Here is a 53967-nt window from a genome sequence, read left to right as displayed (position 1 = left end):
TGTGGATTAGCGGCGGTACCACGGAGTCTGCGCTGCCTTCCGGCGGCGGCGGACGGCGGCCAGCACCAGGATCACCACGGCGGTGGCGCTTGCGGCGGAGAGCGCGCGGGTGCGGGGGGTGCTGTTGGCCGCGGTCTGTTTGGCCGTGGCGGTGTAGGTGCGGGCCTTCTCGATGGCTGGGCCGGTCTTCGCTCGGACGGTGACGTTGGCCCGGGCGGCTGTCTGTCGGGTGCGGGCTCGGGTGTCGGCCAGGCGTGCCTGGGCTCTGCTGCGCACGTCCGGTTGGGGTCTGATCAGCGCGTGGGCGTCGCCGGAGTGAGCGGAGTGGAGCCGCGGATGCGTAGGGCGAGGACCGCGATGTCGTCTTGATGCGCGGTACTGGGGTGATGGCTCAGAAGCATATCGAGCAATTCTTCGAGCGGCAGATCGCGGTGTTCGGCGAGCCGGTGCCGAAGCCGCGTGATGCCGTCGTCCAGGCTGGCGGTACGGGTTTCGACGAGGCCATCGGTATAGAGCAGCAGTGTCGAGCCGGCAGGGAGGGCGGCAGTCTGCGTCGGGCGCGGCCTGTCGGGCTGGACACCGAGAAGCAGCCCGGTCGCCGAGAGCACTCGAGTTTGCCCATCAGGACGAAGAAGAACCGGCGGTGGATGCCCGGCCGTCGACCAGTGCATAACGTGTCCGTACGCGGGATCTGGTTCGGCGATGGCGACCAGCGCGCTGGCCACCGTGCGTTCTCCGAGGGCCAGATTCGCAGTGTCCAGGCGGCGCAGCGTGTCGGTAGGGCTGGTGTCCTGATCGACCAGGAAGGCGCGCAGCATGCTGCGCAGCCGGCCCATGCGGGCTGCAGCCTCGATGTCGTGCCCGGTGACGTCGCCGATGACCAGCGCTAGACGATCGCGCGGTAGTGCCACGGCGTCGTACCAGTCGCCGCCGACCTGCTCGATGCGGTGCGCCGGCTGGTAGCGGGCCGCCAACGCGTAGGGCGGGATGTCGGGGAGGTCGGCGGTGAGCATCGCCCGCTGCAGCGTCTCGGCAACAGTGATGCGCTCGTCGAGGTGGCGGGCCCGCTCGAGCGCCTGGGTGACGTAGCCGGCGAGCGACAGGATGACGGCGCGTTCGCCGACGTCGAGGCGTCGAGGCTGGGCCCAGGCGAATCGCAATGTCCCCAGGGGCCCGTCGCTACCAAGCAGCGGCGCGCACACCAAGGCCTGCCAGCCGACCTGGTCGAGGTCGGAGGCGTGGCTGGGGAACGCGCTTTCGAAGGCTTGCCGGTCGGGGAAGAACATAGGGTGTCGTTCGCGGACGGCCCGGTCGGTGGGGTGGTCGCTGCCGACCGGGACGGTCGACCAGTTAGCGTCGGGACCGGCCGGCAGGGGCGCGGTGGTGATCAGGCGCAGGCGCCCGAGCCCGACCTCGAGCAGCATGATTCCGACGTGGCTGGGCGCCAGGTCACCGCTGACCAGGTCGGCGACGGCCCGCACGACGTCATCCACGGTCAGCGCCCCTTGGAGGGCTTCGCTCGCGCGCAGCAGAAGGCGGCTGTGGCGCAGCGCGATCTCGACGTCGTCCGCGAGTCGGACGGCTTCGGCTTGCGCCCGCCGGCGGGCCGCAGCGGCGTCGGTCATGCGCTGCTGTTCGGCATCCGACCGGCTGCCGGAGATGCGCAGCCGCAGCTCCGAGGAGCAGGCGGCGGCCAGGTCGGTCAGCAGACTTACCTCGTCGGTGGTCCAGATGCGTGGCTGGTGGTCGATCGCGCACAAGGACCCCAGGACGTGCTGGTCAGCATCGGTCAGTGGTATGCCGGCGTAGGCAACGACGCCGAGCTCAGTGAGCGTAGGGTCGGCGCACAGTTGCGGATCCGTGCGCGCATCGGCGACGGTGAGCGGCCGACCGGAGACTACGACACGCTGGCCGAAGGAGTGGGTCAGCGGTGTCTGGCGGCGAGCATTCCAGGGTTGTATGAGACCGAACGCGCCGGGAAAGAATTGGCGGGCTTCATCGACGAGGCACACCAGCGCAACAGGCACGCCCAAAACCTTGCCGACCAGGGCGGCGAACCGGTCCAACGCGAGGTCGGGATAGGCGGTCAGGCCGGTGTGTTGCAGCGCGGCGAGGCGGGAGACCTCTCGCAAACCACTGGTTGCCGACTCTGCATCAGGGAGGCCGCTGGTCACGGGCGTGCCTTGGTGCCGCATCCGGGTCGCGTGGCGTGGCCGGTGGAGCGGCGGAATGGTCGGGGGTGTCCCGGCGCGGCAGGAATTCGATGCACGGCGCTTTCTCGATCGTCCGGTCGGGGAGCACGTTCGCGAACGCCGTTGTTTGACGTCGGTCACCCGGCAGAGGCCGGACGGCCGAGTAATTACGGTACCGCCTGCGGCGGGGAGCCGCCCGTGGACCCGGGCGCGGGCGGGGGCGAAAGGAAGAGGCTCATCTCGTCATCTACCGGCTGGTAGCTCACCGGTCACCAGCGGGTCGAGGCATTGGCCGAGCGACCACCGCCGACCGGAATGTCGGTCTCCGGAAGGGGGTCGCGACAAGCCGACGATGCCCAGCTGAGGTACGGGCCGAAGCGGAGGGCAGCACTCCGGCGTCTTCGGGAGTGGTGCCTTGACGCTGTGGTCGGACACCCCGATGCTGCGATCTGGCCCAAGGCTGCTACTTCGTCCAACTCCGCGCACAGCCTACCCTCGCGGTGTCGCTTGATTCTCTGCCGAAGTGGGCCGGGCGGTTCTACGACGGAAAAGATGGGCGCGGATCGTTTCGGCCGGAGTTCCCCCGGCGGCTGTACTTCCTCTGGCGCGGCGGCTCTGGATCACTGAGCGGGAGTCTTCCACGCGGCGGGAGGCCCCGTATTCACTGGGCGACGCGATCTGGTCGGCGAGAGTCGCCGGAGGTATGTCAGCGACCTGCTGTCCTTGCCGATCAGAACAACGTGTAGAGGAGGCGGCGGGGACAACGAGGGCTCTCGCGGGTGGGGACCCTGGCGACTGCGGTCCCTGGCTGTCGGGGGCTTATCACCCTTTCTGCTTTCACCATTGTGCACCAAGGTGGGAAGCGCTATGCGGCGCAGATGATGGATCGTTACGCCGCCGATCTGTCGGCGGCGGTCGGTGGCCGGGCAAACCACTACAGCGTCCTGCTGGCTTGTCCTGCCGCCGCGGTCGGCGCTCAGCCCGAGCTGCTCAGGGATGACTATTCCCGCATCACTGCACGTCTGGACCCGACCCATCTCCGTGGGGTGGCCAGCATCAGCTCTGTCGTCCCGGCCACCTCCCTCCGAGGTCGGCGCTGTGCAAGAAAACGGCGCGTCCGCGGCGCCTCCGGTCTCGTTCTGCGCCCTCGCTAGGGAGATCGCGGCACGCCTTCGTCGTCTTTGAACGCGCATTCGACGGGATCTCCGATATCCCGGGGCCGGACTTGATGCAGAGCCCACCGGTGGCAGACATCCTGCACCGGGCGTGGCAAAGACACGCGCTCGCGGTGAGCTCGGCCTATCAGCTCATCCGAGACCAGAGTCTGCCCGCCGCGGAGCGTCAGACCTCCGTCGTGTTCGCCGAACCCGTCTACAGCGGGCGAGGGTCCGCGTTTCCTGACCGGTTCGAGGGCTGGATCGTGATGCTGGTGCGCGGCCAGGCCTTCTTGGTGGAGACCCTGCTCCAGCGTGGCCAGGGCGCTGTCCATGTCAACGTCGCCGAGAGCACCGCCCACGGAAGAGTCCTCACATCGATGCGTCCCGGGCGGCGTGCGCGGATTGGCACGCTGGTCCGGCATCGCACCTTGTTCGTCGGCCAGCGCCGCTGGCAGCTCACCGTCTGGCCGACCACCCGCATATTGGCCGCCACCGATCGGGGCATGAGCGGTTTCGCGGTCGCGGCCGGCGCCGCGCTGGCCCTCACGGCCGGCGCCATGACCGCATGCCTCGCCGGCGGTCGCAGCCGGGCTCTGCAGCGGGTCGAGCGCGCCACCGATGCGCTGCGCCGCGACATCGTCCGACGCGAACACGCCGAGGCCCAGTTCCGCGATAGCGAACAGCAGCTGCGTCACCTGGCCTTCCACGATCCGCTCACCGGGCGGCCAACCGCACACTGTTCTACGACCGCCTGGCCAGGCACTTGCTGTGGAGACCCGTGCGGAGCACCCGGTCGTGCTCTTGTTCATCGACTTGGACGGCTTCAAGCAGGTCAACGACCGGCTCGGGCACCAGGCCGGTGACGCCGTCCTACGTGTCGTCGCCAACCGGCTGCGCGCCGGTCTGCGAGTGGTGGACACCGTCGCCCGTATCGGCGGCGCCGAATTCGCGGTCATTCCGGATGACCCCCGAACGACCAATGCGTTGTCATCGACTGCGAGACCGGCGATCTGCACGATCACGGGAAAGCTCTCCAGCACCGGGCGCGGACTCGAGGGACGCACGCGCAGCCTCGGTCTGAGGTGCTAGCGCCACGGCCGCCCGGCTGCCGCTGTCCTCGAGCGGGCTGCTGACCGTATAGGCGTGCACCCCCTCGGGGTCAGGCGGCGGAGCCCGACTCGTCGAAGGCTGCGGTCTGCGCAGAAGATTCGGCGGGCGTCCGACCTGATGTCTCCGCGGCGGTCGGCGGCCAGCACCTCCCCCGCCCATCGTGCCTGCGCGCACGGCCACGTCGGCGCGGCCTGCCCGTGGGCCCCGCTCGCACAGCGAGGCCGCAGTTCATCGCGTCGGACAGGCTGGTGCAGCGGCAAGATCCGGTGCGCAGTCGCAAGTCCGTATCTTCTGCACCCTAAGTCGGATAGCGTGAACGCGAGTCCCCCTCACGTCTCGAGCGGTCCAGGTTCATCAGCACCTTCACCGGCGAGAAGGCTCACTACTCTGTTCGATGCGTACGCCGGTTCGCATCGAATAGCACGGCGCTGGGCTCTCCTTCTGTGGCTCGGCCTGCCTGGGTGCGCTGGCCGGTCTTCACAGCTTGCCGTCGCACGAGGCGGCTGGGTGCGCATCGTCACACCTCCGCACTCGGTTCGCCGGCCAATGGCCCGGACGGGCCCGACCAGGTCATCCGGATCTACACCACCCGCAGCGAGCCCGCCTAACCGAACCGGGCGCGCTCGGGACCGGTGGCAGCTTCGTAAAGATTCCCGTCGGCGGCCGCGGGGATCATCGGTCGCCTCGACGTGAGCTCGTCCGGGGCCGCAGCGTCTCCATCAGAACGGGATCCGTAAGGTTGCCGTGGCAGGTTAGTCAGCGGCCGCTAGGGGCCCGGCTCTGTGGCAAGCCCACTAGAGGTTTGCTCGGGTGCTTCGCGCTATGCCCTGTGCGGTGCCTGCCGCCGGTCGGCGGGATGCCCCCACCCTGCGTTCCCGTCGACCGGCCCCCGCCTGCCCTGTAAGAAGTCTCACCGTAGGTTGCGCCGGCGGAGCACTCAACCCTGCCCGGCTGCGGCCGATGAGCTGTCAAGGCTATCGATGAGGGCCGAGGCGTCGCGCCAAGGCAGCCAGCGGGGGTGCAGCATGGCAGGTCGAGATGGACTGTTCGCAGTCTTCGATAATCGTTCGTTGCGCACAAAGATCGGTGCGGCGGTTCTTGTAGCCACGGTGATTGGTGCGATCGTAGGTGGCCTTGCTATCCATACCGTCTATGGCTTGAATGACCAGGCAGCCGCTGCGCAAAATCGCAGCACGGCCGTACTAACCGCCTCGGGGCAATTCGCGAAGAACATCGAGTCCTATGGCGGCAACGTATCGGCGCTGAAGCTCTATCCGACGCTAGCCTCGACGATCAAAACGAGCATGGCGGCCAACGAGACGCAGGTCACCGCAGCGCTGGACACGCTGGGCGCGAAGCTGACCAGCGCCTCCGGTACGAAACTGGTCGAGAAGGCGCGTAGTGACTGGGGCGCCTTCACGGAGTTCATGGGCACAATCCTCTCCGGCGGAGCATCGACGCCGGCCGAGGTCGCAGCCGGCGCGGCGAAATACAACGAGCTCTACGGAGCTTTGATCGCCGACCAAGCCTCGGTGCAGAAAGAGGCGACGGCCCAAGCGCATGCGGCGGTTCAAACCGCCGAAGACCGCGCCTCAAGCGCGACCCAGACGATCTTGATTCTGCTCGTGATCGGCATCGTCGTGAGCCTCTACTTGGGCTGGCGGGTCGCCAACCGGGTCCGGCAGGCTGTGGCGGGGGTCGCGAGCGTCGCCGACGGCTTGGCCCACGGTGACCTGACCCGCACCTCGGGTGTAACGGTGCGCGACGAAGTGGGCCGGATGGCATCGTCCCTGGACGAGGGCATCGCACGGCTGCGGCAGGATATCCTGGCGCTGGCTGGGAACGCGACGACGCTGCAAGGCGCGGCGCAGCAACTCACCTCGGTGTCCGGGGCAGTCGGTTCGGCGGCCGGGGAAGCATCGGAGCAGGCCGACGCGGTTGCGTCTGCGGCCGACGTAGTATCGAACAACCTGCAGATCGTCTCCTCCGGCTCACAGGAGATGGGCGCTGCGATCCGGGACATCAGTTCCTCGACCGCAGAGGCGACCGAGGTGGCCGCGCAGGCAGTGCAGGTCGCGGCCGCGACCAACGCGACCGTCGCCCGGCTGGGCGAGTCCTCCACCGAGATCGCGACGGTAGTCAAGGTGATCACCTCGATCGCCGAGCAGACCAACCTCCTCGCGCTCAATGCCACGATCGAAGCAGCGCGCGCCGGGGAGGCGGGTAAGGGCTTCGCCGTCGTGGCCAACGAGGTCAAAGATCTGGCGCAGGGAACCGCGAAAGCGACCGAGGACATCGTCCAGCGGGTTCAGACGATCCAGGCGGACACCACCGGTGCGGTCGAGGCGATCGATCAGATCTCTTCGATTATCGAACGCATCAACGACATCCAGTTGACGATCGCCTCGGCGGTGGAAGAGCAGACCGCCACCACCCAGGAGATGAACCGGACGCTGTTGGAGGCGGCTGGCGGCGCTGGCAACATCGCCGCCACCATCGCCGGCGTATCCGACGCCACCAAACGCACCACCGACACGGTGGGGGAGACACGCCGAGCCGCCGGCGAGCTCGCTTCGATGTCTGCTGAACTGCAGGATCTCGTGGCGCGCTTCACCTACTGACCGGCGCAGATCTGACCGCACAGAGCCTGACGGCCGGACGCATGGCCGGACGGCGACGGCGACGGCGACGGCGACGGTCAACCCGGACGCGATTCACATCAGAGACGCGACACACAGCGCTCGAGCAGAGAACCCCCCGGCGGTGCGCCCGCCGGACCTCTCGGTGACCCGCTGGGCCGCGGGAAGAGAACCTGCCACGAAAGGAACGGAAAGTGAGTTACGAATCGCAGCACGCGGCGTCGCTCGCGCGCCTGCGGGAGACGTCACGAACTCTCGAGGAGTTGCAGCTGCTTCTGGAAGCTGAGGAGGCCGTGGCAACGAGCCGGGTCCGTGACGTGCTGGCCCAGCATCAGCTGCGCCTGCAGACGCTCCAGACCGTCATCAAAGTGAGAAAGACAAGTGCGTCAGAACGCCCGCACTCAGTCGCCTTCAGCGCCGATGACGCACGCTGGAGCCTGGAACGAGCTGCCCACGAAACCGCCGTAGAGTGTCTTGGATGGCAGCGCGCACGTCTGCGTTCGGCGACCGAGGTCCTGCAGGGCATCGCGGCGGTGTGCGACGCGATCATCGATGTGCGCACTGCACCCACGGATGAATGACGATATACCTCTTCAGTGTCGGCGGTGACCGGCTGACTGCGATGGATGACAGGGTCTTGACTGTGACGGGAGACTGCCGGGCATTCGCGCATCTTCAAGGTGCAGCAGCACGCAGGTCGGGTCGGATCCGCGCTCAGGCAATACGCCGACACCTCGATGTCGTCTCCCGCGGTGTGCATCCGATGGCGCCGTGCCAATCGGGACTACCACGCGGTCCACCCTTGATTTGCCGATACGCGTTCATCTAAGTGTCGGTGGGTGGTGCGTTGCCGGTTGTGAAGCGCGGGCGCCCTCCGGTGTCCGAGAGCACTCCGCTGCCTCGGCGAAAGGCCTTCCGGTCCACGATCGCAGCGACCACGTCCGACGCTTCGCGCGAGACGGCTCGGCTCCGCGTAGCGTCAGATTGTTACCAGACCTGTGCGGCTTCGGCGCGGTGGCGCGCGGCTTCCTCCCGGTCAGTACGCGCGTGAGCACCGCCATGGGCTGCCTTCTCGTCATGCAGCCGCGCGGCGGCGCGGTGTTCGGCGGCTGCACGATCGACGGCCTCGTGTGCGTGCCGAGCCGCGTCAGCGAGTCGGGTCTTGGCCGTCGCCGCATCCTCGTCCGACGCCACGACCGATTCTGGTTCGGCCAGTTGCCGACGGCGTCGGCGAAGTTCATCCATACGGCTGTCGAGTTCAGCGATTCGGCGGGTGGTGTACTCCTGCCGTTCGCGGAGCTCATCGTAGCGCTGCTCGGTGTAGGGCGCCACACGTTCTGGCTTCATAACGTCGGTATGCCCACTGACGGTGGCATGCGATTCATTTCGAGTGCTGCTTGATTCGAGGTGCCCGTGCGGCCTTCGGATGCTCGGGGATGTCATGAACCTCCCACAGAGGTCACCGCAGCGATTTGGTGCACGCGCCTACCTTCGCGAGTACGGCAGTGATCAGTCCGGTCAGATCGGGAGTGACCAGCGCGTCGTCGTCGATGTGGTGCCAGACGTCGACTAGATCCACGGCTGCTAGCGATGGCGCACCGCCGCGCCGGCCGATGAAGCCGACCGGCTGGACAGGGTACACGGCGGACCGCAAGCCCTGTGCGGGCTCGGGTCGGTCCGCTCGTCGGTGGCATCCCAGACGGGTGCGTCGGCGCGTGCGAGCCCCCTGCAGATCGGCGCTCCCAGAGGCAACCATTCCCGCGCTGCTACAACTCGCCGACATCGATGAGCGGACATCCGCCGCTGCTGAGCCTGGTCGACATCCGCTGTCGGGTCCGGCTGTGGCTTGGATCGCGTGTACGAGCCGTCGTCACTGGTCAGCGTGGCTGCCGGTGGCGGACGGCGGCGCTACCTAGATGTTCTGTCCACGGACGTTGGTGACGGTGGGGTTGACGTGACGGAGGACCTCCGGGCAGGTGTGTAGCTGCCAAGCACACACACGCTGTCGGTCCACGGAGGTCCTCCAGTGCCCCACCGTAATGCCCCGCTGACCGAACTCGGACGGCTGCGGCTGCCCCGCTGCATCGTCGAGGACCGCTGGTCGTTACGGCGAGCCGCCGACCGCTTCCAGGTCTCCCACACCACCGCCGCACGCTGGGCCAGCCGCTACCGCCAGCACGGCTCGACCGGCATGAACGACCGATCCAGCCGCCCGCACAGGTCACCGATGCGCACCCCGGCCCGGACCGAACGACGCATCCTCAAGATCCGCGTCATCCACAGAATGGGACCCGCGCGGATCGCCGCCCGGCTGGGACTGGTCCCGGCCACGGTCCACCGCATCCTGACCCGCTACCGACTTCCGCGCCTGACCCACCTCGACCGCGCGACCGGCGTCCGGATCCGCCGCTACGAACGCGACGCCCCCGGCGACCTGATCCACGTCGACGTCAAGAAACTCGGCCAGATCCCCGACGGCGGCGGGCACCGGACCACCGGCCGCGCCACCGGCGACCGCAACAAACTTGCCACCACCACCGCCCGCAAGAACCGCCGTCCGGTGATCGGCTACGCCTACCTGCACACCGCGATCGACGACCACTCCCGCCTGGCATACACCGAAATCCTTACTGACGAGAAGAAAGAGACCGCGACCGGCTTCTGGACCCGCGCGCAGGCCTACTTCACCAGCTGCGGCATCACGGTCGCCCGCGTCCTGACCGACAACGGCTCCTGCTACAAATCCCGCCTCTGGGCCGACACCCTGACCACCGCCGGAATCATCCACAAACGCACCCGGCCCTACCGCCGCAAACCAACGGAAAAGTCGAACGCTTCCACCGCACCCTGGCCGACGAATGGGCCTACGCCCGCGCCTACCACTCAGAGACCGACCGCCGCGAAGCCTTCCCGCAATGGCTGCACTTCTACAATCACCACCGCGGCCACACCGCCCTCGGCGGCCTACCACCGGCAGCCCGCGTCACCAACCTGTCGGGACAGAACACCTAGACCGCCGGCTGTTGCGGGGCGCTCAGGGGGCGGCACGTTCGGTGGGCGGATCGTGTCGTTCCTCGTTGCCGTGGCCTGGTTGAAGGTGCGTGGCCCGGGAGAGTCGCAGCGGCGTGAATGGTTTGCCGTGTTGGGCAGCGATGGCTTCGGCGGGTAGGCAGACGTGGTCGCCTCCCTCGTCGAGCAGCGCGCTGCGGCGGGCGACCAGCCAGTTCGGGCAGTCGGCGAGCAGTGGTACCCCGCCGGCGCCGGTTGTGGTCGCCAGGTCGGCGAACTTGTCGATCGTGTCCCCGCTTTGCGTGCCGAAATGCGCGGCGAGCGGGAGGTCGTCCTCGGCGAGGAAGTGCAGCGCGAGGTAGTCGGAGCGTAGGGCGACGCGGTAGGTGTGGTTGGCCTTGGACAGCCAGACACAGTACCGCTCCGGTGTGATGCTGGACTGGGCGTGGAAGCCGACCAGGCATCCGGCACGCTCGTCGCCGACCGCCGTGGTGACCACGATCAGCGGCGGGTCGAGCGCGGCGACCAGTCCGCTGAATGCGTCTGACGTCATCGTGTTCCTCGTTCGTAGCGGAGGAAGAGGGTGTCCCCGTCGGCGAGCACGTGTCGCAGGGTGAAGGGCGTGACCGGCGCGTCGGGTGGAGTGACCGACACCGGCAACGGGTCGCCGCCCATCACCGGGGAGATCGTGAGGCACAGCTCGTCGAGAAGATCCGCGGCGACCAGTTCCCCGAGCCAGGTGGGTCCGCCTTCACAAAGCACGACCTGGTGACCGAGCCGGACGAGGCCGGCGAGCGCCGCGGCCGGCTCGACGCGCTCGGTACCGGCTACTACCACTTCGGCGACGCCTCGGGCGGCGGTGAGCCGGTCGGGGTCGGCGTTTTCACAGGTCAGCACTATTGTTCGGCGACCAGCCGGGGCATTGGTGAAGATCGTCGACGACCAGTTCAGGTCCAGCGAGCGGCTGACGATCGCGATCGCCGGTATGTCGGGCTTGCCTGCGGCCCGCCGCGCCGCGACCCGCTCCGGTGGCAGTTTGACCGGCCCGTAGCCTTCCGCGCGTACGGTCTGCGCGCCGACGAGTACCACGTCAGCGAGCGCGCGCATGAGCCTGAACAGTTCGGCGTCGGGCACGGTGGACAGGCGACCGACCCGGCCGCTGATCGCCGCCGTGCCGTCGAGCCCGCCGACCATGTGGCCGACCACCCAGCAGCCGAGCCGACCCGGTCGCCGCTCGACCGCCGCGTACGGGGCAAGGGGATCGGGAACATCCTCGCTAGTCGTGAGTACCTGCACGGCACTCCCTCGTCGCAGACCGCTGGGGGACACCGTGCCTCAACCTGGACCGGGACAGGCCACTACTCTCTCAGAAGCGGAGGGGCTACTGCACGGATCTGTGACATCCGAGATCGCTTGGCCACTGGCCGGGCTGGAAGGATGTTGCCGTGCCGAAGCCGTATCCCCGTGAGTTCCGTGAGGACGTCGTCCGGGTCGCCCGTAACCGCGGGCCCGGCGTGACCGTCGCCCAGGTCGCGCGGGACTTCGGGGTTCATGAGATGACGCTGTCGAAGTGGATGCGTCAGGCCGACGTCGAAGACGGCGTGAAGCCCGGCGTCACCATCGATCAGTCGGCGGAGCTGCGTGAGCTGCGGCGCCGTAACCGGTTGCTGGAGCACGAAAACGAGGTCCTGCGTCGCGCTGCGGCGTATCTGTCGCAGGCGCAACTGCCGGGAAAAGGCTCTACCCGCTCGTGACAGAGCTCGCCGCTGCCGGGCGCCCGGGTGCCGGTCGCGGTGGCGTGCCGGGTCCTCAAGCTCCACCGCCAGCACTACTACGCCTGGCTCGCGAAGCCGGTCACCGACGCCGAACTCGAGCAGGCGTATCTGGCCGACGCCGTGTTCGACGCTCACCGCGACGACCCGGAATTCGGCTATCGGTTCCTGACCGACGAAGTCCACGACGCCGGCTGGCCCGCGGCCGAACGAACTATCTGGCGGATCTGCGCGGATAACGGCTGGTGGAGCGTGTTCGGTAAGAAGCGCAGCGGAAAGACAGTCAGGCCGGGACCACCTGCCCATGACGACCTCGTGCAACGGCAGTTCCAGGCCGACGGGCCGAACCGGGTCTGGCTCACGGATTTGACCGAACATCGCACGGGTGAAGGCAAGCTCTATCTCTGCGCGGTCAAAGACGTGTGGTCCAACCGGATCGTTGGCTACTCCGTCAGCGACCGGATGGAAACGGTGATCGCTGTCCGTGCCGTCGAGTCCGCGGTCGCCCGCCGCGGCGGGAACGTCGCCGGGTGTGTGCTGCATAGTGATCGCGGCGGGCAGTTTCGTTCCCGGAAGCTGCAGCAGACACTGTTCCGGCATCGCATGGCCGGATCGATGGGGCAGGTCGGTTCGGCCGGGGACAACGCGGCGATGGAGAGCTTCTTCAGCCTGCTCCAACGCAACGTCCTCGACCGCCGCACCTGGACCACCCGCGAGGAGCTGAGGATCGCGATCGTCACCTGGATCGAACGGACCTACCACCGCCGACGACGCCAGAACCGGCTCGGCCGGTTGACCCCCATCGAATACGAAACCATCATGAGTCAGGCCGCCGAACAGGCAGCCTGACGACTGTCCCGGAGACGTGCAGCAGCCCCTTCGGCCGCCCTGCCGATCACCATCCTGCGGCCGGGGCTCCGTCGTCATCGACAATCTTTAGTAACTCCCAGGGCGCACCGCTCGCCTCGGCCTCCAGCTGGGCCTGCGCCAAGTCCGGCCCGGCATACACCAGGTAGCCACGGTCCTTGATTTGTACATGCTGCGCCACCCATCCACCAGGCGTGTCACTGTGCAGGTACACCTCAACGGTCCAGCCATCGGCGCGCATCATCACCATCTTGGCTCCCGAATCAACCTAGGATCCGAGTGTTGCCGCGGCAGACGGTAGGGCGCGAAACTACAAGGCCGAAATTCGGCGATGCCGGTCACATGACGGTGGCAAGCGCGGACTCGGCGAGCATGACCGAGGGTCGCCTCCCGAGTTCAGCGGAGGTGATCCCTTTCTTTCTAATCATCTAAGCGGCCGCCATATAACGACAATGCTGGCAACGTGCTGCCCGTCCAGATGCTGCCTCGATAGTGCAACCCGCGCCACCCGCGTCGCGCCTCATGTCGCCGCGTCGAGACTCTTGCGTCTGTAACGGTATCCTTCTCAAGGCTAGCTAAAGCGGAGGAGTGCGCATATTCGCAACGATGCGCGGGGTGAACTTCATGGCGCACCACGAGAATTGGTCGATCTAGTCTGTCGGCCATTTCGGGGCGGAGGTGTCCCCGTTCCAGCACGTCATCGACCCCGACGCTGATTTCGGCGGGCTGAAGCCCAGTCAGCTCCGTACGCCATCGGCGAGAGGCTCGCGCCGTCTGGATCAATGTCGGAGCATCTTTGGCGACCTGCCTGTCCAGCGGCACACTCAGCCCGTCCGGGTGAGCTGCGTCTGGACCAGCGGAACAAACGTCTGTTGGTGCCGAACAGCCCAGTAGTGACTGTCACCCATTCCGGTTGGCCGGTCTGCTCCGGGGTCTCCTTATTCTCGACGATCCGAATACCGGTCCGTAGGCGCGGACGATGTACCTGGTCACTGGCCGTGGTAGGCGTCGCTACCCGATGAGCCGGCCCACTCGACGGGCGTGGACCCGGTCATCTGGTTCATCGCCCGAGATACCTGGCCCGCGGGGTCGGAGCGTTCGGGGCGGCCTCGGCGATCCGCGGCTTCTCGTTTCTGGATCAGCCCTCGGACACCCGCTGCTACCGCCGCGGCGATTACTACGATCGCAATCGCTACGAAGACCAGCGGGAGGCAAGCGATGACGGCCTGCAGATAGTCGCTGATCGGATCTGCGCCGGCCGCCGGCAGGACTATTGATACTCGAACCGGTCCGACAGCTGCCGCAGACCGTGTGAAAGCCGGGAAAGCTCGACTGCTGCAGCCTCGGTCTGCGTGGCGGCTTCGTGCGTCAGATGGCTGGTCTGGGTGAGCCGGGCGACCGAACCGGCGGCACCGGCCGACGAATCCCCGGCCACTCCGACACTGCCGGCGATCTGCCGGGTCGCGGTGCTTTGCACGTCGACCGCGCGGGCTACCTGCTGCTGGAGCTCGTTGATACAGTGGATGACTTCGCTGATCCGGCCGATTGCTTCGGACGCGCGGGAAGTATCCGCCTGCATGGCCGAGACCTTGATACCAATGTCCTCTGTGGCGGCGGCGGTTTCCCGCGACAACTCCTTTACCTCTCCCGCAACCACGGCGAATCCTTTTCCCTGCTCACCAGCCCGCGCCGCCTCGATCGTTGCGTTGAGCGCCAGCAGGTTCGTCTGCTCGGCGATGTCAGTGATCAAACCGACCACCGTGGACACGTCGGTGCTGGAACTGCCCAGCCGCCCAATGGTGTCGTGCGTGGTGGCGGCCAGGCGGACCGCCTCTGCGGCGACTGCGCCGGCCTCGGCGACCGCCGCGATGATCTCGCGAATGGAGACTTGCAGACCATCCGTGGCTTCGGTCGTTTCCGTCACGCTGGCGGTGACGCGGTCGATGTTCTGGTCGGCGTGCAACGCCTCAGCCAACACGGTGCCGGCACCTTCGGACAGTTGACGACTGGTGGCGGTCAGCTCTTCCGAGGCGGCCGCCACCGACTCAGCATTCTGTTTAATTTCCGAAAGCGCGCTCCGGAGCGATCCGACAATCGCGTTGAGGCTATGTCCCAGATCCGCGAATTCATCTGAGCCGCCGATCGCGACGGTACTGCGCAAGTCACGGGCCGCGACCTGCCTGGCGGTGCTGAGGCACCGATCCATGCGTTGCGCGATCCGGCGGGCGAGCAGCAGCGCGGCGCCACCGAGCACCAGCGCGGCGAGCAGACCGGTGACCATGGTGAGCAGCTTCGCCTCGGTGGCCGCGGTCGCTGCCTGATTGGAGGACTGCTTCACGCGAGCTGCGATCGCTTTTTCCAGGCCATCGATGGCCGCAGAAACCTGCGTGTCGACCTTGTCGTAGGCGGGACGCGCGGCCAGCGCGCCCCGGCGGCCGGGATCAGAAGCGACCCGGCTGGCGAGCGTCACCATGCGCTGACCGGCAGCAATCAGATCATCGAAACTCGCCAGAGCAGTATCGGCTTGGGAACGCAGTTCGGGCGCATACCGAATGACTTCATCGATTCCCGCGCGAGCGCTCACAACGTTCAGTCCGAGCTGATCGAGCACTCCTTGACGTTCGGTGGGATTGTTGGTCACCAGGGCGGCCAGCACGTTGGCCCGGTAGGAGGCACGCGCGACATCGACCGTCTGCGCCGCCCGATCCGCAGTGGCCGCGCCCCGTGCCGCGGCCTGCTCGTTCGCAAGCTCGGAGACGCCACGGTATCCGATGCCGCCAGCTGTCGACACCAACACGAAGCCGACCACAGCAAGGCCGGCGACCTGACGTCGAAGCGTGAACTTCACAGTGCCCCCTCGGCCGACAAGTCATCCATCGGCCGGTCAATGCGAGACTTAAGTCTAAGATCGACCCCATCTGCGCCGATACATCGGTGTGCGTTCGTACCCAGGTCGCGGGTCGACCAGCAAGAGTGTCAGGGTGCTGGTGGCTCTGGTGCTGGCCACGTCCGTCCCCAGCGCGTGTTCTTCCGCTGCCTCGCCGATGGCCGAACCGATCGATCGGATCGCCGAGGTCACAGCGGCGCTGCCCGCTGCCGTCCGTGACTCGGGACAGCTCGTCGGAGGCACCGATCCGACGTTCGAACCCATGACCTTCCTCAAGGATGGCGTCTATGCCGGGCTGGACGTCGACATCGCCGAGGCGATCGCCGGCAAGCTCGGGATGCGCGTGAAATGGCAGACGGTGTCATTCGGGGACCTACTCGTCCAAGTGCAGGATCATCAGCTCGACTTCTCGATCTCCTCAATGTTCGATCGGGCCGAGCGGCAGCAGAAGGCGGACTTCGTTGACTACCTCAACGCAGGGACGTCGATCGTCGTGCGGAAGGGGGTCGGTGACATCGGCGGCATGCCGGGCCTGTGCGGCCGGCGTGTAGCCGTCCAGCCGGACACTGTCTTTGTCGACATGGCCAGCCAGCAGAGCAACTCCTGCGGCGCCAAGACCCTGACAGTCGTCCTCTCGAGCAAACCCTCCTCAGCGGTCCGGGACGGCCGAGCCGACAGCGCCCTGAACGACTTCCCGATCGCAGCGCTCGACGTAAAGAAGATGCCGACCCTGGAACTGTCCGGACCGCAGATCGAGGCAATTCCCTACGGAATCGGCGTTGCGAAGGATCGCAAGGCGCTGACCACGGCGATGCAGACGGCGCTATACGTGCTGGTCAAAGATGGAACCTACGACAGGCTGCTCACCAAATGGGCCGTCACCGAGGGTGCACTTCGCACCGGTGCGATCAATGGCGGCGCTTAACTCTGTCGGAACCTTCGCGCCGCTGTCCCTGGGCCTGACGTCCTCCGCCTCTCCGAGTTAATCCACAACATGGATGGCTCCGGCGAGCAGCTGACCGTCGCCCGGCTGGATAAAACGATTGCCATGTGCGAGCGCGCGGGCGCTAGCCGCGCCATCCATGAACCGACCGGCGGCCCTACGGCCAAGCCTGCGTGAACCTCGGAGGGCCGGCACGCCGCGGCTCGTCGACTTCAGCGTGCGGTCGAGGCGGCCGGGAACCGCCTAATACGCACCCACACTTTCATTCTGCGGGTCGGCATAAGAGAATCTCAGTCTTCGCTTATGCGCAAAGTGTGGGACGGCGGGTGACCGTAGGCGGTGCGGTAGTCGGCGGCGAACCGGCCGGGTTGGGTGTAACCCCAGCGGGCAGCGATGGCCGCGACCGTGGTCCCCCCGCGGCGCGGCTGCAAGCAGATCCGCATGGGCCAGGTCCAGGCGTACACGCCGCAGGTACGACATGGGGGTGGCGGCGGAAGGCGATCTGAATCGCACGCGGAGTCACGCGCGCTGCTCAGGCAATGTCGGGAAGGGCCAGGGCGAGGTCAGGATTGGCCTCGATGCAGACGATGGCGCGGCGCAGGGTGTTCGGGTGAGCGTCTCGTCGATCGCGGGTGCTCGGTTCGGCGTCCGCGGTGCGGAGAAAGCCGCCAGAGCAGTGGCGGCTAGTAGCTGGCCTGCCGCTCCGACAACCAGCGGCGAGACGGGTCCCATCGATTTGGTAAGCAAGTAGTCGACGAACCGGAAAGCCTGACGCCACCGCGCGCCGCCGGCGGACAGCGGCTGCCATGTCCAGTCGGATTGGTCAACCGGTATACCTGCCGCTGCCCGCAACAGACTTGCGGACGGACTGACTGCAAGACGGTCATCTCGTGCGAATCGCTCACCCACTCAGCCTGCGGAAGGCCGCATATGTGGACATCGCCGGGTCCATAGTGCACACCCGCTCGACCCCGTTGGAAACCGCCTCGCCCAGCGGCCACCACGCCGATCGCGACCTGACCCTCGAGTCCTCGCATCCCAAACTCAAGATCCGCAGGCAGCCGCACCTCACTTGTGCAAGAGTCGCCGGCCGCGATCCTTCGCACTCCCAGCATCCAGTCAGTGGCTAGCGTTCTGCCGATCCGCATCTTGGAACCGAAAGTCGCAGCAAGGATTTCCCGAGCCGGGACTGCCCAGAGTTCAGTTGACTTCGGCGGTTGAGCGGAGTCAGGCCGCGTGAGCGGTGTGGTGGAGTGTCTCGTATTCGATCGGGGTCAGCCGCCCGAGAGCGTTCTGGCGTCGGCGGCGGTGGTAGGTCTTTTCGATCCAGGTGACGATCGCCAGCCGGAGTTCTTGGCGGGTCGGTGCGCGCAGCCGGTGTAGCTGGGAGATCGCGGTGCCGGTCGCGAGGACGGCGGTTTCGGTGACCTCGAGGACGAGCCGGGAGGCCTCCGCGCCCGTCTCGTGCAGGATCGCCTGGACCTGATCGGCGAAGTCGGGTTCGGCGAGTTGGCGGGCGGACACGTTGACGCTGATCTTGCTGGGTGCGAGTGCGCCGTGGGTGGTTTGCCAGGCAGCGGCTTGCCGGCAGGCGTGCCGCAGCACCCAGTAGCCGAGTTCGATGATGCTGCCGTTGCGTTCGGCGACGGGAATGAACAGGTCCGGTGGGACGAGGCCGCGGTCGGGGTGTCGCCAGCGCATCAGGACTTCCCCGCCGATCGTCGCGCCGGTGAGGAGGTCGACGATCGGCTGGTAGAGGGCGAAGATCTGGCCGTCGGGGAGCGCGTGGCGCAGGTCGGCCGAGAGCCGGGCGGTTTCGTCGGCGGCGGCGTCCATGGCGGGGTCGAACCAGTGCCGGCGGTCGCAGCCGGCGGCCTTCGCGGTGTACATGGCGACGTCGGCGCGGCGGAGCAGCTCCTGCGGGGTGTCGCCCGGGCGGCTGGTGGCCAGGCCGATACTCGTGCCGGTGACGATCGTGTGTTCGCCGAGTTCGGTCGGCTCGCGCATGACGGCGAGAACGTCGTCGATGAGTGCCTCGATGTCCGCGTTCGGCGTCGTCTCGTCGGCGCGAACAGGGACGGCGAGGGCGAACTCGTCGCCGCCGAGCCGGGCGACCAGGCCACGGTTGCCCCAGACGTTCGTCAGCCGGGTGGTGACCACGACGAGGAGCTGGTCACCGACTCCGTGGCCGAGCCGGTCGTTGACGATCTTGAAATCGTCAACGTCCAGGAGCGCCAGGTAGTGGGAGCGGCCGTCGGCCAGTGTCTGCTCGAGGTGACGTTCGAGGTAGGCCCGGTTGGCCACGGCGGTCAGGCTGTCGTGCGTGGCCTGGAACTCCAGGCGTTCCTGGTAGTCCTCCAGATCGCTGAGCTGGGCGTCGACGGTGGTCAGGAGGCGGTCGTTGTCCCGCAGCGCCAGAATTTGCCGGACGATCACCAGCAGCGTGAGCGTCACCGCGACGATCTCCATGAAGACCGTCTCGCCAGGGTTCGCGGTGCCGGTCAGGAGCAGCAGCGCGTCGGCGACCACGACCGCCAGATAGGGCAGCACGCTGACCCGCCGCCGCCGGCGGCGCGGCGCAGGCGGCGCGTCACCGGCGTGCTGCTGGACGGCGGCCAGATGGATGCTCAGCGCCGCCACCGGCACCGCGACCAGGCTGGTGGACAGGTAGGGGTGATCCACGAGGAAGGGTGAGAGGTCGCCGAGCACGGCGCTGGTCGCGCTGCCGACCGCGAGGATGCGGATGGCGCGGCGATCCAGTCGGCCGGCGCCGGCGAAGGCGACCTTGACGAAGGTGACCAATGAGAGAGCGGCCAGCACCAGGATGGAGATCTGGGCGCCGGCCGAGCCGGTTTGGGCGATCCACTCCTGATGGTTGCGCAGCGACAGGTGCCACACCACCGCGGCGGCGGTGATCAGCACCATCAGCGCGTCGAGGCCGAAGCGAGTCCAGTCGCTGCGGCTGCGCTGCCAGGACGGCAGGCGCAGCAGCGCCCAGATCACCAGCCCGAGTACCCCAGGTAGAAGGCGAGGCTGACCGGTCCCACCCGCTGCGAGGGGGCCGCGCCGCCGACAGCGTCGACGGTGTTGGCCACGATGCCGGCGGTGAACAGGCCGCAGGCCACCATCAGGTGGCGCCAGAATCGCCGAGCCGTGTCGTCCACCGCGGCATCGCGGACCACCCGCAGGCACGCGGTGCCGGCCAGCAGCGCACCGACCGGCAACGGCACCCAGCCCAGCACCGGGTGCTCCCACACGTGCCCGAGCCCGACTACGAGCCAGACCACATCGAATCCGAGCAGGCCACCGGCGACAGCCAGCGACCAGCGCACCGAGCGGGGAAAGCTGGCCTCGGACACGAGCGCGATCCCCTCCACCGCTGGTCTCGGAGGGGCCTATCGGACGCGCACGCCTAGAGTCAAGTAGTCCTCGCCAAATGCATGCCCGTCCCGGCGGCGCGGGCAGGTGGCGCGACAGAACAGCGACCCGACCGATCTGCAGTCTGCGGTCTCCGCGATCCAGAGGACGAGCCGCCGCCTACATGTCCTCGCGCTCGAGGTGGGCGATACGCATGGGATAGCGCTCTGGAGCGACGTGCGATGGCGCCTGCGGTGGCCTGCTCGTCACCGACGGAGCCAGGGGTGATTGCCGGCGTCAGCGGCATCAGCACTGCCCTCCGGATCACCGTGGCCGCCAGCTACGGGCTGGATCTCAACGAGCTGGCCGAGCGCATCAGGCAAGCCGTGACCGATCGTGTGCGCGAACTGACCGGGCTTCGGCCCGTCGAAGTCAGCGTAGTCATCGATGACGTGCTGGAGGAATGACGTCCGCTCATTCGGCGGGGAACTGCCCCCAAAACTGTCGACTGTCCCCGGACGGCGGCCGGTTCGGCCACCACGGCCGTCCTAGATCGATCAGCTTCGAAAGTGGGTGGTGAGTGCCTGTAGTTGCTGGGCCATCCTGGTCAGCTCGGCTACCGCGGTCTGGGATTGGGAGATGCCCTCGGTGGTGATCTGGGTGGCGGTCGCCAAGCCCGCGATATTGGTTGCGATACCACCCGCCCCCTGGGCGGCCGCCGATACGCTGCGATTCATCTCGCTCGTGGTCGCGGTCTGTTCCTCCACTGCTCCGGCGATCGTCGACTGGAAGTCGTTGATCTGCGTGACAACCTCGCTGATCTGACCGATCGCTGCGATGGCCGCCTCGGTGTCCGACTGGATCGCGTCCACCCGCTGCGCGATGTCTTCAGTTGCCCGCGCCGTTTCCTGGGCCAGATCCTTGACCTCGCTAGCGACTACGGCGAAGCCCTTGCCCGCCTCGCCCGCGCGCGCCGCTTCGATCGTGGCGTTGAGTGCAAGCAGGTTGGTTTGTTCGGCGATGCTCGTGATCACCTTGACCACCGTGGCGATTTCGGTAGAGGACTGGCCGAGCTTTCCGATCTGTTCCGTTGTCGTCTTGGCGACGCCGACGGCCTGGCTTGCCACCCGCGCCGCCTCGGTCGCGTTATGGGCGATTTCGCGGATTGAGAGCCCCATTTCCTCGGTGCCCCGCGCCACGGTCTGAACGTTGTCGGATACCTGCGCCGCGGCTTCAGCCGCGCCCTGCGCCTGGCCGGACGCGTCCTGGGCCGACGCTTCGATCAGGCTGGACGTCGACGACATCTGCTCGGCGGCAGCGGCGACTTGGAACGCCGAGTCGGAGACGGCCGCGATCATGCTGCGGACACCGGACTGAGCCTCGTCCAGCGCATGCGCCATCTGGCCCACTTCATCCCGGGAGGAGATTTCCGCGCGGACCGTGAGGTCACCACCGGCCATCGCCGCGAGCGCCAACCGCACCCTCTGTAGTGGTCTGGTGATCGAGAGCACCACGAACCGGGCCAGCAGGCAGAGGAGGAGTGCGGTCGCCGCTGCTGTGGCCCAGAGGATGTACTGCGCGTTCTGTCGGCTCGTGGCAGACGCGTCCTCCTCCGCGCTGATCGTGCGCGCGAACAGCGTCCGCTCGTTCTCCAGGACGGTGCTGGTCAGGTAGTTGTCGATGCCGATCTGGCCCCAGGCGCTCCGAGCTCCGGTCGGGTCGACCGCGGCGCCCTTCACGAAGCGGGTGACCACCGTCGTGTAGTCGCCGTACGCGGTCTTGATCCGGGATACCGCGCTCGACAAGGACGTCGGCAGCTCAACGGCCTCCAAGCGACCGAGCAGTTGATCGGCCGCACCTACCCGATCAGCGAGAAGCGCCTGCTGTGTGGCGGGGTCGCTGCGGACGACCGCCTGGAGAGCGCTGCTCTTCAGTTCGGTTGCCTGGCGATCGAGCTGCAGCACCAGCGCGCTGGCTTCATTGACGTTCCGGAGCCGTGTCGCGGTGATGTCGGCGATCTGATCGCTCGCCGTCGTCACCACCAAGCAGGTGGCGAGTGCGACCAAGCTCGCGCCCACGAGGGCGCCCAGCTTGGTGCGAACCGGAAGGTCAAAGAATCGGCCGGCCAGCGACCGACGCTTCGGCCCGTTCTGCGGAGCGGATCCGTTCATTGCGTGCTCCTGGGTGTTTCGCTGTCAGGCTGCTAGCTGGTCGGCGGTGTAGTAGCCGCCCTCGACGAGGACCCGCTGGTAATTCGACTTGTCGACGTTCACCGGTTGGAGAAGGAACGTCGGCACTGTCTTGACGCCGTTGTTGTACTGCTTGGTGTCGTTGACCTCGGGGGTACCGCCGGTCAGCAGCGAGTTCGTCATCTGTACGGCGACCTTCGCCAGTTCACGGCTGTCCTTGTACACGGTCTGCCCTTGTTGACCGGCGGCGATGAGCTTTACCGAGTCCAGCTCGGCATCCTGACCAGTGAGTATCGGCAGGTTTGAACCGCGATAGCCCGAAGCCTTCACCGCCTCCAGGATGCCCCGACTGATGCCGTCGTACGGCGAGAGCACCGCGTCGAGGTGAGCGGATCCGTAGGAGGCGGCGAGGATGCGGGCCATCCGCTGCCGCGCCACCGTCGCGTCCCACCGCTGGGTGGCGACCGCCGCGAACGACGTCTGCCCGCTCCGGACGACGAGGCGGCCGCTGCCGATGTACGGGCGGAGCACGCTCATCGCCCCGTTGAAGAAGAAGGTCGCGTTGTTGTCGTCAGCAGAACCGGCGAACAGTTCGAGGTTGAACGGTCCGTGACCGCGCTTCAGCCCGAGCTTGTCCACGATGTACGTACCTTGCAAGACGCCGACTCGGTAGTTGTCGAAGGTGGCGTAATAGTCGATGTTCGCGGAGTCCCGGATCAGCCGGTCGTACGAAATCACCGGGATGTCGGCTGCAGCGGCCTTCGTCAGTACGTCCTTGAGTGCGCTGCCGTTGATCGCTCCGACCACGAGCGCCTTGTCGCCGCGCTCCACCATGGTCTCGATCTGGTCGATCTGCGTCTGCACATTGTCGCCGGCGTACTGCAGATCTGTGCGGTATCCGAGCAGCGTGAATTGCCGGACCATGTTTTCGCCGTCACCGATCCACCGTGCCGACTCCTTTGTCGGCATGGCCAGGCCGACGACACCCCGATCGGGGGCCGCAATCAATTCGGTCGCGGAGTCCGAACATGCCGTGGTGGTGAACATCATCGCGACAAATGCCATTGACAGCAACGGCACGCCAACGTTTCGGGTAACGAACGGCATACTCGCCTGATCGGGCTTTGCCCTGGCTACCTGAGGTCTTTTCCGATGTCGTTCGCTCTGTCCGCTCAACCCGTCCCTCGGCCTCGGCAGCTAGAGCTCCCGAGACTGGGAGGTACCAGCCGTCTCTCGGCTGCGCGAAGGACTGATACGCCACCGACCAGGCTACCGTCGTCACGACGGGGCGTCACGATGGCCTGATGCGGAGCCACTCGGTCGACACGCGCGAAACAGTCGGCAGGCATCGGTGCGGACGACTGGCACGCCCGCGGAGGAAGGCGCTCATCCCGTAGCGTTCGCCTGCCTGCTGCGCTCCTCCACCGACACGATGACCTGGACGAGCCTTTCCGAAGCCGCCCGCAGGTCTGCCAGGACGACCTCGGTGTCCTTTGGCGTGACCAAGCCGTCTTTGGCGACAACTGCGTGCCCGAGATACGCGGCGACGGCTCGTACAGCCTGCGCGGCGTACGTGGTGCGGAGCGGGCTGTAAGGACCGACAAGTGGCCAATGACCAGCAACGATCGCATACCCGTCCAAGTCGGCCCCGAGATGATCATCCATGAGTCGTCTCCATCCACAATCGACCGCAAGCGTCTGTGGGCATTCTGGTCCCCCGCCGCCCGATCCGCACGGTCAGCGAGGAAGCTGTCCGGCCCGATGAGCGACAGCCGGCCGCGGCGGGTTCCGTGGCGCACATTCCCGCCGGGCTGCTCAGGCCGGCCGCCTTTCGCGTGACCGAGGTGCTCGCTCGGCTCCTCGTTCAACGCTGTCCCGAGGGCCGTCTTGGGCCGCTGTTCGAGCAGCCGTCCGGGCCGGTCGACGACGGGCCCTGCTCCAGGGCCAGCCGCACCAGTTCCGCCTCGGCTGACGGCTCGGGCTTCTTCCTCGGGGTCACATCACCCAGCGTCACGGCCGGATCGTCTCGTCGGGGCGGGCGCGTGAGATGGGTCCGCTGCTCAGCGAGAGTCGTTGGGGAGTTTCGCGTCGATCGGGTCAAGTCGGGTGGGATGGCGGAGCCGGTTCGGGTGGGCGTACCGCGACGAGTATTTCGATGGTGGAAACCGGCCGCACGGGCCGCGCCGCCCACCTCGCCGGAATCGACTTCGGTTACCTGCACATGGTGTCGAACAACCTCACGTCCGGGTGCGACGAGAGCGGCTCGCCGATGTCCCCGCGAGCTGCTTCCTGCCGATGGCGGAGGCCACACCGCTTGCTCCGTCGCCATCCGGTCGCGTCGACCCCGGACCAGAGTGGAATTACGGCAACCGAACGACGTCGCGTTCACGCCGCTCGGTCGGCGCCGTTGTCGGTGTCCACGCGACGGCCCGCTGGGAGGCGCCAGCAGAGCACTGACACGAGGCGGACGGCTGGACGTTTGATGTCCGTGTGCCGGAGCCGGGCCTCATGTCGCTTGGCCGCCTGCGCCGTCCCGGCGGGCTCGTCGACGGTCTGGTTGTGATGGATGAATGTCGGCCCGCCGCCTCGGGCCAGCGTAATCGCCGGACGGGGAGACGAGACCGCCTCCACAACCGCGGATACCATCGCTCGGCAGGGGAAAGATGAGATGCCCCCGGACGGCGGTCAGGAAAACCGTTTGCAGAGCCGACCGGCAACGATAGTAATTGACTCGCGACGCCACGTAATCAATGCATTACAGGTCGCCAGCGCACAGTCGGACTGGTCGAAGGATGATTCGAGTGAATGTTCTATCGCGACACAAGGTCTCGGTCGTCGGTGCAGAGGACGAGCCGACCCTGGTGTTCGCTCCAGGCTACGGCGCATACCAAGAACTATGGCTTTACATCACACCCGGCCTCACAGCGGACCATCGTCTCGTACTGTTCGACTTCATCGGCGACGACTGCGGGGACGTGTCGTCTTATCCCCCGGAGCGGTAAGAGACGCTGACGGGATACGTCGAGGATCTGCGATCCATTCTCTCGGAACTCGACCTCAGCGGCGTGACCTTAGTAGGGCACTCGGTGGGCGGGATGATCAGTCTGCTGGCGGCGCTGGCCGTGCCGGACCGCGTCGAACGACTCGTCCTGATCGGCACGTCACCGCGGTACCTCAACGATGACGACTATACGGGCGGATTCACTCGCGCCGATATCGACCAACTGCTCGGCACGATCGAAAGCAATTACTTGGCCTGGGCCGAGGCGACCGCACCGGCGGCGATGGCCAATCCCGACCAGCCGGAATTGGCGGACGAACTGCTGCACAGCTTCAGAAAGGTCGATCCGGAGATCGCGTTGCGGTTCGCCCGGGCCACGTTTCTGCTGGACCACCGCGCTGATCTCGCGCGGGTGCGGCTTCCGACGCTCGTCATGCAGTGCAAAGAGGACGTCCTGGTGCCGATGTCGGCCAGCGATTATCTGCATCAGCACATACCCGGCAGCGAACTGGTAATTCTCGAAGGCGCAACCGGACACTTCCCGCACATGAGCGCCCCGGCGGCGACGATCGCCGCTATCCGCCAGTTCGTGGACGGCGTAGCAACTTGACCGATGGCTCGCCTCGACCGCGGGTCATCCCGCAACGGTGGAGCCTCGACGTGTTCGCAGGATCGGTTGTCGGAAAGACACTCGTCCCGGGAAGCAAGCGACACTGCGCGGCCGCTCCACCGGCGAGTCGGTGGCTGACCTCTACGCTGACCGACCTCGCCGATGCCTATCCAGGGAAGTCTCACAGCTCCGTCTCCGGAAGCTCGCCTTCCGGCTTGCCGAGTGAGTGACGGGGCCGAGTCCGTGTTCGGCGTCGAGCGGTGAGGGCGGGGCGTTGCGGCAGAGTCCGGAAGACGGCATCAGCCCGGGGCTTGGTCCGCTCCGGGCCGATGCCGTGCTGTGTGAGACAAGTGGCAGTGAGCCGCGGTGGCACGGCGAACTGTCGCAGAGCTGCGTCCGAGCCGTCAACGACGGCGGGTCCGGGGTGACAGCGGCGATTGCGGCCGTTCCGGGCTGGTGGTCGGCGAGTCCGAGAAGTGGCTTTCCGAAGTGCCGACGTCGGATGCGAGCCGGTCGCGCTAGAGTCAGTAGTCGTCCCCGGTTGTCCTTCCGGGCCTGTCCCTTCGGCGCCGACGCCGTTGAGCACGTCATGGAGCATCGTGCTGGTAAACGACGTCGGAGAGCCGCCGTGTGAGCGCGCGCATAGCTTCCCTTGAGGTCTTGCCGTCGGACTTGCGACGGTAGTGGTGGTCCCGTCCGTCTGTGACGTTGCGTGGCTGGACGGTGGCCATGATGTGGAGCACCCGGTTGATCTGCCGGTTGCCGCCGCGGGAGAGCCGATGCCGGGCCTGGTCGCCGGAGGAGGCGTCGATCGGCGCGGCTCGGGTCCATGATCGGCAAGTGCGCCTTAGTCAGGAAACAGGTGACGTCACCAACCTCGACCAGCAAGCGCGCGGCCCCGCACGGGCCGATGCGCGCAGATTAATCAGGCTGGTCCCGGCGGCGAGTACCAACGCATCGAGTTCCTTGTCCGCGGCTTCCCTGCGCCGGTAGACCCGCTCTAGATCTGCGATGAGCTCGGCGGCCACGCGGTGGCGGGTCTTGCCGGCCGCATCCCGGCCGACGCGTCCTTGAGGTCAAGCTCGACAGATTCGCCGACGATCTCGGGCGACTCCATGAGAACCCGGAGGACACGGTATGGGGGTTGGTTGACGCAGCCCGAGAGATATTGCGCCGTGAGACGTGCTAACGCGGGGCGGCAAAGCGTCGGGCTCGACGGAGCCTGCCCTGATGCGACTCGAGCCTGGTGGTCGCCTGGGCCGCGACGGCCTGACTGTACGACACCTCGCGCGGCCTGTATCCGGCGTTCGTGCTCAAGGCCGTCGGCGTCGATCTGAAGATCCGTGAGGTCGACGACGTCACCGACGCGCTCGGAGCCGACACTGGCTGGGATCTGGGCATCTCGATGCACAGCGCGCTGGGCATGACCGGCACCGACCCGGCGCGGCTGCTGGTCGACTACTACCGCAGCGACGGCGCCGACAACTACGGCGGCATCTCCGACGCGCAGCTCGACGCGCTGATCGACCGCATCCGTCAGCTCCCGGAGGCAGACCCGCGCCGCAACACCCTCCTGGAGCAGGCCCAGCAGCGGATCGTCACCATGCAGGCGTTCAGCTGGTACCTGGCCTACAAGCGCACCCCGGTCGTGATCCGCCCCGGCCTCGCCGCCGACTACCAGGTGCCGGTGGCCAACCTCTGGCCGACGTCCTACTCATGAGCGCCTCGTGACGATCGCGCGCCGGTTGGGGCAGGCGGCGGGCACCCTGCTCGCCGCCAGCCTGCCGATCTGGGGTCTCCAGCTGCTCGCGCCCGGGGATCCCGCGCGGCGGATCCTGGAGTCGCGCGGGATGGACCACCCGACCGTCGTGCAGGTCGAAGCCGAACGCGCGTCGCTCGGCCTCGACCGGCCCGCCCCGGTGCGCTACGCCGCCTGGCTCGCCGACGCCCTCCGGGGTGATCTCGGCACGTCGTGGACCAGCGGCCGGGCGGTCACGGCCGAGCTCGGGCATCGCCTGCCGGCCACCGTGCTGCTCACCGTCGTGGCACTCGGCCTGGGGTTGGTGTGCGCGGTGTTCTTCGCGTTGCTGGCTGCCGCGTTCGCGCGGCGGTGGCCCGACGGGCTGATCCGCGCCGGGTGCGTGGTACTCGCGGTGGTGCCGGGCTTCCTGGTGGCCACGTTGCTCATCGACCTGTGGTGCTGCGTTGGGGGCATTTCCGGCTGCTGGCCGACGGCACGTGGCGGACAGCGTCGCTGCCGGGGGTGGGGTTGTGCCTGTTGCTGGTGGACAGGTGGACTCGGTCGCTGCGTGCTGGGCTGCTGGACGCGATGGATGCGCCGTACCTGCGGGCGGCCCAGGCGCGCGGCGCGTCGTCGTTCCGGCGGCTGGTGCGCCACGCGCCGCCCAACGCGCTGGTGCCGTTCCTCGCGCTGGTCGGCACCGGGTCGGCGGCGCTGCTGGCCGGGGCGCCGATCATCGAGACGGTGTTCACCTGGCCGGGCGTCGGCCGGTACGCGGTCGAGGCGATCACCGCGCGGGACGTGCCGGTCGTCCAGGGCTTCACGCTGCTCGCGGTCGCCGCGTACGTGGTCGTGAGCCTGATCGTGGATCTGGTCGCGATGCGCCTGGACCGGCGTCTGGTGACGGCATGAAGTGGGGTCTCGGGCTGGCGGCGCTGGTGGTGCTGCTCGGGTTCGGCGGGCCGCTGTTCGTCGGTGACCCGGACGCGACGAACTTCGCCGCGCAATTGGCGGCGCCGGGCGCGGAGCATTGGCTGGGTACCGACGCGGCCGGTAGGGACGTCCTGACCCGCACGTTGGTGGCGACCCGCTCGTCGCTGGCCGACGCCCTGACGGTGGCCGGGGCGACCATGCTGCTCGGGCTGCTGATCGGCGGCGTCGCGGGCTATTACCGGGGCTGGCTTGACGCCGTGCTCAGCCGGGTGATCGACGTGATGCTCGGGTTTCCCGATCTGGTGATCGCCTTGGCGATCGTCGGTGCACTGGGGGTGGGGCGGGTCAACCTGTTGCTGGCGCTGGTGGTGACCCAGGGGGGCGTGCTGGACCGGGTCACCCGGGCGTTGGTGCTGGCCGCGCATTCCCGGCTCGACGTCGCGGCCGCCCGCATGGCCGGGGTCGGCGATGCGCGGGTTCTGCTCACGCATGTGCTGGCCCACGTGCTGGTGCTGTCCGCGACCGGCTTCGGCGCCGTCGTGCTCTCCTTGGCAGGGCTGTCGTTCATCGGGCTCGGCGCGCAGCCGTCCACCGCGCAGCTCGGGCAGATGCTCGCCGACAGCCGCGGTGACCTGGCGATCGTGCCGTGGCTCGCGATCGGACCCGCGGTGATGATCGCGCTGACCGTCGCCGTCGCGATGCTCGGCAGCGAAGCCCTCCGCGATGCCCTGTCCGTGACCCGGCCAGTCCCGCGCTCGCCTGGTGGGCACGACGCACCGCAGCTGCGATGCCCGCCGGCGCGGCTCGGCTCCGAACGAGGGAAGGTGGGGTGAGCGCTGCTGTGCTGGAACTGGACGACGTGCGGGTCCGCTACGCCGGGGGGACGGAGGCCGCGCGCGGCGTCAGCCTGACGATCGGGCCGGGCGAGTGCGTCGCGGTGATCGGCGAATCCGGCTGCGGCAAGACCACGCTGGCGAACACGATCCTGCAGATTCTGCCGACCGGTGCCGTGGTCACGGGACGGGTATCGGTCGGCGGAACGGTTCTGCCGGTCGGCGGCGCGGCGCTGAAGGCCCTGCGCGGGCGCCGCGCCGGCTACGTCGCCCAGGACCCGTATGCGGTGTTCGATCCGTTGCGGTCGGTCGGTGACCGCGTCCGCCAGGCCTGGCGGTATCACCGGCTGCGCCCGCCGAAGGATGTCGGTGATCGGGTCGCGGCCCTCGGTGTGGCCGACGCGGCCGCCCGGCTTCGGGACCGGCCCGCCGCGTGGTCGGGCGGCATGCTGCAACGCGCGTCGATCGCCGCGGCCACGGCCCACGACCCGCCGCTGATCGTGGCCGACGAACCCACCAGCGCCCTCGACGCCGACCTGGCCGACGACGCGTTGCGGACGTTGCGCGGGACCGGGTCGGCGATCCTGTTGATCAGCCACGACCTGCGGCTGGTCGCCCGGCACGCCGACAGGATCGCGGTGATGCGAGACGGCGAGTTCGTCGAACACGGCACCGCCACCCGGCTGCTGGAGGCACCGGCGCATGCCTACACCCGCACCTTGCTGGCCGCGACCGCGCCGGCGGTGACGCCATGAGCGTCGTCGCGGTCGAGGCCGTCACCCGCTCCTTACGCCCCGGGGGCGGCGGCGGTCGACGCGGTCTCGCTGAGCGTCGAGCCCGGCGAGATCGTCGGTGTCCGCGGCCCGTCCGGCTGCGGTAAGTCGACGCTGCTGAGGCTGGTCGCCGGCCTGGAACGCCCGGACACCGGAACGGTCACCTTCGACGGCGTCGCGGTATGGGCGGGGAAGGGGCGCGGGCCGCGGTATCCCCAGGCGGGCTATGTGATGCCGGTCTTCCAGGATCCCTACGCCAGCCTCGACCCGCGCTGCCGATCTGGCGGACCATCACCGAGCCGCTGCTATCGGCCGGCCGGGCGGAGCGGCGTGCCTACGCGGAAGAACAGCTTGCCCGCGTCGGCCTGGACGCCGGGCGGCTGGACGCGCGTCCCGGGGAACTGTCCGGCGGGCAGTGTCAGCGGGTCGCCGTGCTACGGGCGCTCGCGGCCGAGCCCGGGCTGCTCGTCGCCGACGAACCGGCCTCCCGCCAGGACGTGATCACTGGCGCCGCCCTCGGCGAGCTGTTCGCCGGCGCGGGAACGGCGGTGCTGGTGGTCAGCCACGACGAGGCGTGGCTGTCCCGGGTCGCCTCCCGCGTTCTCACGATGACCGCCGACCGGCTCCAGGAGTGACCGCTCCGGCTACGGCATTGCTAGCGAGTGCGTCGCAGCAGTCGACAGACGAGGTCTCGCAGGACCTGACGATCCTGGTGGCCGTGAACGCCACAGTCCCCGAATAGGACAGGCTCCGCAGAACGACGACGTCCCTGGCGCGGTCGCCAAGGGTGATCTCTCGGCGACCGCGCCAGTCTACTGCACCCCTATTCGGGCAAGTGACCCGCAGCGCGCAGAACCGTGACCAGATGCTCCACCGGAATCCCCGCGCGGAGCCTCTCCAGAATGGTTTCCTTCCGCACGGATATCGTCAGGTGCTCAGGCCGAATTCCGTTCTCCCGCAAGAGAACGGCGCCTTCCACTTCACGCGGGCTGATTCCGGCTGCCCACCATTCCCGCGCCTCGTTCAGCTCGATGAAGGCCCCGCCCCACTCCAGGCCGAGCTGCTGCGCCTGGTCGGGGTAGAAGCCGGGAGGCTGGTTGACGATGTCGGCCGCGTAGCCGGTGAGCGGCGGCCCGGTCGGGCGCCTCCGCCGCTGGCCAAACCGTGGATGGGGCGCTACGCGCCATCCGGTAGCGCTGACCGGCCGAGGACCGCTGCTCTCGGGACGTGGCCAGGGCGGTGCCGGGCGCGGTCCCGGACGTGGACCTGGACGTGGACCGCCCGGACCAAGGGCGCTCGCGCGAGAGTCTCGTGCCTCGATCTCGGAAGTCAGCGACTGCGTGATGTGCTCACGGATCAGTTCCACGGCCCGCGAGTCGAGAACACTGGAGGCGCTCCTGACGGTTATGCCGACGGTCGTTGCGGCGGCAATGACATCTTTGCTCGTGATTGCCAGCCTCTGCGCAAGTTCATGTACGCGCCGAGAGGGGTTCGTCGTTGCCGTGAGAGGGACGGAACGCCGAATTGGTGCGGTTAAACTCGCTCCATTTGGTTGCGTTGAAACGACGCCTATGAAAGACACCGGCCGAACAGTGAAGCCGGCATCAAGCGCCGACGTTGAACCACCAGCAGCATCGGTATCCGCGCACGCCCCTGCGCGGGAACATCGATGCCTGAGCGCCACCCCTACGTCAAACACATGTACGAGTGGGCTCGATTCCAGGTTTCCCGCGCGATCCTGCACCAGCAACGGCTGGACGGCTGATCCTTTGTGGATGTCCGACGGAGTGTCGGAGCGTGTGCTTCGCGGCCGTGTGTGGGTTTCAGACAGACGATCCGACGCAGGATCGGCCTCATGTCGTCCGCCAACCCGCTCTACCGTTAACGCCTTGCCTTACTCGCGTGGTTGTATCGCACGAATTCCTCTGGCGCATGGTGCTTCCTACGCGCTCGACAGCAAGGCACAACTCGTGTTCGGGGTTGGGCGCATTCACCGGCCGAGAACACGACCAGCGCCAGGACCGCGAGGCCGGCCCACACTCCGATCGTGACTCGCCAGTCGGCGGGATCGCTCCCCGCGATCGGCACTGCCAGGCTGGCCGCCGCCGCTGCGACACCAGACTGCACCGCGGGGCAGGTACCGGTCGCCGTGTCGATCCGGGTGGGGAAGTCCCGCTTGGCCACTGCGGGCAGCGCCGAGGGCGGTTCTGGTGGAACGCGCTGGGCGGCCTCGTCAGCCTGGTGGCGGGAGGGCGGATCCGGGTTTGACCAGCCCGGTGTGGAAGGCCGCGGCGATGGCTTGAGCGCGGTCGCGGAGGCCGAGTTTGATCAGGATGCGGCTGAAGTGGGTTTTGACGGTGGCTTCGCCGATGAACAGGTGCGCGGCGATTTCGGTGTTGGACAGGCCGTGGGCGATCAGGATCAGGACGTCGCGTTCACGGGTGGTGAGCCCTTGGAGTTCGGCCGGGGTGAGGGTGTGGCGTTCGGGGCGGGCGGCGAATTCGGTGATTAGCGGGCCGGTGACTTGGGGGTCGAGCCACGCGTCGCCGGCGGCGATGGTCTGCACTGCTTTCACCAGTTGTGCGGGGGCGGTGTCTTTGAGGACGAATCCGGACGCGCCGGCGCGTAGGGCCCGGTAGACGGCTTCGTCGGCGCGGAAGGTGGTGAGGATGAGGACCCGGACGGGTTGGTCGGGGTTGCCGGTGAAGCCGTCGGTGGTCAGTCGTTGGGTGGCTTCGACGCCGTCCATGACGGGCATTCCGACGTCCATGACGACCACGGTGGGGTGGCAGTCGTGGGCGCGTTGGAGTGCTTCGGCGCCGTTGGAGGCTTGCGCGACGACGTCGATGTCGGGTTCGGCGTCGAGGATCATGGCGATGCCGCTGCGCATGAGGTGTTCGTCGTCGACCAGCAGCACGCGGATCGGGGTGGTGCGCTGCGACTGGGGTTGATCCGAGGCTTGAAAGGGGGCCGGGGTTGGAGCGGTCATGGTGTCACCGCCAGCGTGGGCAGGAGGCCGGCGCGGATCGGCAGGCGGGCGGTGACCGCGTATCCGCCTGTGGGCTGCGGCCCGTAGGTCAGCGTGCCGCCGGTCTGGATGACGCGTTCCTCCAAGCCGCGTAGTCCGTGGCCGGTGGACAGCCCGAGCAGTGCCAGCTGCGGGTCGCCGCGACCGTCATCCACAACACTCAGCGCGAGAACCTCGCCGGCGCAGTGGGCGGTGAGTGTCGCGGCCGCCCCGGGACCCGCGTGCCGGGTCACGTTGGTGAGCGCCTCCTGGGCGACCCGGAAGGCGACCAGCTGGACCTCGGGGGGGACGGCGGAAGTGTCGCCGTGCACGGCCAACTCGACGGACACGCCGGCGGCGCTGATGCGGTTGGTCAGCGCGGGCAGGTCGGCCAGGCCAGGACTTCCCCCGGCCTGCCACTCTGGCCGGGCCGACCGGGCCGGCCAGCCCGACCCGTGCAGTGCAGGTCGCTCTGGCATCGCCGAATCCGTGGGTGCCGGCCCCCCTCGGGTGGGGGCGCCCCGCAGGACTACGAGCATCCGCCGCAGCTCGTCCATGGCCTGCCGGCCCATGGTCTCGGACTGGTCCAGCGCGGCGGTGGCGCGGTCGGGCTGGAGGGTCAGCAGGCGCCGTGCACCAGCGGTGTGCAGCACCATGATTGTGACCGCATGGGCCACGATGTCGTGCAGCTCCCGGGCGATCGAGAGCCGCTCGAGCATGACCGCCTCCCGGGCCTCGACGTCGCGGCGGGCGTTGAGATCGGCCAGCAGCCGCGCGCGGCCGACGTTCCACGCCACGAACGCGTACACCGCGTGCAAAGCAGTCTGAATCAGGAAATACTTCACGGCTTGCCCGGACAGCAATGCCACGTACGCGTGGTAAGCGCCGTCGCGGAGCGCCGGGACGATCATCGCGGCCAGCACGATCAGGCTGGTCCGGCGCGAAGCCTGCGTCGCGACGGTGTAGACCGCCAGCAGCATCCCGGTCAGCGGCAGGTATCCGGGCGCGACCAGATACAAGAGCGCGCCACTGAGCAAAGACCCGTGCAGCCACAGCCACCAGAACACCAGGACGGGCGCCCGGCGACGCCAGACCAGCGGCAGGTAGCCGAGGAGCGCGAAGGCCACGATCTCCGCCTGCTCGGCAGGGCGGCCGGCTACGGGAAGCGGGTCCCAGTACACCGCCAGGTCCATGAGGCAGAAAGCAAACGCGAGACCCGCTTCGCGCAACACGATCCTCAACGAATGCCAACCCGGGGAAGAGATGGGGCAGCCGGCAGATTCGGGTGGCCGCCGTTAAACGTAGTGGTTCTAACGTTGAAATGACAGGTGCCTTGGCTTGCGCAGGGGAAGGGCAAACTGCTGGCTCGATACCGGCCGCTTTCCCCCGCCCGACTCAGGCCGGGCTGCTCCAAAGAGGCGAATTCCGTCCCAGCGGTGGCTGGCCCAGCGGACTCCGCCGCCGTCGCTGCGGTCGGCGTCGCGAAAGTCATTATCGCCAGTAGCGGGACAGCCGCGACTGTTTGTCGCAGTCTGGTCGCTGTCTGCCCCTTAGTGTCCGCGCCGACCATGCTTGCTGTCATCGCTACCTCCCATAGAAATCGGACTAAAGCATTCATAACCGACGACGCGCGGTGTGGACGTCAGCCTTACCGCTGAGTCGCGGCCTCCCACTCCAGGGGGACCCCGCAGGGCGGACCCTTTATGGCGCCCTGCATGAAGTCGACCGATCCGCACCTTCGTAGTCGTTGCGGTCACCCATCGGGTCCGCCTGGAGTCGTCAGCCATCACCGACCGTTCTCCTACCGGCGGTGGACATCTAATAAAGGCCGAGAAGGGATGAAAAGGCTCGTTGGTGCCTTGAGGATTGCGGTCATCACACCTACGCGTTCGATCCCGGGGGATACGTCATGGGCAAGCTGCTGATCATTGAGGATGATTCCGACATCGCGCTGGGGCTCAAGCTCGCCTTCGACCGCGCCGGCCACCACGGCGCCCTCGCCAGCGACGGCCCGGCCGGACTGCGGCTCCTGTTCGAAACCAGACCGGACCTGGTCGTGCTGGACCTGGGCCTACCGGGCCTCGACGGATGGCAGATCCTCGGACGCATCCGGGAGATCAGTGACGTGCCGGTGCTGATCCTGACCGCGCACTGCCGGGAGGCGGACAAGCTCCGCGCCCTGCGTAGTGGCGCTGACGACTATCTGACCAAGCCGTTCTCCGTTGCGGAGTTGCTCGCCCGAGTCGGCGTGCTACTGCGCCGCCACCCTGCCGTGGACTGGTCGGCCGCCGTCTACAACGACAGCCGCTTGAGCCTGGACACCGACACCCGGACCGCGTACGCCGACGGAGCGCCGGTGACCCTGAGCCGGCTGGAGTTTCGGCTGCTGCAGACCCTTACTCGCAACCGGAATGTGGTTCTCTCCCCGACCCAGCTGCTCGATCGAGTCTGGGACGACCCCACCGGCATCGCCCCCCAGCGAGTCAAATTCGCGATCCTTCGGCTCCGTCGCCGGCTCGGCTGGGCCGACCCCACGCACTCGCCCATCGAGTCGGTTCGGGGTATAGGCTACCGCTACCGGCTAACCACCCCGCCCACCGGTCCCGCCGCTCCCCAAGGCGACTCCGGTAGCCCCCTTCTCGTCGCTTAGCGGCCGACATTCACCGCTGGCCGCGAAACCGAACATGTGCCTCAAAAGAAAGAGAGACGGCCGCCGCCGTGCCCAGCACTGTTCGTGTGATCGCCCGCGGCATTGCCCAACTGCTCGCCGCCGCCGGTGAAACGTCGTTGATGGCCGATCAATTCGCCAGCTATGCCGGCACCTCACCGCTCGAGGCCTCCAGCGGCGAACGTCGCCGTCATCGGCTCAATCCCACCGGCAACCGGCAACTGAATACCGCCCTGCACACCATCGTCGTCTGCCACGCCCGCGATCCCGCACCCGGCCGCGTCTACTACCAGCGCAAACTTGCCGAAGGAAAGACTTCCGCCGAAGCCCGTCGGGCCTTGAAACGACGTCTGACCAATGTCCTTTACCGGCGCCTACTCAATGACCAGCTCCGGTTCAATGACCAGCTCCGGTTCGGCGCGGCCGCGGGTTGACACACAGAGGCGCTCTCGAGCCACTCCGACCCCGTGACGACGCCCGGCCCGCGAAAAGCCATATGTGAGCCACACAAGCAACGTGGGAAGCCGCAGGCGAGAGCAGCGGACCGAGCGCCTAGACGCTACCCCGTCGGAGGAGTCCGGTCGGCCGACGACTGGGATATCGCGAGGAGAACTGCTCGGCAGCCGGTGCCGGGTGCTGGATGAAGGGGCGCCGAATTCTTCGATGTGATGCGAGCGGAAGATCTGTACGGTGGCCAGGGCCCGAGTGGCAGCGATATTGGCCTGGGCAGCCGGGTCGGCCAACATGGCGGCCAGTGCGGCGTCATCACGCCATCGGGCTTGGTGGACGATGTGTTGTCCGTCGTCGCAGCGGGTCAAGGTGGAGCCGAGGAATCCCGACGTCTTCTCGAGTACCTCGCGAGCGTTGGCGGTGAGCAGTGCGAATAGATGCCGCTGATGCTGCTGTGCGACGGTGAACACGCTCGTCACCACGAGCGCTGTGCTGTCCGGGTCGGCTGTGGCCGCGGTCATCGCTGCCGCGCTAGCGTGCGGCGGACCGCGACGATCGTGACCGCAACGAGGGTCGCGAAGACCGGGCCGGTCGCGGCATGCGCGACCGCCAGTACCACGGTGTCCCCACGGCCGTAGAAGATCATCTGTATGGCAGCGTTGACGACATTGATGGCGATGGCCGTGCTGGTAGCGATCAAGTGCACCCGGCGCAGCTCGCGGTGCTGGTACCACTCACGGGGGCCGCCGGTGACCCGGTTGAGGATCAACCCGGTCAGTGGGCGCCGCGCCACGATGCTACCCAGACAGAACAGGATCACCGCGAACGGGATCAGCGTCGGCACGAGGAAAAATCCGCGCGCTTGTCCGGTGACGGCGGCCACGACAGCGCAAACCGCCACCACCAGGATGCCGATCAGCGCCGAGCGCGGCGACTGCCGACGCGCCACCCGGTAGCCTAGCCCGGCGATCGCTGCCGAGGCGGCGGCGAAGATCGCCGGATACAGCGAGGCTGCCGCGTTGACCGCGATGAAGGCCAGACTCGGTGCGGCAGCTACCAACCCGGCGACCCAGCGCTCCGGGTCGCTCCAGGTCTGCTTGATCGCGGCCCAGCCGGACTGCGGCGCGTTCGCCGGCGTCCGGAAGGCGGAGTGGGGAGTGGACCCGGCCTGGGGGACCACAGCTCGTCGATTGTCCATGGCAATATAGTTTCACCCGAAACAGTCTCTGGCAAGTCTGTTTTAGGTGAGTTAGTATCAGCGTGTGCCTACTGATGCAGCTAGCCCCATGGCCGCGCCACCTGCAGAAACTCCTGAGACTCCTCATGACGGGTCGCCGTTCGCCTTGGGCCTCCTCTTGCGGCGTGCTCACGACCGCATTGCCACCGCGATGGACGAGGCCCTGCATCCGTTTGGTTTCGAGCGGCGCCATCTCATGGTTCTGATGCGCTTGCGCGCCAGCGGGCCTCTCACCCAACGCGACTTGGTCGCGCAGACCGACCACGACAAGGCGTCAATCGTGCGGATCGTCGACGACCTTGAACGGCTCGGCCTCGCATCCCGCGAGCTGGTACCCGGCGACCGCCGGCTTCGCGCGGTCACGTTGTCCGCTCACGGACGCGAGGTCCTTGAACGGGCTCGCGAGGCCGCGAAGCCCGCCGAAGCGGCCGCGACCGCGTCACTCAACCCGGAGCAGACCCGGCAGCTGAACCAGCTGCTACGCACCATGGTCGGCAGCTGAGCACCCTGACCTACCTCACGCACTGATCGGCAATTCGCCGTGCCCGTACGCCCGCATCACCTTCACGGAAGGCTCCACATGCGTGTCCTGATCATCGGGGCCGGCCTCGGCGGCCTGACCCTCCTGCACGGTTTGCGCCACATCGGCATCGACGCCCATGTCTACGAACGCTCGCCACGCCACAGCGGGCAACCCGCCAGCTACGGCATTCACCTCAACGCCGACGGCCTGCGCGCCCTGCACAACAGCCTGCCCGCCGAAAACTGGAAACAGATCGACGCCGACGGCATGCCGGCACCCCTGATCATCCGATTCCACGACCCCCACAACGGAGTCCTGGCCACCATCGACAAGCGCTTCCCCCAACACGCCACCGACCCGATCACCAAACGCCGTGCCATCAGCCGCGGCAAGCTGCGCAAAGCCCTCCTCATCGGCGCCGACTCAGACCGCGAACCCACCGTGCACTGGACCAAGACCTTCGACCACTACGAACTCACCAGCACCCGCGTTCGCGCACACTTCACCGACGGCACCCACGCCGACGGCGACGTCCTCGTCGGCGCCGACGGCAGCAACTCCCGAGTCCGCCACCAGCGCCTGCCCGAACTGCAACGCCAAGACCTCGGCATCCTCAACATCGCCGGCCGCACGCCACTCACCACCGAACTCGCCTCCCTCCTGCCCAGCGAACTCACCGACGGAGGCATCAACAACGTCGTACCCGCCGGAACCGGATGGATGTTCCTCTCCACCTGGACGACCGGCGACCCCGACAACACCGACATCAGCAACGGCGCCGACCGCTACATCGTCTGGGCCTGGGCAGCCGCGAAAACGTCCTACCCCACCGGCGTCGACGACTACGACGGCGCCCAGCTCAAGGAACTGGCCACCGACCGGATCCACGACTGGGCCGAGCCGCTACGCGCCATCGTTGACGCCACCAATCCCGCCGCCGTCGACGCCGTGCCCCTGCGCACCATGCCCACCCTCCCCGAATGGGCACCCTCACCGATCACCCTGCTCGGCGACGCCATCCACAACATGACACCCATGGCCGGTATCGGCGCGAACACCGCCCTGCGCGATGCCGACCAACTCCGCCGAGCCATCGCCGCTGCCGACAACCCACTTCACGCCATCAGCCGTTACGAAATCGCCATGCGGCGATACGCCAACCCAGCCCTCAGGCTCTCCACCCGCAACGCCACCAACGCCACCCTCGCCCAACCGTCCAGCCGAACCGCGTTCCGCACACTGCTCCGAATCGGCAACCACCTACCGATGCTGCAAAAGAAAATGTTCGGCCCCACGGTCCGATAAGAATTCACTGCGCAGACCATTGCCACTCGTGATAATTGACGATGAAATTCGCCGTTGGATGGTCGGCTGAGAAATGCACGCACTCTCCTGACGCAGTGGGAGAGGCAGCGGTGCGGTGCGCGCCGCTGGCGTGGTACGTCTTCAGAACAGGTGTCGGCGCGCCCCCGGCTCTGGGTTCCACGGTGGCTCGGTCCGATTGGCCTCTAGCGCACCAGCGACGGCCCGTCGATGGCGCCAGACTGCCACGATCCATGCATGACCGCCGTTGTATCCATCGTGACCGGTGCGCTTGCTCTCTGCGGCGTAGCCCTCGGCGCCTGGTTGGGTGCCCGGAATACCAGTCGGCAGTGGACACGCGATGCCCAGTTACGCGCGTGCCAACGTCTTCTGGAACGCTATGCGGCAATCTACGACATGCTCGCGCGTTCTCGCCGAGGCGAAGCGCCCGCCATCGACTGGGCCTCGTGGAACCATGCCCTTACTGAGATCTCACTGCTCTGCACGCCGGTGGTCGTCGACAGCGCGTACGCACTCGATGAGGCAATCTGGCGTCTGACACGAGCGGTCGACGAGTCACACTCGTCGCAAGATGAGTGGGCGGCGCTTCGGCGCCCCGTTGAATCGGCTCACTCGACCTTGATCCACGCTATCCGGCGTCAGTTCGACCCAGAGTTTCGAGGGACGATCCGCACGTCGGGCCGACCCGCTGACGACGACGAACTGTGGCGAAGAAATGTAGACGGACAGGCGACTGTCGGCTGATGACAATGTGCGGTCTCAGGACTTCCTTGACAGTTCGTGCTCAGGACATGCTTGACGGGTAAGTCGCTGACCTGGTTGTGTGCGTCGTCCTTTCTGGATCGGCGGCTGGGTGGGTAGTGGATCAGCAGGCGATGGCCGAGTACCGGTATCGGGCCGTCCGGGAGGTCCTGGCGGGGTCTCCGGTGGGTGAGGTCGCGGCACGTTATGGCACGTCGCGGCAGTCTCTTCACACGTGGCGGCGCCGGTTTGAGGCCGAAGGCATTCCGGGCCTGACCGATCGGTCCCGGCGGCCGGCCTCGAGCCCGACCCGGCTGGCCGCGGACGTCGAAGCGGCTATCTGTGAATTGCGGCGTCGCCATCCCCGATGGGGCGCCCGCCGGATCGCCCACGAACTGGCCTCGGAGCCCGGAGCCGGTCCGTCGCGGGCGACGGTGCACCGGGTTCTTGCCCGCAACGGCCTGGTCCGGGAGCAGGAACAGCAACACAAGCGGGTCTATAAGCGCCGGCAGCGCGAGACACCGATGCACCTGTGGCAGCTGGACCTGGTCGGCGGGATCCGGCTGGCTTCGGGCCGGGAATGCAAGATGGTCACCGGCATCGACGACCACTCGAGGTTCATCGTGGTCGCCGCGGTGGTCGCGGTCCCGTCCGGCCGGGCGGTCGTGACGGCGTTCCTGGCCGCGTTGCGCCGGTTCGGGGCGCCGTTCGAGGTGCTCACGGACAACGGCGGACAGTTCACCGGCCGACACATCAAACCGCAGCCGGTCGAGGTGCTCTTCGAACGGGCCTGCCGCGAGAACGGCATCAACCAGCGGCTGACCAAGCCCCGGTCACCCACGACGACCGGAAAGATCGAACGGTTCCACCAGACCCTGCGCCGGGAGTTCCTCGACCACGCCGGACCGTTCGAGTCCGCCGCCGCGGCGCAGGCCGCAGTCGATGCCTGGGTGCAGGCCTATAACTATCAGCGGCCGCATCAGGCGATCGGGATGAGCACCCCGGCCAGCCTGTTCCGGCCGCATAACGCCCATCGCGAGCAGCAGCTTCACGAGGATCTGGGAACGGCTGCGCCTCCGGTCGTGACCGCTGCAGAGCCGGTGGAGACGGCGCTGCCGGCCGGCCTGGTGGGGATCGGGGTGATCGAGCCGCCTGTCTCACCGTCGGGCGCGGCGGTCGAGTTCGACCACCTCGTGCCCTCCGGCGGCGAGATCCCGATCGTCTCGGGCAAGCAGGTGGTCAGCGTCGGCCGCGGCCTGGCCGGGCAGACCGTGACGGTCTGGGCCGACCAGCGCAGCATCCACGTCAGCCTCCATGGGCAGGTCCTGCGCACCGCGCCATCCGCCTCACCCCGACTGACCTGGCCTATCTGACGATGCGCGGCGCCCGGCCCGCAGGGCCGCCGTCTGCCGGCGACGCCGTCCGCCGCCGCAATGGCGCGCCGGTTCTCGAACCCGGGCAGGCCATCGAGATTGAACGGCAAGTCCACCGTGACGGCGTCGTCCGGATCGGCGGCGGCACCCACGTTGTCGGCGCCGCCTGGGCCGGTCGCCGCATCACCCTCCGCCTCGACGGGCACCTCATGCACGCCATCGCCGACGGCGCCCTGGCCGGGACCTGGCCCAGCCCGCTCAGCCCGGAGAAAGCCGCGAAACTCATCGGCGCGCGCACCGCCACCACCAACCTTCCACCACCGCCGCTGCCCGCCGGATCCATCCGCGCGCTGCGCCGAGTCCACGCCCACGGCCGGATCTCGGTCAACAACCAGTGCATCAAGCTCGGCCAGCGTCACCGCGGGAAACTCGTCACCGTCGTCATCGAGGACACCCACTACCGCGTCCTACACAACGACGAAGAAATCGCCGTCCGGCCCCGCCGCGACACCGGCCCGATCACCCGCGTGCACTCCCGCGGGATGAACACCCAACCCGATCAACCGTCAAGCATGTCCTGACGACGATCGGTCAAGCATCCCCTGAGACCACACAGCGACAGCCTGACGAATGCACTCTCGTGCCGCTGTGTTCGCGTAGGGCTGGTCGGGGGCCGTGTTCGGGTCGGCGTACAGCCGTGAGCCCAGGCCGCGTTCGCGGTCCGGGCTGTCTGTTCAGGAGCAGTACGAGTAGGAGTTCCATCAAGTTGTCCAGGATCAAGGGGCAAGACCCACGTGGCAGACGGTGTCTCTCAGGTCTCGCCCGTAGCTGCCGATGAGAGCGACGTGGGTGCGCTGCTGGCAAGAATGCCGCGGGGGGCTCGGCTCTCGGATGGGTCGTGGTCAGCTCGCCATCGGATCGTGGGACGCATCCTTTGGTTGCACGTGCCGGTGCTGGTCCTGATCGGTGTGCTGGGGCCGATGGCCCGGTGGGAGGCTTTTGCTCTGTCGTCGGCGGTGGGAGTACTCGCGTTGGCCGGCACGTTCGGTACTTCGAAGAGGATTCGGGCAGAGTGCACGAGCGTGGGGCTCATCGCGTCGACCTTCGTGGCTATTGAGTTGTCCGGTGGCGAGATGGCCGCGCACATCCATCTCTACGCGATTCTGATCTTCATCGCGCTGTACCAGCAGTGGACGCCATTGATCTGGTCTGTCGGTGTAGTCGTCGTCCACCATGCGGGCCTGGGAATGCTGGAACCCGAGCGCGTTTTCGGCATGCACCACATGAGCAACCTTGATGCGTTGATCATGGTCGGTGTGCATGCCGGCCTGGCCGTGCTGGAAGTCATTGGCATTCTCGTCTTCTGGCGCTTCGCCGAGGAAACGGAGAGGGAAGCCGAGCAGTTGGCCGCGCGGACCGACCAGGAACGGCAAGAACGTACTCGGCTGGACCAGCAAGCTGCTGAACAGGCGTCCGAGAGCGAACGGCGGCGAGCGGCAGAGGCGGTTGAACGGTCCAGCCAGCTAGCGGCCGACGCCGGTGTCATCGGCGCCGGTGCCCAGGTAGCCCTCGATGCGGTGACGGCGGTCGAAGAGGAGCTATCGCGGCTGTCTGCCACCGTCCAAGATGTCGCCAGACGGTCGTCGAACGCGTCGGAAACCGCATCCGCTGGGCGTTCCGCCGCCCGGAGCGCATCGGAACGAGTGCAGAATCTCGAGCGATCGGTCGGAGAGATCGCCGAGGTCAATGCGCTTATCGCGCAGCTGGCCGGGCAGACCAACCTTTTGTCTCTCAATGCGACGATCGAAGCGGCCCGTGCCGGAGACCTCGGAAAAGGCTTCGCGGTGGTTGCCAGCGAAGTGAAGCAACTGGCGACCGAGACCGCTTCGTCGGCGGGTGAAGTCAGTCGGGTGATTGCGGCGATCGTCGGCGAGACCGCGGCTGTCGCGGAAAGTTTTACTTCCACCGCAGGAGTGGTGGAGACGGTAAAGGACTTGCAGGATGACATCGCTCGCGCCGTGGACGAACAGGCGGCCGTGCTGGCAGAGGTCACCCAGCAACTGGGTACCGCTTCGCAGGCATCTCGCGAGATCATGACCGGCCTCCGTCGACTCACCGGCAATACCACCGGCTGAAGAGCCCGCCCCGTCCGCAGTGGGCTGCATTGTCCGGCAGGCGGAGCCGAACGAACTCCTGGACGAACGCTGCGGTTTCCTACCATTGATGCGTCGGGAAACCGCCTGGAGCTCCAAGTCGGCTGACCATCGACGGCGCATCCCGAGGGCGCCGGCGGGTCATTGTTGGGCGCACTCGAATGCGATCTTCTGCCCGCGAGGTTGCAGCCGGCTTAGGCGTCTAGACGATGTCTCGTAACTCGGTCGGGGCGGTAGTGACCCCGTTCGGGTCAGCAGGTCATCCGGTCAGCGCGAGGTTGTGGAGCAGCGCGATGCCGGCTGCGGTGGCGTGGAGGGTGCGGGCGGCGCGGCGGTAATCGGAGGATTTTGTAGGTCTTCATCCGGGCGAAGCAGTGTTCGATGGCGGCTCTGACCTGCCGATGCTTGGTGTTCCATTCCTCTTGCCAGGCCGGTAACCGTTCCTGCCCGACAGCGCGGCGATAGGGCCGGATCACCTCCGGGTGGCCGCGGTAGGCGCCGTCGGCCGTGACGGGACGCCCGTTGAGCTGGTCTTTTATCCCTGAGTCGGTGTAGGCGATCGTGTCGTTGCGGTTGCCCGGCTGCGGCTGGCCGGCCGCGATGACCAGTCGGGTGTCCGCGTCGATGGCGACCTGCAGGTTGGTGGAGTACCGGTAGTTCTTCGACGACGCGGCGAGGGTGTGGTCGCGGGTCGGGACGAGAGTGCCGTCGACGATCGCGATCTGATCGACCCGGCGTTTACGCACCGGAGCCAGCGCGAGCAGCGGACCGAGGGTGTCCAGCACCCGGTGCACGGCCGAGTGGGAGACCTCGAACAGCGGCCCGAGCTGCCGCATCGTCAGGTTCGTCCGCCAGTAGGTGGCGATCAGCAGCACGCGGTCGGGCAGTTCCAAGGCCCACTGCCGGCCCGGACGGCCGTCCTGGATCTCCTCGCCGCCGCGTTTGGAGACCAGCCGCACCAGCTTGCGGAACTCGCCTGGGGATAGGCCGGTGAACGGCTCGATCCACTCTCGGCGGGACGCGGTGATGACCGGCGACGACACACCAGGCATCCTCCACGATGGCCGGTCGGCAGACCTCACCGGGTTACGAGACGTCCTCTAGGTCAAGCCCGGGGTCGTAGTGTGGTTGGTGGCGGGTCCGGGGAGTGACTTTTCCGAAGCGTCGATGTCGGGGTTGGGGAGACGATCACGGTGTGGGGGATGGTGATCCGACGGTGGGTCCGAAACTCTCAGCATCGTCTTTGGCTCGCCGATAGGAAACCGTTCTCTCCAGTGACCAGCCAGGTCGTCGATCGTCGACTGCGAGCACGCCGGGTAACTGGCCTTGTAAGCATCCAGGGCCTTACCGAAGGCAGCCACGTCGGACTGATAGGCATCAATATATTTGGTGACCCCTACGGCTATGCGTCGAGAGCGAGGTCGGGAGACCGAGCTTCAAGCGGCTCATCGTGCGCGACGACGCTACCGTGTCACCGACCACTACGTCGTCGTCGGCCGATCGATCCGGCGGCGATGAGGTGACCGCCGCGGTTGCTGCCGTCGGAGTCCGCCGACAGCATGCGGGTGCAGGTCGGGCCGGGTGTACGACATTGCGAAGTCTCCGACCAGCGAGAAGGCCTCGCACTGTTCGGCGACAGGTATTCGCAGATAGGACTTCTGGCGGCGGTCGAATCAGCCGACGGTAGCGCGAAACGCGCTGCTGTAGGGATGTTGTGTCCGGCCGGTGCCTTGCTCGTCTGGCGTCTGCGCCAAACGTTCAAAACTGCAACTGCATTTAGGAGGTACTCCGGTGTCCGACCGGCCGGACGACGCCGAGGTTCAGCCTGCTGACCGAGCAGGCCCGTATGAGCTCGTCAACGCTGCCGACGCCCGGCAGCCGGTCGAAAAGCGGCATGCCAGGCTCGTTCTGCAGGCGGGGCTCCTACGGCGCGGACGCCGAGTACGGACGATCCTCGGACGAGTGAACCCGGCAGGAGGAACGCGTCCTGATCCGCGACGTGCAGAGGATGGTGCGGGCGCTGCTCGACCGGCATGGCCGGACGCTGTCCGAGCGTGCCGGTATCCGGCTGGCTGACCGTCCCTCGCCGCTCTACCAGCTGCTGGTCCGGGCGACGCTGCTCAGCGCGCGGATCTCGGCCGGCGTCGCGGTGGCGGCCGCCGGTCAGCTGTTCCGTGCCGGTTACCGCACTCCGATGCGGATGCTCGATGCGAGCTGGCAGGACCGGGTCGACGCGCTGGGGCGCGGCCGTTACAAGCGCTACGACGAGCGGACGGCGACCCTGCTCGGGCGACGCGGCAGGGCTGTGTCAGAACCAGTGACGGAGCGATCTGCGGACGCTGCACGCCGAGGCGCCGGGTGATCCGGAAGCGCTGCGGACCAGGCTCACCAAGTTTCCCGGCATCGGACCCACCGGCACGGACATCTTCCTGCGCGAAGTCCAAGCGGTCTGGGCCGATGTGATGCCCTTCGCCGACCGCAAGGTCGGCGAAGGCGCGAAACGCCTGCACCTGCCGACCGATCCCGAGACGCTGGCCGGTCTGGTCGACGGCAGTGACCTGCCACATTTGTTCGCCGCGTTGGTCGAGGCGGCCTGTGACCGGAAGGCAGCTGACGCGCTCCTGGGCGCGGCAACTACATAGTTCGATCGGATGGCCGCCGGAGCGGTTCGGTCGGCCGGTTCGGGGCAGTCCAGCTGACCGCGCGGCCGACCGAGGGAGCAACGGCGAACAGCGGCACGCCCTTACGCGAGCAGTCCCCGCTGCGGCGGCCCACAACTCCGCGAAGCGGGCGTTGCCCTCGGTGAGGGTGCTGACGATGCTGGCCAGCCGATGATCGGGCCGACAGGCGCCGGTGCGCGAGACCGTTGATCGATAGCGAGCCGGGAGATGCTTCTGCCACCCGAGGGTCGGCTGGCGAGGGTCGCTCATTCGCGTCCGCAGCTCGAGGCCGAGTTCGGTGACGAAAGCCTTCGCCGATTCGAGCAGTCGCCGGCGGTGGGCGTCGCGATGGGCATCGAAGGAGGTCTGCTGTTGCCGACCACCAGCCCGGCAAGGAACTCTGTGGCCTCCCGGGCTGAGGCCGCACAACCCACTCGCCGGCGGCGAGAAACCGGGTTCGCGGGCCTCTGAAGCGGCGGCCGAGCGCGGGCGTGCCTTCCCGGCGCCGCGTCGATGTCCTCGACTGGGGCGAAGCGGATCCATCGCCCGGTGCGGGCGGCGTCGGTGGGGAGGATACCGGCTCAGGGCTGAATGCCGTCGGTGACCCAACTCTGGTAGTGACCGAGGCTGTCTGCGCGGTGTTCAGGCGCTGGAATAGAAGAAGCCGACCCTCCGGCCGTTCGACGCCGAACGGCGGGCGGCCCGCGGCTCGGCAGCCCTGCCGCGCGTTCCCCCACCCTCAATCGCCTGAATTTGTACACAGGCTCTCAGTGGATGATGAGGTGAGGTTCGAGGCCGACTGCCGCCAGCATTCGGCGAATTTCTGGCTGCCCATCGAGTCCGACGAGCTGAACAGTTTCGCACGCCGTAATGAGACGCGAGAGAAAATTCAGGCCGACGGCGGTGAAGAGCGCCACTTCGGAGAGGTCGACCACGGCAAATCGGAGTTTCGCTCGTTCTGCTTTACTGACGACTGAATCGAGTTCTCGCAATGACGCCACGTCGACGATTCCTATGAGCCGAACGAGTAACAGATTCTCGGATACCATCCATGCGCAGCGGGAAGAAGCGCTCATCGTTCGTGCCACTGGAAGTCACCTCTGATTCGGTGCATTTGTTGGCGTCGGCCCCCGTCCGCGACATGCGGAGAAAGGTTTGAAAGCCCGACGGGGGCGAGGACAGCTCAATCGAGCAGCGTGGGGCGCCGCGGTGCAGTCGGCCACTACGGCGCTCTTGGCCAGCTCGTTGACCAGGGTAGGTGCACTGGGTTTCGCAGCCTCGGCTCTAGGCCGGTGGACGTGGGTGCCGGGCGTCAATGGCAGTATGTCGGGCCGGGCGGGGGTCGGCGCGTGGTGCTGCGGAATGGGCGGCATCGGGTTCGCTGATAGTTGCGTGCGGCCGACACGCTATCGAACTCGGCGGCAACTATTGCGCGGCATTCGTGGGTGGGTGACTCTCGCATGCACTGACGACGATGAGTCTGGAGCTGAGCGGCACGGTTCTCCGGGGCAGTTAGACCCCATTCCCACACTTTCCATGTCCCGGTGGGAGATCTCCAATCGATGCGGTACGCCAGTGCGTTCTCCGCGCTCTCGGATTCGAACATTGTTGGCTGGAGCGGGAAGTCTGTGCGAGCGACGAGGATCGACACTAGGGTCATCACCACGGCGGTGAGTACGAGCTCGTTGGCTTTGCGGCCCTGCGGAGACATGCGTTCGGCCTGCTTCTGAGCGGATGAGGTCGCGCCCCGATCGAGATGACCGCTGACCGGTCCGGGCTGCCCCCCGGATCAGCAGGCGGTCCGTTCGGTGACGATCGGGTAGGTCAGGGAGCCGAGATGGCGACACGCCGGCCGAGCAGCATGCCCACTGCGAGCATGCCCACCCCGAGCAGGAGATGGAGCCAGTTGTCGGCCGTATTGACCGGGACGAAGTTCGCCGCGCTCCCTTGGTCGATCAGCAGGCCGTACACCCAGAGAATCAGGTAGATCGCGCCGCCCCCGACCAGGTAGCAGCGGGCACTCACCGGGGTACGTACCAGCATCACGCCGACGACCCCGAAGAGGAGGTGTACGGCGTTGTGAAGGGCCGAGACCTCGAAGAAGCCCAACAGTTTCGCGTGGGACAGGCGGCCGGCGGCGGACATTTGGTGGTAGTCGCTGGTGAGGCCCGGGACGAAGCTTGCGATTCCGACGAGCAGGAATACGGCTCCTACTGCGACGGCCGCGACTTGTATCAGCGGGCGCTTCGACATCCTCGTTTGTTGCTGACTGGCGAACACAGTTTGCTCCTTCGTCGCGCTGTGTCGGTCGATTTGGGTCGCCGACGCCCCGATCCGAGCTACAGGAAGCGGCCCGACTCGGCCGCTCCCGCCGTACTCGCGGCGGCGAGGCGCCAGGCACAGGTGATTCGTTGCCGCGGACCGGTCGGATTGGTCGATCTTGAGCCGGCGGTCGCGCGTCGTTGCGTCCGGTCGGCTTCGTCATGCGCTCTGGGCGTTCGACCAAATAGGAGACGTTCAGTTCGGTCCCACTCGGCGGGGACCGAAGCCGTCAGTGTCGGCGATCCGAGTCAGCCGGAGCAGGGACGCCGAGCCGAGTAGCTATCGCGAGTCAGAACGGCGGCGGCTCGAGGTGCAAGTTGGGATGGAGTTCCACGGCGTTGAGCACCTCGCGGACCAACGGAGGCACATTCCGCACGTCCATCGTGGTTCGCGTCCGGCTGCCGCGCGGGCTGCGGCATCCAGGCACGTGAGGCCGGCAGTGCCGAAGAACGTCACACCTCGCACATCGATCACGACCGCGTCGACGTCGCGAGCGACGCAGGCGTGTCCGAGTAACGCTGTCAGGCCGGGCGCGGTAACGGTGTCCAGCACCCCGTCGAGGTACACAACCAGGCACGCACCGCTTCTCGTCCGGACGGCACTCAATCCGTTCGGACCGTCAGGCCCGAAGGTCTCCGTATACGGCGCGGCGGGCACTGTAGGGTCCTGACCCTGAGAAAGAGGGGTCACGTAGATCGCCGATCGCCGCGCACTCCACGAGGAGCGCTCAGAAAGCATCCGATAACAGGAATCACGCTCGCGGATTACCGAAACGGCAGGGCCCAAACAGGTCGATCTGGGCGGAATTCGGCCGGGATAGGTCTGACCTCACGATTCGTGGTTAGACCCCGGGCGAGTTTTCCCACGAGCGAGCGCCACCGATCATTCGTCAACCGAGGGCAATCGTCCGTCACGGGCGGACCGACCTCCGTCGAGAGGAGCCCTCCAGTAGCTACCGGATCCTCTCCGACGCTCGTCCGGCTCAGCGACAGCGGGCAGACGGTCGCGGCACCGGAGGAAGACATCCGCGGCATGCGCGTCCGTGATCGCGACGGCGAGAAGATCGGCAAGGTCGACGACCTGCTCGTCGACGCAGACGAGCGCCGGGTCCGTTTCCTGCGCGTCGAATCCGGCGGGATCCTCGGCTTCGGAGCGACACCGTCGTTCGTGCCGGCCGAGGCGGTGACTCGCATCGACGAGGACGTGCACGTCGACCAGTCGGGCAAGGCGGTCGCGGATGCGCCCGCCTACGACCCGGAACTCACCGACGACATCGGCTGCTGCAGCAACTTGTACGGCTACAGCCCTTTCTGGGGCCCGGCACGCTCGGCGCGCCGTATCCGCTGCTGTCCGAACGACGACGCTGACGGTCTGCTGGCTCCTGGAGAAGGTGGTAGTCGTGCTTGGACATGATCCTGCTACGCGCGGACAATCCGCGTTTCATGTCGAGGGCCGCCCGCCTCAGCCGGGGCAAGTCGGTTCGGCGGGGCGGAACGTCGGCCCTCGCCGCGGCCTCCCTCGTGATGTCTGTGCCCTTACTGGTCTTCTTTGGCTGGTCGGCGGTCGTCGGCATCGTGGTCACCGTTCTGCTCGTCGCGTGGCTGATGTCTATGGGTCGGATCGCGTTCGACCGAGAACAGCCGTAACCCGGCCCAAGAATCTCGGGAACCGAGGGACGATGAAGCCCGGGCGGGGCCGCCGCGAGCCCTAGGCCCGTGTCTTTGGTGCCGTGTTCCAGGGCGGTAGCGGCCGGAAGAACTTAGGTGAATAGTCTTGGGGAGCTGCTCGGGTGGGATGCCGATACCGATGTCGGTTACGGTGACTTCGGTCGCCGGGGTTGCGGTGTCGTTGCCGCGGACCAGGGTTCTTTGATGGCGTTGCTAAGCAGGTTGTGGATGACCTGCCGCGGCCGGATCGCGTTGGGCGTCGTTGGCGGCGGCTGTCGGGCCGCTAGGGCTGCGTGGCCTTCGGCCGCTTGAGATCGAGCGCTGTGGCCCACTCGCTTAACGGTCTAGGCCGTCGGCGCTGCAGGGTTTGAGGAGCTAGCGGGCAGGGGTGACCGACGCTTGCGCGCCTCGTTCCGTCCGGACGGAGCTAGATCTTCGGTGGGGCTGCAACAGGGAGGCCGACGTGGTGGGTAGCCGACCGGCCCTCCGCGTCATGGTGGCGGCGGTCACGGCGTTGGACCAGGCTGTCGCGCATCCATCGTGCGGCTGTGGGCGGCGGCACGCTGAGATTTCCGCGACGCGGCGATAAGAGAGTCTGCTGTAGTGGGCAAGGGTAACGGCCTGACGCTGGGGCTCGGTGAGCGCTGGGCCTTCGCCATCTTCACTATTCGGTCGCGCGCTTCGTCCGCCCGGCCAGCTGATCGCAGTCCGCGATGGCGCGCCTCGGCGACTAGGTCATCCCAGGTGGGCTGGTCGGCATCCATGCAAGAAATCTCCCATCGAGTGGTCGCCGCAAGAAAACGACTCGATCCGCGCCGCTCGTCGAACGGTACGTAAAAATGGCGGCCAAATACGTCCCTTTCCACTGGTCGCCCTACGGGGATCCTCGCTGGCCGCGGACAATTCGACGTTCGAGTTGCGTCGATCTGGTTGATGCCGCTAATAGGAGATATCGAGGGTGATGCTGCCACACCGGCCGAGAAGGCGCGTGCGCTGCACGAGTACGCCGTCCGCGCACATTCGAATGCGCACGACCGTCAGCTGTACGCCGCGCGGTCGAAGCAGAACGCCGTAGCCGTGTGGAGCCAGGCATGGGACGCCGTCATGCGGGTGAGACATCTGCGTCGGCGGACCGAACCACCACACCCGGGAGCGCCCGAGGGGTGATCCACACTCGGGGGCATGGCAAGCTGGGTGCACCACCAGCCCCAGTAATGACGCGAATCATGCGATACCGGTCGAAGGCATAAGACCGAAGCGGCCGGCAGAGTCCTCCGCCGGCCGCCCCGTTCCTGCGATTCAGCGTTAGTCGTGCAGGTCAGGTCAGTGCCGGGCCGGAGTCGCTGCTGCCGGACAGCTGAGCGAGGAAGTCGTGGCACTGCTTGGCCCGCGCGGAGTCCTCGCTCATGACTTGTTCGAAGAACGACGCGATGTCGTCGCGTCCGGCGTTCTTGGCATCACGCACGTACTGGCCGTAGTCGTGGCCGGCTTTCAGCGAGTGGTACTGAACGGAGATCAGATCGAAGCTGACGTCGTCGAAGCCTGTTTCGCCGGTTGCCATCTTTCGGGCCTCCTCTCAGCGGCGGAGACCGCCGCTCGTGATCGGATGTGATCTTCTACCCGTCCTCCGACCGCCTACACCTGTGCCTGGCGTCGTCGAGCCGGTCGTGGTGGTGGTCGAGGGGGGCGTGGACGAGACGGCGAAGGGTTTCTGGTGCGGTGTAACCACGTTTGTCCTGGGCGATGAGGAAGTCGACGAGCCGGTCGAGGCCGAACTGTTCACCGTGCGTATCGCGGGCCTTGGGAGGCCATCGGTGTAGAAGAGGACCCGGGTCGCCAGGCCCGAGCCTCGTTCGGCCCGGGACCGGCCCGGTCGAGCCCTATACCCAGCGGGCGGGTGTGGTCGAACCTCGAGAATCTGCTGGAGGGAGTGGCCGCGGATGAGGACCGGGGGTGGGTGCCCGGCCAGCACCCAGTGCAGGTCTCCGGTGACGGTGTCGAGTTGGGCCAGCCCCCCGCTGACCAGTTTCCGCGCACCGAACTGCTCGTGCAGCGCTTGGCCGACGGCGGTGACGGCGGCAGGGAGGGTCCAGGCCACGGCGACGGGCGTTGCAGTAGGCGCCGCAGGTGAGCTTTCAGCCTCGCTAGCAGTATTCGTCGTCGGTCGGCGACGGCTCAGGCTCTGGAATGTACGAGCTGCCGGCTGGCGGGTTGCTCGCGAGAGTCCGTCGTCGCGGCCCGTTGCGGTGTATGGGTGCGGTAGGCATGGGACCACGGGTGTTGCGCCGAGGGCTGTCATCTACGGGGTGCGCGAACTTTCTGTAGTGCCGATGAGCGGTTGCGACAGTCGCACGGCCGGAACTGTCGGAGGTCGTTCCTATAGTGAATTCATGCGATGCACAGCGCCCAGTAAAGGGCACCGGACGTCCAGCGGTGCTGCCGCATGCCCCGTCCATGGCCGATCGTCGTATCGGCCTAACACGTCCTACTCGTCGCCAGGCTTCTCCCGCGATGGCGGGAGAAGCCGACCCTCCGGTGGCAGCGGTGGCAGCCACTCTGCGCGGCCGCGGTGGTCACCAGCCAACTCGCCCGTTGCCTACACCTCAGACGAGGTCGCGACGCTGGATCGCTACCGCAGGAAGGTCGAAGCGGTAGGACCGCGGACCGAGTATTATGATCTGTTCGTCTGCCGCGCCTGGGACGACCGGCGAAAGACCGCAACGGACTTGCACAACCTCCTCGAAACTGAGGGCGTGTCGGTCTGGTTTAGCGAGAAGGACATCATCCTTGGTCAGCCCTTCATGCGGGAGATCGACAAAGGCCTAGCCAAGACGCGAATCGGCCTCGTCCTCATCACGCCCGCATTCCTCAGGCGCGTCGAGAGCGGTGGGTATCCGAGAAGGAACTCTCGGAACTGCTCGCACGTGACCTGCTGATTCCTGTCGCGCATGGAGTTCACATATGACGAGATTCGGGCGGTCAGCCCGCTCCTTGGGTCCCGCAACGGGCTGAGCACCGAAGAGGACTCGATGAAAGGCATCGCCAAGAAGATCGCGGAACTTATCGCCGTGTGACGGCCCGGCGGATGCTCGGACTGTGACCTCGGTGCCCCTGTTGCGCTTACGCAACTATCTCACGCCTGGCGAGGATCGTAACGTCCGCTTCTTCCGCGGAGCGTTAGATGGACTCGGTTAGCCGTACATCTTCTTCGTAGTAGCCGACGCGGGCGTAGAACGCCCGCGTCGCGCGGTTGGCGGCACCGGTCTCCAGAGTCAAACGGCGCAGGCCACGGTCGCGCGCCCACTGTTCGGCGGCGCGCATCAGTAGCGAGCCGATGCCTCCGCGCTCGTGGCCCGCCTTCACCGCCAACTCCCCGACGTAGGCGTCTACCTCGCCGGTGAAGTGACGGCGCTCGCCAGCGGTCACAATCCTGACGATCTCATGGTTCGCGACGGCGACATGGACCTGGTGATCGGGGTCATCGAAGTGGTCGAGCGAGTCGCTAACCCAACCGGCAACAGCGGAGCCGACTGCTGAGGAGTCGCGCCACGACGCGACGCCGATCGTCAACCGAGGGGCAAGCGCTAGAACGACTCTCCGGTCCGCGGGGCTGGTACCCGCGCACAATCACATGGACATCAGGCATCACGCCATCGTGGCAGACCGAATGGCAGTTGATAAATGCCTACAGCCAGAGCTCTGAACCACCGGCCGTCGCACTCAAGAAGCCGCTGACCGAACTTTGCCAACGCCGAACGAGATGCCGCCTGCGCGGCGGGCTGCGAGCACTCAACAGCCGAATCGTATGCGTGTCGGGCAGGGACTGCCCA

46 protein-coding genes and 9 pseudogenes are annotated in these 53967 nt (G+C 67.3%); 29 read left to right on the top strand and 26 right to left on the bottom strand.

Translation table 11 applies throughout. From position 1 onward, the window contains the following. Window positions 1–6 precede the first annotated feature (6 nt). Together ACGFY5_RS44365 and ACGFY5_RS44360 are read right to left on the bottom strand one after the other, a co-directional pair. The gene (locus ACGFY5_RS44365) at window positions 7–276 is read right to left on the bottom strand and encodes a hypothetical protein (RefSeq protein WP_392731021.1); all 270 of its coding nucleotides are present in this window, start codon (window positions 274–276) and stop codon (window positions 7–9) included. A 17-nt stretch (window positions 277–293) separates the two neighbouring features. Next, complete coding sequence (locus tag ACGFY5_RS44360) at window positions 294–2174, bottom strand: GAF domain-containing SpoIIE family protein phosphatase (RefSeq protein WP_392731019.1); 1881 nt, start codon at window positions 2172–2174, stop codon at window positions 294–296. Window positions 2175–3288: 1114 nt separating this feature from the next. Here ACGFY5_RS44360 and ACGFY5_RS44355 point away from each other — a divergent pair. The 6 genes and pseudogenes from ACGFY5_RS44355 (at window position 3289) to ACGFY5_RS44330 (ending at window position 10110) form a co-directional block, all read left to right on the top strand. Next, entirely contained in the window at window positions 3289–4212 is a 924-nt protein-coding gene (locus tag ACGFY5_RS44355; protein WP_392731040.1) for a CHASE domain-containing protein, read from the top strand. Then, window positions 4118–4438: a diguanylate cyclase gene (locus ACGFY5_RS44350; protein WP_392731018.1), complete on the top strand. Its 321-nt coding sequence runs from the start codon at window positions 4118–4120 to the stop codon at window positions 4436–4438. Before ACGFY5_RS44355 ends, ACGFY5_RS44350 begins: the two co-directional genes overlap by 95 nt. Before the next feature lie 1046 nt (window positions 4439–5484). Beyond that, on the top strand, window positions 5485–7080 hold the full coding sequence (locus ACGFY5_RS44345) for a methyl-accepting chemotaxis protein (protein ID WP_392731016.1): 1596 nt from the start codon (window positions 5485–5487) through the stop codon (window positions 7078–7080). Between the two features lie 212 nt (window positions 7081–7292). Beyond that, window positions 7293–7679, top strand: a complete 387-nt coding sequence (locus ACGFY5_RS44340; protein ID WP_392731015.1) for a hypothetical protein — start codon at window positions 7293–7295, stop codon at window positions 7677–7679. Between the two features lie 466 nt (window positions 7680–8145). Further along, on the top strand, window positions 8146–8499 hold the full coding sequence (locus ACGFY5_RS44335) for a hypothetical protein (protein WP_392731014.1): 354 nt from the start codon (window positions 8146–8148) through the stop codon (window positions 8497–8499). Between the two features lie 625 nt (window positions 8500–9124). Next, window positions 9125–10110: pseudogene (locus ACGFY5_RS44330) on the top strand (IS481 family transposase). 22 nt (window positions 10111–10132) lie between these two features. Here the strand turns inward: ACGFY5_RS44330 and ACGFY5_RS44325 are convergent. Further along, window positions 10133–10660, bottom strand: a complete 528-nt coding sequence (locus ACGFY5_RS44325; RefSeq protein WP_392731013.1) for a flavin reductase family protein — start codon at window positions 10658–10660, stop codon at window positions 10133–10135. Beyond that, window positions 10657–11403 carry a pyrimidine reductase family protein gene (locus tag ACGFY5_RS44320; protein ID WP_392731011.1) on the bottom strand — a complete coding sequence of 249 codons (747 nt, stop codon included), beginning with the start codon at window positions 11401–11403 and terminating at the stop codon, window positions 10657–10659. Before ACGFY5_RS44320 ends, ACGFY5_RS44325 begins: the two co-directional genes overlap by 4 nt. 149 nt (window positions 11404–11552) lie before the next feature. Between ACGFY5_RS44320 and ACGFY5_RS44315 the strand changes: the two are divergent. Then, window positions 11553–12728, top strand: a pseudogene (locus ACGFY5_RS44315) (IS3 family transposase). A 46-nt stretch (window positions 12729–12774) separates the two neighbouring features. Here the strand turns inward: ACGFY5_RS44315 and ACGFY5_RS44310 are convergent. Together ACGFY5_RS44310 and ACGFY5_RS44305 are read right to left on the bottom strand one after the other, a co-directional pair. Then, complete coding sequence (locus ACGFY5_RS44310; protein WP_392731010.1) at window positions 12775–12996, bottom strand: hypothetical protein; 222 nt, start codon at window positions 12994–12996, stop codon at window positions 12775–12777. A gap of 1020 nt (window positions 12997–14016) precedes the next feature. Beyond that, window positions 14017–15594: a methyl-accepting chemotaxis protein gene (locus ACGFY5_RS44305; RefSeq protein ID WP_392731008.1), complete on the bottom strand. Its 1578-nt coding sequence runs from the start codon at window positions 15592–15594 to the stop codon at window positions 14017–14019. Window positions 15595–15727: 133 nt separating this feature from the next. Here ACGFY5_RS44305 and ACGFY5_RS44300 point away from each other — a divergent pair, with 133 nt between their 5' ends. Further along, window positions 15728–16558 (top strand): transporter substrate-binding domain-containing protein, encoded by an 831-nt coding sequence (locus tag ACGFY5_RS44300; RefSeq protein WP_392731007.1) that lies wholly within the window; start codon window positions 15728–15730, stop codon window positions 16556–16558. A gap of 1245 nt (window positions 16559–17803) precedes the next feature. Here the strand turns inward: ACGFY5_RS44300 and ACGFY5_RS44295 are convergent. The 3 genes and pseudogenes from ACGFY5_RS44295 to ACGFY5_RS44285 form a co-directional block, all read right to left on the bottom strand. Beyond that, window positions 17804–18412 (bottom strand): EAL domain-containing protein, encoded by a 609-nt coding sequence (locus tag ACGFY5_RS44295; protein WP_392731038.1) that lies wholly within the window; start codon window positions 18410–18412, stop codon window positions 17804–17806. A 33-nt stretch (window positions 18413–18445) separates the two neighbouring features. After that, window positions 18446–19045: pseudogene (locus tag ACGFY5_RS44290) on the bottom strand (diguanylate cyclase domain-containing protein); the annotation flags it as partial. A 530-nt stretch (window positions 19046–19575) separates the two neighbouring features. Beyond that, window positions 19576–19935, bottom strand: coding sequence for a hypothetical protein (locus tag ACGFY5_RS44285; RefSeq protein ID WP_392731005.1), 360 nt, complete (start codon window positions 19933–19935; stop codon window positions 19576–19578). Window positions 19936–20217: 282 nt separating this feature from the next. Between ACGFY5_RS44285 and ACGFY5_RS44280 the strand changes: the two genes are divergently transcribed. Further along, on the top strand, window positions 20218–20400 hold the full coding sequence (locus ACGFY5_RS44280; RefSeq protein ID WP_392731004.1) for an Asp23/Gls24 family envelope stress response protein: 183 nt from the start codon (window positions 20218–20220) through the stop codon (window positions 20398–20400). Between the two features lie 90 nt (window positions 20401–20490). Here the strand turns inward: ACGFY5_RS44280 and ACGFY5_RS44275 are convergent, their stop codons facing one another. From ACGFY5_RS44275 to ACGFY5_RS44265, 3 genes are all read right to left on the bottom strand, one after another. After that, window positions 20491–22104: a methyl-accepting chemotaxis protein gene (locus tag ACGFY5_RS44275; RefSeq protein ID WP_392731002.1), complete on the bottom strand. Its 1614-nt coding sequence runs from the start codon at window positions 22102–22104 to the stop codon at window positions 20491–20493. A 24-nt stretch (window positions 22105–22128) separates the two neighbouring features. After that, complete coding sequence (gene chvE, locus ACGFY5_RS44270) at window positions 22129–23172, bottom strand: multiple monosaccharide ABC transporter substrate-binding protein (protein ID WP_392731037.1); 1044 nt, start codon at window positions 23170–23172, stop codon at window positions 22129–22131. Between the two features lie 336 nt (window positions 23173–23508). Further along, complete coding sequence (locus ACGFY5_RS44265) at window positions 23509–23787, bottom strand: hypothetical protein (RefSeq protein ID WP_392731000.1); 279 nt, start codon at window positions 23785–23787, stop codon at window positions 23509–23511. 1343 nt (window positions 23788–25130) lie between these two features. Between ACGFY5_RS44265 and ACGFY5_RS44260 the strand changes: the two genes are divergently transcribed. Further along, window positions 25131–25733, top strand: coding sequence for an alpha/beta fold hydrolase (locus ACGFY5_RS44260; RefSeq protein WP_392731035.1), 603 nt, complete (start codon window positions 25131–25133; stop codon window positions 25731–25733). Between the two features lie 587 nt (window positions 25734–26320). Here ACGFY5_RS44260 and ACGFY5_RS44255 read toward each other — a convergent pair. Continuing rightward, window positions 26321–26557 (bottom strand): annotated as a pseudogene (locus tag ACGFY5_RS44255) (transposase); the annotation flags it as partial. A gap of 485 nt (window positions 26558–27042) precedes the next feature. Between ACGFY5_RS44255 and ACGFY5_RS44250 the strand changes: the two are divergent. Further along, window positions 27043–27453 carry a hypothetical protein gene (locus ACGFY5_RS44250; protein ID WP_392730998.1) on the top strand — a complete coding sequence of 137 codons (411 nt, stop codon included), beginning with the start codon at window positions 27043–27045 and terminating at the stop codon, window positions 27451–27453. A 204-nt stretch (window positions 27454–27657) separates the two neighbouring features. On the opposite strand, the gene ACGFY5_RS44245 is transcribed toward ACGFY5_RS44250, so the two are convergent. Then, window positions 27658–27921, bottom strand: a complete 264-nt coding sequence (locus ACGFY5_RS44245; protein ID WP_392730996.1) for a hypothetical protein — start codon at window positions 27919–27921, stop codon at window positions 27658–27660. Window positions 27922–27927: 6 nt separating this feature from the next. Here ACGFY5_RS44245 and ACGFY5_RS44240 point away from each other — a divergent pair, with 6 nt between their 5' ends. The 5 genes and pseudogenes from ACGFY5_RS44240 (at window position 27928) to ACGFY5_RS44220 (ending at window position 30648) form a co-directional block, all read left to right on the top strand. After that, a complete protein-coding gene (locus ACGFY5_RS44240; protein WP_392730995.1) occupies window positions 27928–28386 on the top strand; it encodes an ABC transporter permease subunit in 459 nt (152 codons plus the stop codon). Continuing rightward, the gene (locus ACGFY5_RS44235) at window positions 28383–29240 is read left to right on the top strand and encodes an ABC transporter permease (RefSeq protein ID WP_392730993.1); all 858 of its coding nucleotides are present in this window, start codon (window positions 28383–28385) and stop codon (window positions 29238–29240) included. The genes ACGFY5_RS44240 and ACGFY5_RS44235 overlap by 4 nt, the downstream gene beginning before the upstream one ends. After that, on the top strand, window positions 29237–29995 hold the full coding sequence (locus tag ACGFY5_RS44230; protein WP_392730991.1) for an ATP-binding cassette domain-containing protein: 759 nt from the start codon (window positions 29237–29239) through the stop codon (window positions 29993–29995). The genes ACGFY5_RS44235 and ACGFY5_RS44230 overlap by 4 nt, the downstream gene beginning before the upstream one ends. Before the next feature lie 69 nt (window positions 29996–30064). Continuing rightward, window positions 30065–30139: pseudogene (locus ACGFY5_RS44225) on the top strand (ATP-binding cassette domain-containing protein); the annotation flags it as partial. Window positions 30140–30195: 56 nt separating this feature from the next. Continuing rightward, entirely contained in the window at window positions 30196–30648 is a 453-nt protein-coding gene (locus ACGFY5_RS44220) for an ATP-binding cassette domain-containing protein (RefSeq protein WP_392730989.1), read from the top strand. Window positions 30649–30836: 188 nt separating this feature from the next. Here the strand turns inward: ACGFY5_RS44220 and ACGFY5_RS44215 are convergent, their stop codons facing one another. The 3 genes from ACGFY5_RS44215 to ACGFY5_RS44205 all read right to left on the bottom strand — a co-directional run bounded on the left by ACGFY5_RS44215 (window position 30837) and on the right by ACGFY5_RS44205 (window position 34252). Next, entirely contained in the window at window positions 30837–31595 is a 759-nt protein-coding gene (locus ACGFY5_RS44215) for a translation initiation factor IF-2 N-terminal domain-containing protein (protein WP_392730988.1), read from the bottom strand. A gap of 651 nt (window positions 31596–32246) precedes the next feature. Further along, window positions 32247–33002: a response regulator gene (locus tag ACGFY5_RS44210; RefSeq protein ID WP_392730987.1), complete on the bottom strand. Its 756-nt coding sequence runs from the start codon at window positions 33000–33002 to the stop codon at window positions 32247–32249. Continuing rightward, complete coding sequence (locus ACGFY5_RS44205; RefSeq protein ID WP_392730986.1) at window positions 32999–34252, bottom strand: sensor histidine kinase; 1254 nt, start codon at window positions 34250–34252, stop codon at window positions 32999–33001. The genes ACGFY5_RS44210 and ACGFY5_RS44205 overlap by 4 nt, the downstream gene beginning before the upstream one ends. A 677-nt stretch (window positions 34253–34929) precedes the next feature. On the opposite strand from ACGFY5_RS44205, the gene ACGFY5_RS44200 reads away from it, so the two are divergent. Both ACGFY5_RS44200 and ACGFY5_RS44195 read left to right on the top strand, forming a co-directional pair. Then, window positions 34930–35670, top strand: coding sequence for a response regulator transcription factor (locus ACGFY5_RS44200; protein ID WP_392730984.1), 741 nt, complete (start codon window positions 34930–34932; stop codon window positions 35668–35670). A gap of 68 nt (window positions 35671–35738) precedes the next feature. Further along, the gene (locus ACGFY5_RS44195) at window positions 35739–36122 is read left to right on the top strand and encodes a transposase (protein WP_392730983.1); all 384 of its coding nucleotides are present in this window, start codon (window positions 35739–35741) and stop codon (window positions 36120–36122) included. Here ACGFY5_RS44195 and ACGFY5_RS44190 read toward each other — a convergent pair. Then, complete coding sequence (locus ACGFY5_RS44190) at window positions 36063–36659, bottom strand: antibiotic biosynthesis monooxygenase (protein WP_392730982.1); 597 nt, start codon at window positions 36657–36659, stop codon at window positions 36063–36065. The two genes, ACGFY5_RS44195 and ACGFY5_RS44190, sit on opposite strands and share 60 nt — an antisense overlap. Beyond that, complete coding sequence (locus tag ACGFY5_RS44185) at window positions 36656–37336, bottom strand: DUF3159 domain-containing protein (RefSeq protein ID WP_392730981.1); 681 nt, start codon at window positions 37334–37336, stop codon at window positions 36656–36658. Before ACGFY5_RS44185 ends, ACGFY5_RS44190 begins: the two co-directional genes overlap by 4 nt. 190 nt (window positions 37337–37526) lie before the next feature. Here ACGFY5_RS44185 and ACGFY5_RS44180 point away from each other — a divergent pair, with 190 nt between their 5' ends. The 5 genes and pseudogenes from ACGFY5_RS44180 (at window position 37527) to ACGFY5_RS44160 (ending at window position 43470) form a co-directional block, all read left to right on the top strand. Then, window positions 37527–37877 carry a MarR family winged helix-turn-helix transcriptional regulator gene (locus tag ACGFY5_RS44180; RefSeq protein WP_392730980.1) on the top strand — a complete coding sequence of 117 codons (351 nt, stop codon included), beginning with the start codon at window positions 37527–37529 and terminating at the stop codon, window positions 37875–37877. Between the two features lie 78 nt (window positions 37878–37955). Beyond that, entirely contained in the window at window positions 37956–39203 is a 1248-nt protein-coding gene (locus ACGFY5_RS44175; protein WP_392730978.1) for an FAD-dependent oxidoreductase, read from the top strand. Between the two features lie 255 nt (window positions 39204–39458). Continuing rightward, window positions 39459–39965 (top strand): hypothetical protein, encoded by a 507-nt coding sequence (locus ACGFY5_RS44170; RefSeq protein WP_392730976.1) that lies wholly within the window; start codon window positions 39459–39461, stop codon window positions 39963–39965. Window positions 39966–40096: 131 nt separating this feature from the next. Then, a pseudogene (locus ACGFY5_RS44165) lies at window positions 40097–41916 on the top strand (IS481 family transposase). Between the two features lie 339 nt (window positions 41917–42255). Beyond that, window positions 42256–43470 (top strand): methyl-accepting chemotaxis protein, encoded by a 1215-nt coding sequence (locus ACGFY5_RS44160; protein WP_392730974.1) that lies wholly within the window; start codon window positions 42256–42258, stop codon window positions 43468–43470. A 277-nt stretch (window positions 43471–43747) separates the two neighbouring features. On the opposite strand, the pseudogene ACGFY5_RS44155 reads toward ACGFY5_RS44160, so the two are convergent. Beyond that, window positions 43748–44540 (bottom strand): annotated as a pseudogene (locus ACGFY5_RS44155) (transposase family protein). A 956-nt stretch (window positions 44541–45496) separates the two neighbouring features. Between ACGFY5_RS44155 and ACGFY5_RS44150 the strand changes: the two are divergent. Beyond that, window positions 45497–46130, top strand: a pseudogene (locus ACGFY5_RS44150) (hypothetical protein). 785 nt (window positions 46131–46915) lie between these two features. Here the strand turns inward: ACGFY5_RS44150 and ACGFY5_RS44145 are convergent. The 3 genes from ACGFY5_RS44145 to ACGFY5_RS44135 all read right to left on the bottom strand — a co-directional run bounded on the left by ACGFY5_RS44145 (window position 46916) and on the right by ACGFY5_RS44135 (window position 49208). Continuing rightward, window positions 46916–47197: an STAS domain-containing protein gene (locus ACGFY5_RS44145; protein ID WP_392731033.1), complete on the bottom strand. Its 282-nt coding sequence runs from the start codon at window positions 47195–47197 to the stop codon at window positions 46916–46918. Window positions 47198–47972: 775 nt separating this feature from the next. Then, window positions 47973–48401 (bottom strand): DUF4383 domain-containing protein, encoded by a 429-nt coding sequence (locus ACGFY5_RS44140; protein ID WP_392731031.1) that lies wholly within the window; start codon window positions 48399–48401, stop codon window positions 47973–47975. 348 nt (window positions 48402–48749) lie between these two features. Beyond that, window positions 48750–49208, bottom strand: a complete 459-nt coding sequence (locus ACGFY5_RS44135; RefSeq protein WP_392731030.1) for an STAS domain-containing protein — start codon at window positions 49206–49208, stop codon at window positions 48750–48752. 294 nt (window positions 49209–49502) lie between these two features. Here ACGFY5_RS44135 and ACGFY5_RS44130 point away from each other — a divergent pair, with 294 nt between their 5' ends. Continuing rightward, entirely contained in the window at window positions 49503–49883 is a 381-nt protein-coding gene (locus ACGFY5_RS44130; RefSeq protein WP_392730972.1) for a PRC-barrel domain-containing protein, read from the top strand. Next, entirely contained in the window at window positions 49874–50116 is a 243-nt protein-coding gene (locus ACGFY5_RS44125) for a hypothetical protein (RefSeq protein ID WP_392730970.1), read from the top strand. The genes ACGFY5_RS44130 and ACGFY5_RS44125 overlap by 10 nt, the downstream gene beginning before the upstream one ends. 1339 nt (window positions 50117–51455) lie before the next feature. On the opposite strand, the gene ACGFY5_RS44120 is transcribed toward ACGFY5_RS44125, so the two are convergent. Then, window positions 51456–51698 carry an acyl carrier protein gene (locus ACGFY5_RS44120; protein ID WP_392730969.1) on the bottom strand — a complete coding sequence of 81 codons (243 nt, stop codon included), beginning with the start codon at window positions 51696–51698 and terminating at the stop codon, window positions 51456–51458. A gap of 82 nt (window positions 51699–51780) precedes the next feature. Between ACGFY5_RS44120 and ACGFY5_RS44115 the strand changes: the two genes are divergently transcribed. Beyond that, window positions 51781–51957 (top strand): hypothetical protein, encoded by a 177-nt coding sequence (locus ACGFY5_RS44115; protein WP_392731041.1) that lies wholly within the window; start codon window positions 51781–51783, stop codon window positions 51955–51957. 44 nt (window positions 51958–52001) lie between these two features. Here ACGFY5_RS44115 and ACGFY5_RS44110 read toward each other — a convergent pair. After that, window positions 52002–52436 (bottom strand): annotated as a pseudogene (locus ACGFY5_RS44110) (SpoIIE family protein phosphatase); the annotation flags it as partial. 31 nt (window positions 52437–52467) lie between these two features. On the opposite strand from ACGFY5_RS44110, the gene ACGFY5_RS44105 reads away from it, so the two are divergent. Both ACGFY5_RS44105 and ACGFY5_RS44100 read left to right on the top strand, forming a co-directional pair. Further along, complete coding sequence (locus ACGFY5_RS44105) at window positions 52468–53073, top strand: toll/interleukin-1 receptor domain-containing protein (protein ID WP_392731028.1); 606 nt, start codon at window positions 52468–52470, stop codon at window positions 53071–53073. A gap of 12 nt (window positions 53074–53085) precedes the next feature. Continuing rightward, window positions 53086–53211 (top strand): hypothetical protein, encoded by a 126-nt coding sequence (locus ACGFY5_RS44100; protein WP_392730967.1) that lies wholly within the window; start codon window positions 53086–53088, stop codon window positions 53209–53211. A gap of 103 nt (window positions 53212–53314) precedes the next feature. On the opposite strand, the gene ACGFY5_RS44095 is transcribed toward ACGFY5_RS44100, so the two are convergent. Further along, a complete protein-coding gene (locus ACGFY5_RS44095) occupies window positions 53315–53707 on the bottom strand; it encodes a GNAT family N-acetyltransferase (protein ID WP_392730965.1) in 393 nt (130 codons plus the stop codon). Window positions 53708–53967: the final 260 nt, after the last annotated feature.

The sequence above is a fragment of the Cryptosporangium sp. NPDC048952 genome, assembly GCF_043197895.1.
Classification (GTDB): Bacteria; Actinomycetota; Actinomycetes; order Mycobacteriales; family Cryptosporangiaceae; genus Cryptosporangium.
The sequence above is the reverse complement of the archived record's forward strand: the minus strand, read 5'-3'. Positions and strand labels throughout refer to the sequence as shown.

Excerpts from the sequence above, each read along its gene's own strand:
- ACGFY5_RS44140 (WP_392731031.1), bottom strand. The coding sequence starts at position 48,401 with ATGTCGAAGCGCCCGCTGATACAAGTCGCGGCCGTCGCAGTAGGAGCC.
- ACGFY5_RS44135 (WP_392731030.1), bottom strand. The coding sequence starts at position 49,208 with ATGCTTTCTGAGCGCTCCTCGTGGAGTGCGCGGCGATCGGCGATCTAC.
- ACGFY5_RS44175 (WP_392730978.1), top strand. The coding sequence starts at position 37,956 with ATGCGTGTCCTGATCATCGGGGCCGGCCTCGGCGGCCTGACCCTCCTG.
- ACGFY5_RS44220 (WP_392730989.1), top strand. The coding sequence starts at position 30,196 with ATGGGCGGGGAAGGGGCGCGGGCCGCGGTATCCCCAGGCGGGCTATGT.
- ACGFY5_RS44100 (WP_392730967.1), top strand. The coding sequence starts at position 53,086 with ATGGAGTTCACATATGACGAGATTCGGGCGGTCAGCCCGCTCCTTGGG.
- chvE (WP_392731037.1), bottom strand. The coding sequence starts at position 23,172 with ATGATGTTCACCACCACGGCATGTTCGGACTCCGCGACCGAATTGATT.
- ACGFY5_RS44170 (WP_392730976.1), top strand. The coding sequence starts at position 39,459 with ATGACCGCCGTTGTATCCATCGTGACCGGTGCGCTTGCTCTCTGCGGC.
- ACGFY5_RS44245 (WP_392730996.1), bottom strand. The coding sequence starts at position 27,921 with ATGAGCAACGTGGCCACCAGGAAGCCCGGCACCACCGCGAGTACCACG.
- ACGFY5_RS44325 (WP_392731013.1), bottom strand. The coding sequence starts at position 10,660 with ATGACGTCAGACGCATTCAGCGGACTGGTCGCCGCGCTCGACCCGCCG.
- ACGFY5_RS44185 (WP_392730981.1), bottom strand. The coding sequence starts at position 37,336 with ATGGACAATCGACGAGCTGTGGTCCCCCAGGCCGGGTCCACTCCCCAC.
- ACGFY5_RS44295 (WP_392731038.1), bottom strand. The coding sequence starts at position 18,412 with ATGGACGCCGCCGCCGACGAAACCGCCCGGCTCTCGGCCGACCTGCGC.
- ACGFY5_RS44265 (WP_392731000.1), bottom strand. The coding sequence starts at position 23,787 with ATGGATGATCATCTCGGGGCCGACTTGGACGGGTATGCGATCGTTGCT.
- ACGFY5_RS44345 (WP_392731016.1), top strand. The coding sequence starts at position 5,485 with ATGGCAGGTCGAGATGGACTGTTCGCAGTCTTCGATAATCGTTCGTTG.
- ACGFY5_RS44275 (WP_392731002.1), bottom strand. The coding sequence starts at position 22,104 with ATGAACGGATCCGCTCCGCAGAACGGGCCGAAGCGTCGGTCGCTGGCC.
- ACGFY5_RS44180 (WP_392730980.1), top strand. The coding sequence starts at position 37,527 with ATGGACGAGGCCCTGCATCCGTTTGGTTTCGAGCGGCGCCATCTCATG.
- ACGFY5_RS44120 (WP_392730969.1), bottom strand. The coding sequence starts at position 51,698 with ATGGCAACCGGCGAAACAGGCTTCGACGACGTCAGCTTCGATCTGATC.
- ACGFY5_RS44210 (WP_392730987.1), bottom strand. The coding sequence starts at position 33,002 with ATGACCGCTCCAACCCCGGCCCCCTTTCAAGCCTCGGATCAACCCCAG.
- ACGFY5_RS44105 (WP_392731028.1), top strand. The coding sequence starts at position 52,468 with ATGAGCGGTTGCGACAGTCGCACGGCCGGAACTGTCGGAGGTCGTTCC.
- ACGFY5_RS44310 (WP_392731010.1), bottom strand. The coding sequence starts at position 12,996 with ATGGTGATGATGCGCGCCGATGGCTGGACCGTTGAGGTGTACCTGCAC.
- ACGFY5_RS44130 (WP_392730972.1), top strand. The coding sequence starts at position 49,503 with ATGCGCGTCCGTGATCGCGACGGCGAGAAGATCGGCAAGGTCGACGAC.
- ACGFY5_RS44200 (WP_392730984.1), top strand. The coding sequence starts at position 34,930 with ATGGGCAAGCTGCTGATCATTGAGGATGATTCCGACATCGCGCTGGGG.
- ACGFY5_RS44145 (WP_392731033.1), bottom strand. The coding sequence starts at position 47,197 with ATGGTATCCGAGAATCTGTTACTCGTTCGGCTCATAGGAATCGTCGAC.
- ACGFY5_RS44235 (WP_392730993.1), top strand. The coding sequence starts at position 28,383 with ATGAAGTGGGGTCTCGGGCTGGCGGCGCTGGTGGTGCTGCTCGGGTTC.
- ACGFY5_RS44190 (WP_392730982.1), bottom strand. The coding sequence starts at position 36,659 with ATGACCGCGGCCACAGCCGACCCGGACAGCACAGCGCTCGTGGTGACG.